Source organism: Flagellimonas aequoris (assembly GCF_003584165.1).
GTDB classification, from domain to species: Bacteria; Bacteroidota; Bacteroidia; order Flavobacteriales; family Flavobacteriaceae; genus Flagellimonas; species Flagellimonas aequoris.
Genome location: NZ_QXFJ01000031.1, coordinates 193,851 through 251,521, shown reverse-complemented (window position 1 = coordinate 251,521; position 57,671 = coordinate 193,851). Strand labels below are relative to the sequence as shown.

The following is a 57,671-nucleotide window of genomic DNA, read 5'->3' as shown; positions in this document are numbered from 1 at the left end:
AATTAAGAAACCAATATTTCGACATAGTGATGGACAGGTTTGAAAAACTTACCCATCAACAGATTAAAAATGCCATTGTTTTTAAGGAAAGTTTCTGTGTAAACGATTTTGTGGAACAGTACAATTCTTATAAGGGCAACGCTTACGGTCTCGCCAATACGTTGCGGCAGACCGCCTTTTTACGACCTAACCTAAAAAGTAGTAAGGTAAAGAACCTGTTCTTTACCGGTCAGCTCACCGTTCCGGGACCAGGAGTGCCACCATCCCTGATCTCTGGTAAACTGGTGGCCGATCTAATCACCAAAGAAGTAAAAAGATGAAAAGCATTTTTGACGAAGTATCGTACCACTGTAGTAAGATCGTGACCCGGTCTTACAGTACCTCTTTTGCCTTGGCCACTAAAATGTTGGCTCCTTCCATCAGAACGGATATCTACAACATTTATGGTTTTGTAAGGTTTGCCGATGAAATTGTGGACACCTTCCACGATTACGACAAAAAACTCTTGTTCGAGAATTTTGAAAAGGATATGGAAGAGGCGCTTGAGAAAAAAATCAGTCTGAACCCCATTTTGAATTCCTTTCAGCACACTTATCACAAATATGATATTCCCCATCATTTGGTGGTAGCTTTTATGAAAAGCATGCGGATGGACCTCAGCAAGAAAAACTACGAAACCTTTGACGAATACCGGGAATACATTTATGGCTCCGCGGATGTGGTAGGGTTGATGTGTCTCTGCGTTTTTGTGAACGGTGACAAGGAAAAATACGAAGAGTTGAAGGAGTCTGCCATGGCCTTGGGGTCGGCCTTTCAAAAAGTGAATTTTTTAAGGGACCTGAAAGCGGATTACGAAGAATTGAACCGCACCTATTTTCCCAATACCAACCTTTTGGAACTTGATGAGGAATCCAAGAAAAGGATTGTCAACGAAATCAAGGCTGACTTTGCTTTGGGATATTCCGGAATCATCAAATTGCCGGAACAGGCTAAATTTGGTGTCTATACAGCCTATCGCTATTACAAGAAATTGTTGCACAAGTTGCAGGGCACACCTCCTCTGGAAATCAAAAATGCCCGCATACGTGTGCCCAATTATCAAAAATTCGGACTTTTGGCCCAATCTTACCTCAACTATAAATTACAATTGGTACAATGAAAGTAGCGCTCTGGATCTTCATCTTTTTGGCCATGTTCTGTTTCATGGAATTTATGGCGTGGTTCACCCATAAATACGTGATGCATGGTTTTTTGTGGAGCCTACACAAGGATCATCACAAAAAGGATCACGATTCTTGGTTTGAACGCAACGATGCTTTTTTCCTGTTCTACGCCGTGGTGAGTATGACCCTTTTCTTTTTGGGCAATTACACTTCTTTTTGGTATGGTTGGCCTCTAGGATTTGGGATTTTGGCCTATGGCATCGCCTATTTTTTGGTACACGATATCTTTATCCACCAACGGTTCAAACTTTTGAGGAATGCCAATAATTGGTATGCCCGTGGGGTGCGTAGAGCCCATAAAATGCACCATAAACATTTAGGTAAGGAAGACGGGGAATGTTTTGGGATGCTCTTGGTTCCTTTTAAATATTTTAAAAAGTAAGGTTACTCCAAAACAAGTTCATCCAGAAGGGATCTTGTACTTTCAGAGTTCCAGTTGGCCGCTCCCCTTTCATCCACCACAATTTTTCCCGATTTGCTGATGATATAGGTAGCCGGAATGGTGCTGCTCTCTAGTTCTGATGGAGCACTGGACGCTTGAAGGTAAACCGGTAGTCGGTATCCCTTTTTCTTTAGAAAAGCTTCCACTTTTTCCTTGTCATCATTGGCTACAAAGGCAAACACCACCTTGTCCTTGTAATCGGCATAAAGATCCACAAATTTGGGAAGTTCTGCCACACAGGGAGGGCACCAAGTTGCCCAAACGTTCACCACGGCCACTTTGCCTTTCGCCGATTGAAAATCGGTACGCTTGCCATCCAAATCCACCAAATTCCAATGATAGTCTTCCAGAGTAATCTGTTCATCATCCTCCACCGTATCGGCACTAATGACTTCGGCAATGACCTTGCTTACCCAAACTCGAACATGGAACCCAACAGGTGTGAACAGAATCAACACTAGGGCCAATATCCAAATTGCATTTCCAATCTGTTCTTTGGTAATCTTCATATGAAATTATTCAGCTATCAGTTCATCCAATAATTTGTACACCTTTTGTGTACCCCAATCCGCAATACCTTCTTTATGCACCACGATGTTCCCCGATTTATCGATCAAATAAGAGGAGGGCACCTTACTGGAATCAATGGGCATTTTTTCACCGATAATCAAATACGTGACCGGAAAGGTAAACTTGTGTTCGGCCATAAAAGCTTCCACTGGCGGACGGTTTTCATTGGTGATGATATAGAAATCCATTTTGTCCTTATACTTGTCATATAACCGCTGAATGCTTGCAAGTTCCGCTTCGGAAGGCAATTTCCAGGAAGCCCAAAGGTTAATAAAGACCACCCTTCCCTTGGATTTTTCAAAATTGAAGAAATTCCATTCTTCATCCTTCAGTTTCCAATCATAATCGGTAATCTTCTGTCTATCCGCTTGTTCGATGACAGGAGGTGAAAATGAAAAAATACGGTTCAAGAATATTTTTCCATAATAACCGATCGGTGTCACAAAAAAGGAAAGCACCAAAAGAATCAATACAATATTGAAAACGGTCTTTTTACTGATCTTCATGAAAAGGATGTTTCGTAAAAATTAAAAACTCCTGATATCGGAAATGATACCAGGAGTTTAAAGAATTATATTAGATACAAATTATGCATTCTCCTTTTTGATCAGGTTCAATGCAGAACCTTCCTTAAACCATGCAATCTGCGCGTTATTATACGAATGATTGGCAATGATAGTATCCTTGCTGCCATCGGCATGTACCACTTCAATGGTCAAAGGCTTGTCCGGAGCAAACTGGTCGATATCCAAGAAATTGAACGTATCGTCCTCTTGGATAAGGTCATAATCGTTCTCATTGGCAAAGGTCAAGGCCAACATCCCTTGTTTCTTCAAGTTGGTCTCGTGGATCCTTGCGAACGATTTTACCAAAACAGCCGCAACTCCCAAATGACGTGGCTGCATGGCCGCGTGCTCCCTTGAAGAACCTTCACCGTAGTTGTGGTCTCCCACTACCAAAGTTTTGATACCAGCTTTTTTATATTCGCGTTGGGTATCGGGTACTCCACCATATTCTCCTGTCAATTGATTCTTGACAAAATTGGTTTTCTTATTGAAGGCATTCACGGCACCGATCAAGGTATTGTTGGCAATATTGTCCAAATGCCCCCTAAAACGCAACCATGGTCCGGCCATAGAAATATGGTCTGTGGTACATTTCCCAAAAGCCTTGATCAACAGTTTCATGCCTTTCAGGCTTTCTGGCTTAATTGGTTCAAATGGAGCCAAAAGTTGCAAACGCTCAGAGTCTGGGGCAACTTTTACCTCAACACTACTACCATCTTCCTTTGGAGCAATATAACCGGCATCCTCCACAGCAAAACCTTCAGGTGGAAGCTCATAACCTCTTGGTTCGTCCAACATCACTTCTTCCCCGTCCTCGTTCAACAACTTATCAGTCATAGGGTTAAAGTCCAAACGCCCTGCAATTGCAATTGCCGTCACCAACTCAGGTGATCCCACAAATGCCAAGGTATTGGGATTACCATCCGCTCTCTTCGCAAAGTTTCTGTTGAAGGAGTGAACGATGGTATTTCGTGGTCCGTCCGATGCTTTGTCTCCGTAACGATCCCACATACCAATACAGGGTCCACAAGCATTGGCAAACACGGTAGCTCCAATATTGTTGAAGGTATCGATAAACCCATCCCTTTCAATGGTATAGCGTACCTGCTCGGATCCTGGAGTGATTGTAAATTGTGATTTGGTCTTCAAGTGTTTGTCGGCCACTTGTTTTGCCAAGGAAGCAGCTCTTGAAATATCTTCATATGAGGAGTTGGTACAAGAACCTATCAACCCTACTTCAACATTCAATGGCCAATCATTGGCTTTGGCAGCCTCACCCATTTTGGAGATGGGAGTAGCCAAATCCGGAGTAAAAGGTCCGTTCAAATGTGGTTCCAAAACATCCAGGTCAATCTCGATCACTTCATCAAAGTACTGCTCTGGATTTGCGTAGACCTCAGGATCTGCGGTCAAATGCTCCTTAACTTCCAATGCTGCATCGGCAACATCGGCACGGTTGGTAGCCCGTAAGTATCGATCCATGGATTCGTCATACCCGAAGGTTGAAGTGGTGGCACCTACTTCGGCACCCATGTTGCAAATGGTTCCTTTACCAGTACAGGACATGGAGGTGGCACCTTCGCCAAAATATTCAATGATGGCCCCTGTTCCCCCTTTTACGGTAAGAATATCGGCCACTTTCAAAATCACATCTTTGGGGGCCGTCCATCCGGAAAGTTTTCCTTTTAACTTCACCCCTATCAATTTTGGAAATTTCAATTCCCAAGCCATACCGGACATTACGTCCACAGCGTCGGCACCACCAACACCAATGGCTACCATACCCAATCCACCGGCATTTACCGTATGGGAATCGGTACCGATCATCATCCCTCCTGGGAAGGCATAGTTTTCCAAAACTACTTGGTGGATGATCCCAGCTCCTGGTTTCCAGAAACCGATACCGTACTTATTGGAAACGGATTCCAAAAAATCGAAAACCTCATTACTGGTCTGGTTTGCCCTTTTCAAATCGGCTTCGGCACCAACCTTTGCTTGGATCAAGTGATCACAGTGCACGGTTGTAGGTACCGCAACTTTGGGTTTTCCAGCATGCATGAATTGCAACAATGCCATTTGTGCGGTTGCATCCTGACAGGCTACCCTATCCGGTGCAAAATCAACATAATCTTTTCCTCTGGTAAATTTATTGGTGGGTGTTCCATCCCATAAGTGAGAGTACAATATTTTTTCTGCAAGGGTCAATGGTTTACCTACCAGTTCACGGGCCTTATCCACACGTTCCCCCATGGAAGCGTAGACGCCCTTAATCATGTCTATATCAAATGCCATTCTACAATTGAGTTTTAAGATTTTAGTAATTCGGTAAATTTACTAAATAACGAAGGATTTTGGAATTAGAATTGCGCTAAATAAATATCTATGATTTGATATTTATAACAATTCGGAGATAATTCTTTCCTCTGAGACGCCCTCTGCCTCAGCTTTGTAGTTTTTCAGGATCCTGTGTCGCAAAATTCCCAAGGATACCGCTTTCACGTCCTCGATATCCGGGGAGAACTTGCCATGGATCGCTGCATGGGCCTTTGCGGCCAAAACCAGGTTCTGTGAAGCTCTGGGCCCTGCTCCCCAATCTACATAGTTATTGACAAAATCCAAGGAACCTTCCATACCGGGCCTTGTCCTGTTCACCAATCTTACCGCATAATCGATTACGTTGTCCGGTACGGGAATCCTCCTGATCAGATGCTGGATCTCAATGATCTCATCGGCATTGAAAAGGGTATTGATCTTCACCTCTTCATCGGTGGTGGTCGATTTTACGACCTGTACCTCCTCTTCTATGGAGGGATATGTCAATTCGATGGCGAACATAAAACGATCCAACTGTGCCTCTGGCAAGGGGTAGGTACCCTCTTGTTCAATGGGATTTTGTGTGGCCAACACGAAATAAGGTCTGTTGAGCTTATACTGCTTTCCTGCTATGGTCACCGCTCTTTCTTGCATGGCTTCCAAGAGTGCAGCTTGGGTTTTGGGAGGTGTTCGGTTGATCTCATCCGCCAAGATGATATTCCCAAAAACAGGCCCCATGATAAACTTAAAGTTTCTGTTCTGGTCCAACACCTCGCTACCCAAAATATCACTGGGCATCAAATCCGGGGTAAACTGTATGCGTTTAAAATCAAGTCCAAGCGTTTGTGCGATAGTATTGACCATCAATGTTTTGGCCAAACCCGGAACACCTATCAAAAGGGAGTGGCCTCCCGTATAGATCGATAATAGAATTTGTTCGATCACCTTTTCCTGGCCCACTATGACCTTGGCAATCTCTTTTTTAAGTTCTTGGTGCTTTTTTACCAGGTTTTCTACCGCAGTTACGTCAGACATTGGCTTACTCCTTTACCCAGTTGTTTGCAAAATCGCAGTCCCTATTATCAACATTTACATGGATATACGTATCCTCAATATGCTCGTCCATCCACTTTTTGATGGCCTTAAACTGTTTTTCCCTTAGGGCCAGCTCCTGAATCTTTAAATAATCCTTGGCGAAATCTGCCTTGTGCTCATCGTAACGGTTGGAAATCTTCATGATCTTGAACTTGGGAGGGCCTCCCCTTGGGTCATCTTCCCTAATGGGTTTGGAAATCTCTCCATCCTTAATGTTCCTAACTTGGTTGTACAGAGTCGGGTCCATTTTGGTCAGCTCGAACCGGGAATCAAAGTTGATCGGGTTTCGCAATAGACCTCCATCGAACTTGGTTTCCTTTTCATCAGAAAAATTGAGGGCTGCTTCGGCAAAGGTATACTTACCATCCAATATTTGTTGACGGATGGTGTCCAACTCTTTCACTGCCTCGTCTATGGCACTCTGGGGAACCTCGGGAATCATTAGAATGTGTCTCAAATCAATTTCCTGACCCCTAATTTTTTCAACATAGATGATATGATAACCAAACTGTGTTTCAAAAGGCTCCGAAATTTCACCTTCCCGAAGACTGAAGGCCACATCTTTGAACTCTTTTACAAATGGGGTTTGCTTGGTCATACTATAGAACCCCCCATTGGCCCTGGACTCATCATCACGGGTATACAGAATAGCCTTTACCTTAAAACTGGCACCATTTTCTTCCACGTCTTGTTTGATGGCCTTCAACTGTTGGATCACTTTCTGTTTTTCCTCCTCGGGAGCCTTGGGCTGCTTCACAATCTGGGCAATTTCCAATTCGGCGCCAAAAACGGGACGGTCCTCTTCTGGAATATTATAGAAAAATTGACGGACCTCTTCCGGGGTCACCTCAATTTCCTCAACAATCTTACTTTGCATCTTTTCGGACAGCATGCGTAGTTTGTTGATTTCAAAAAGTTCGGTACGGAAGCTTTCCACATCTGGCTTTTTGTAAAACTTCAACAGTTTTTCCATGGACCCTAGCTGTGACACAAATTGTTGAATCTGTCGATCACTTTGGGCATTCACCATATCGTCCGAAACCAACAAACTATCCTGAATGGCCTGGTGGGCGTACAATCTGTCTTCCATCAATTTGCCCAGAAGCCCGCATCGTGTAATATTTTCCATTGAAGCCCCTTGTGTTTTTAGGTCAATCAAGGTCTTGTCAATATCTGATTCCAAGATCACATAATCCCCGATTACGGCAGCAATACCATCTAACTTTACTTTGGTGGTAGAACTTGTAGTATCCTTAACACCCAACGCCTCATCCGTATCCTGTGCCTTGGCAGTGAAAGCCGATAGGAAAACAAAGGCCAATAGCCCCTTCATCATTTTACTCATAAACCTCAAATTCTTTCTTCTTGATTGCTTCATCTATAATTTCGGTTTCCAACTTTTTCACATAGTTCAAACGCCTACGGTTCAGGATCAATTGCCTGATATCCGGTTCCACATACTCAAAAGGTGCTGTATCATTGACCTCCAATACGTTGGTGACCATGCCCAAATATACCTCTATGGAATCTTGTAGCTCAAAAAATTGTGATTTTTTTAAGTAGTTGCCCTCATTTCCGGCGGTAAGGGGTGGTATTTCCTCCACAACCCTGGTGGAACTCACCCAAATGGAGTCGTTAAAGTGAATTTTTTTGAACTGTACCGCAATGGAATCCAAGTATTGTTTGTCGGCATCCTTCCAACTCCGGATTTTGGCCTTTACGCCATCCTTGTCCAAAAACTGTGCGGGCATGCCCACAAAACGGAGTTGTACCAACTTTTCGTTAAGCTTGAAGTTTTCCTTTTCCCGTTCATAGTAATCCTCAAGTTGCGCCCTGGTCACGGAAGTATCATTGGCCTGCAACACCAAGGCTTCAATATAGGCTCGGGTATATAGATCGGCCCTGTAATCGGATACCAAACGGTCAAACTCTGCCAACTTTTCCTCTGGCAGGTTGATCTTCGATTTGGACAGCAACAATTGTTTGGAGGCCCAATTGTTTATATAATTGGTCACGAACAAAGCACTGTCCTGGGGAGTCATGTCATCCCTGATCAATGAAGCTATATCGTCTTTGTACAGGTACGTATCCCCCACCCTTGCCAACGGTTCCCGTTCTACTTCTTTATTAAAAAGGCCTTCACAGGAAGAAACCAACAGTGCACCAACAGTGCAAAAGAGGAAAAGGCTATTTTTTTGGAGCTTAAGCATTTCGCAAAAATAACAATTACAAAATCCCTTACAAGTAAGTGGCATTCCGATTAACAGATTTTTAGTAGAGCCCATCCACCAAGAAAGAATTTGTTACATTAGTGCAAAACCAAACCAAATGAAGTACACAACCGAAATCCTGATAGATCTCCCTAGGGACGAATTCATCAAAAAACTGGAAGACCCGGAGAACATGAAGCATTGGCAAAAGGGACTTGTAAGTTATGAGCAACTTTCCAAAAACCCAGGGCAGGAAGGGGCACAAATGGGCCTCAAGTATAAAATGGGCAATAGGGAAATGGACTTGATCGAAACCATCATCAAAAAAAACCTACCCGAAGAGATGCATGCCACCTATGATGCCAAAGGAGTACACAACCTACAAAAAAACTATTACAGGGACGAGGATGGCAAGACCCGTTGGGTTACGGAATCTGATTTTCAGTTCTCAGGTTTTGGGATGAAGTTGATGGGTTTTTTGATGCCCGGGGCTTTTAAAAAACAGACGTTGATTTATATGCAGGATTTTAAGAAATTTGCCGAAGAAGGAATTTCCGCAACCGATTCACAATAACCATGGAGAAAATTTTGGACCGTAAGATTAAGATCATTTGGGACTTTAGGGGTCCCAATGCAGCACGTACTGCCGAGCATTACCTAAAACATCTTGAGGAATTTGTGGTTGTGGAGGAACTCAAGTTCGACCTCTCAGGGGTTGAACATTTTGGCCCTACCCACAGCATCGCCTTTTTGGTCGTTGCCGAATTTGAACTGAAAGAGGTCAAGGATATTCTAAAACCGCACAGGGGCCAAGTATATACCGGAGACCTTTAATCTATGCCCATGTGGACCAGGATTGCACTAACCGCGGCGACACTTTTAACGATGTCCTGCAAGGAGGTAAGTAATGAAAATCCTCTGGAACATGCCCTTGCCTCTGAAAACCCATTGATCAGGAACGTGATGGACCATTTGAAGGAACATGAGGTCCAGATTCGTTACACCCAAATTGACAGACGGAACGACAGCATTGTCTTTACTGATTTTGATTTTCAGGTTGATGCGGAAAATTATTTCTATCCTGCCAGTACGGCCAAATTTCCTGCAGCGGTGGCCACTTTGGAAAAACTCAATGAAATTGATTCCCTTGACCTGAACACACGATTTTATGTGGAGGGAGATTCCGTGGAGACTACTTTTGCCAAATGCATTTCCGAGATTTTTGCCGTTTCTGACAATGCTGCCAATAACCGATTGGTGGAATTTTTAGGGCAGGATGACCTGAATCGGCGCATGCTCAGAAGAGGGGTCGCGCCCATCCGGATTGCCCATAGACTCTCGGCGCCAAATGCCGATGACGTGACCACGAAACCATTGGTCATCTATCTGAACGACTCTACAACAGCGGTAACGGAATCTATCATAAACACTCCCGCAAAGCCTTTACAACTGAAGTACATTAAAAAAGGTAGAGCCTTTTATGCCGAGGATTCCCTGCAAATGGCGCCTTTTGACTTTTCCCTCAAAAACTATTATCCCATACAGGCACAATCAGCTTTGCTGAAGCGAACCATATTTCCTGAGGCTTTCCCAAAAGAGGAGCGGTTCAATTTGAATCAAACACAGCGTGATTTTTTGTTGGAGGCCATGCATACCCTGCCACCGCAATTAGGATATGATCCAGAGGAATTTTACGATAGCTATGTGAAGTTCTTCATGTTCGGGGACAGTACCGACCCAATGCCCGATCATATCAAAATCTACAACAAAGTGGGCTATGCCTATGGTACCCTTACGGATTGTGCTTACATACAAGACACCCAAAACCAAGTGGATTTTATGATCGTTGCCACCATTTTGGTAAACAGCGATGGTATTTTTAATGATGATGCCTATGAATATGATGAAGTGGGCATCCCTTTTCTAGCCCAACTGGGAAGGGAATTATATCAATACGAACTACAGCGAAAAAGGTAGCCACTACCAAATCAAAAAATAATAGGATGAAAAATGGGACATTGCCCTAAGGAGCCGAATTCCTTGGAGGCAACATCCCACTTTCCGGATTAGAAAAACGTAAAAATCTATAAACCTCAACCAACCATCTCGGGTTTCACATCCCAAGTACCGTTGGCCAGTAATACTTCATCAAAATCAATACCTTCAATGGGCTTCAACATTTCAGTATTGGGATCCCATTCAATTTTTCGGCCTAATTTCCATGATAGACCTGCCATATGGGCGGAGATAGCTTCCTCGAACCCTTCATTGATACCGCAGCTCACTTTTCCGCCGTTCTTGATCACGCTCAACCACTCCCGCATGTGCAAGAAAGTGGAATCCACACGGACCCCATCGATATAGGTCCACATAAGGCCTTTGTCCGCAAAATATTGGGAAGTGGCCGAAGAAATGGCATCGGGCACATTGGCTGCTGGATTGTATTGATAAATAGGCACTCCAGGGTTCATTTTTCCGGCTTCGATCATTTCAGCATAGCGGGTAGAAGCCCCATCGGGCCAAATGGTCAATTTATTGCCCAGTTCCATGGTAGCATCGTGCCCCATCAAAATGGTCGGTCTATTGAAACCATTACCCAAGGTAGCACTATAACAGAAGGTCATCCCCTTTTCTTTGCCTTTGGCTTGACTGCTTCCTGTACTGTAATCAGGAAATTCCATGTTCACCTGGATCACATCGGGAACGTTCCTGCCATCATTGTGGGTATAGATACCACCTGAAGCACTCACCGAAGAGGGAATGCCCATATTGAGCACACAGTTCAGACGATCGTAGTCATGGGTCAACAAATCCCCAGAAAGTCCTGATCCATAGGCCCACCATTTTCTCCATCTGAAAAAATGGTTTTTATTGAACGGTACATTTGGTGCCGAACCCAAAAATTGTTCCCAATCTATGGTTTCAGGACTTGCTTTTTCATGGATGTCGTAGTTCCATGCCCCGTTATCATCATTCCTGTTGGTATTGGTCTGAATGAGCGAAACATGGCCCAACGTACCTTTTTCAACAATATCCCTGGCCGTACTAAAGCTCAAGGTTTGTCTATGTTGATGCCCCACTGCCAACACCGCTTTGGAGTTTTTGGCGGCATCCCGTAAAAGATAGGTCTCCCCTACGGTATGTGTCATGGGTTTTTCAACATACACATGTACGTTGTGGTTCAGTGCCTCTATGGATATGGGAGCGTGCCAGTGATCGGGTGTAGCAATCACCACCGCGTCCACGTCACCGCTTCCTATCATATCTTTATAAGTGATGTATCTCTTTATCGGATTTTCCGGAGTTGAAAAGGAGTCGATAAAATTATCTGCCCTCACATCAAACACATCACAGATACCCACCAATTTCACGTTGAGCTTTTCTTGGCCCATAAAATCTTCAAGGGCATGATTGTTGGCATCTTCCTGTGCTGCCAAGCGCATTTGTTCCTTCCAATTTTCGGTGGCAAAACCCAAAGCCCTACAAAGTTGCTCCCCCCGGATACCGAATCCAATGATCCCGACCCGAACAGGCTCTCCGCCAATACCGGGTACGGCGGGTGGCAATGATGGAGTAATGTTGAGCTGTTCCAAGATTTCGGAACGTTTTCTTCTGGACCCTACGGTGTTTGCTGCTCCGGCCCACCATACCGCTCCAAGTATGGGGAGTCCTCCCAATCCGATCAAAAGGTCTCTTCTAGTCCATTTCATTGCTCTTGCATTTTAGTTAGTCTGTTTTTCCGTAGGTATTCCAACCCAAAATATTGGCCGGTTGGCAATTGGTAAATCACCAAACAGGCCACTAGTTCTATCAGATTCTTGTTCACGAACCAATAGCTGCCTTCCACATTCAACTGGGTAAGTCCGGGAAATGGCGGGTGGGCAAAAAAGTAGAGGGCCAAAAGCCCCATGCCTACAAAAGCTCCTACCCTTTCAAAAATTCCTAGAATGAAGGTGATTCCCACCACCATAAGGGCAACGATGTTCAAGGTGTCTACCCAGCCGATCGTGGCATCGCCCACCAGCGCGGTAAAGAACCATTTAAAAGGGCCCTGCGCGGTTGCCAGATACCCGAAAGATGTCCATTCGGGATTGTACATTTTCACGACGCCCTCAAATAAAAAATGCCACCCTATCAGTATTCGGAGTAGCGTGACACTCACTTTCAATTTATTTTGATTTAGGTCCATATTTTTGGTTTAGTAATTTTTCCGTGCTTTCAAGTCAGTTTTTGCAATAGATTGATATCCATTGCTCTAAAGGTTCCCTAAAAGTACCTATGTAATTAGATAATTAACATGATCGTTATCAGGTTTTGAGACTCTCCAAAAGGGTAAAAAATAAAATACACCGATTTTTCACCCTCAAATACCATGTTATTAAATTAAGGATTTTATAAGATGCTCCTTCAATTTTTAGGATACCATCAGTGAGCACCCCCTATATTTCTAATTTGGTTTTTATTTCCAAATCCTTTTCCCATGTGCTTTTTTTTGATGATGTTCATGTCACCAACCCATACTTGAGACAGGCCAGTGAGGCATTTGAATGCGGACATTAAACAATTAATAAGCCAGTTCCCCGAAGGAACCCTTCAGTCCTACCCCAAAGACCACATCATCTGTAACATCCATACCAAAGTCAAAACTTTTAGATGGTTGGTTCAGGGTACTTTTGATTACTTTACTTCCCTGACAAATCCCGAAGACGAAGTCTTGGTCTGCCAAATTTCTGAGCCTATGAGTACGTTGGGCCTTAACGGGTTGAGCGAGCGTAAACGCTATACGTACAAAATTGTGGTCGCATCGGACCAAGCTACTTTTTTTGAAGTCCCGATCGGGGTCATGTTACCTCACCTGAGGAACGACACCGAAAATGCATTGCTCAAAAAAATCTGCGGCTCCTTATACCATCAATTGAGACAGGCGCTCTTGAAACAGACCGATCTTTTACAGGCAGCCCAAAATAGACCTTTGCGTAAGGACAGGGAATTCTTTGTAAGTCCCGATGCCGAGAGATCGGAAGTGGTTTCCCTTATGCGGCGTTCCCCTTTTTTGGATCATTTTGATGAAAAGCAACTCTCCCAAATGGCATCACTCGCCGAACGGCGCGAGTATGAACCGGATGAAGTGCTCTATATTCAGGACAGGCCCACAAACGGCATTTTTATCTTGATCCATGGAGAAGTGGCCATCAAAAGATTGGAGGGAAGCATTGAAATCCAGCAGCGGGCCATCAGCAACCCTGGTTTCATTTTTGGCTGGTCGTGCACCATGGGCGAAAAGGATATCTGTTCCGCACTGACCACTCAAAAGTCCTCGGTGTATTTCATCCACCAAAAGGATCTTTTGGATCTTTTATCCTGTGATGTCAAATTTGCACGCCGTTTCTTTATGCGATTGCTTTGGTTAATGGGCAACCAAATCAATGCAGCTTTTGTTAGATATGTGGGGTTATTGGGCAAGCACAACCTTCAGGCTGTGTACCAACTCATTGAAAACAACAAATCGAGATTGGCCCTTTCCTCCCCCTTGCACCAAGTGGTCCATCTCTTAGGCAATACCAATACCAAACAATTGGCCTATGATGCCTTGGCCCATTTGGTTGGAAACGGCTCTCATTTGGAACGGCACATTGCCTCCTTGAGCCTGGAATTATTACAGGAAGATATGCAGGAGTTGAAATTTGCCAAGGGACTTCAACATATTTATGAAACCGTTGCGGAACAGGAAGATGAAGAATCCGAAAACGTACGAAAGGCATGTGCGCAAGCGACCAAACAGGCTTTCGACCATGTGGAATACCATATTGAAGGCCAGGAAAACCTACCCGAGAAAAGTGGCTGCATCTTTATCTACAACCACCTGTACAACCATTCGTACTATACCCTGAACAATAAGTTCCAAATCACCTTGGATTCGCATTTTATCAGTTCAAAAATTTTGGACGATAGGTATCAGGACCCAGGTATCCGTACGGTTCGAATTGGCCGTGGTCAGGAATATGGCCACCAGAATTATTACAACAAACTGGGTTACATCAATGTGTACACCAAGGAATCGGAAGTCGTGGATGGCAATAGTAAAAAGGAAACACGAAGCATTTTTTACAAGACCGCTTCGAAATATCTACGGGAAGGACATAATCTTGTCATCAGTCCAGAAGGTACCTCCTATTCTACGGAAGAATCCCCTGGACCTTTCAAAATGGGGGTTTTTAAGTTGGCCATGGCTGCAGAACCAGAACCCTATATTGTTCCTTTGGTATTGGCCAATTTTGACAGGAGGATTCCAGATGGACTTTTTTATTGCAAGATTTTACCTCCTTTCAAACTGAGTGAAAGATTGCCCACAAACGATCCTGAAAGCTTGTCCTCATTTGTAAAATCCTACCAGGAGACCTATAAAACCTATGTACAGGAAGCACGGGAAAGAGCGGATGAGCTTTTAATGGCACCTGTATCGAAACTAATGGAGGAGCCTCCCGAAATTTGGAAAAACGAAATCCGTAGGTTGAAACGAAGGGTGGCCAATGTGGAAAATGGGAAGGACCTTACTATTTTCTATGGCAGCTCGTCGGTAAGGCTATGGGTAAGTATGAAAAAGGACCTCGCTCCCTTCAATGTGCTCAATTTAGGCTTTGGCGGTTCTACCTATGCTTGGTGTATCCATTATTTTGATGAAATCTTCGAAGACGCGCACCCCAGCAAAATTGTGCTCTATGCTGGTGAAAATGATTTGGCCCAAGGAAAAACTCCGCAAGAGGTACTCAACGATTGCAATAAGTTGGTTCAAATGATCCTAAATAAATATCCAGAGGTACAATTGGCGTTCATCAGCCTAAAACCAAGTATTGAGCGTGAGGCCATGATTCCTCAGATCATCGAGACCAATCTGATGCTTTCCAAATACGTCATCGGGGAACTCAACGCCCAGTTCATCAACGTGTTCGGGCAAATGATCAGTGTGGACAATCGGCCAAAGCCTGAGCTGTACATGTCAGATGGTCTGCATTTGAACAAAAAGGGTTATGCACTTTGGAGCAGCGTGATCAAAAATGCGCTTATGACTTCCGACATCCCTGTGGAGGAAGAGCAGCACATTGACCTTATGCAAGATCGTTAAGCTGGCTCTCCGTACAAATCATAATCCGATGCCTCATAAATCTTGATAGCGGTAAAGTCACCTATTTTCACATAATGCTTGGTTGCATCGATCAAGACTTCATTGTCCACATCGGGGGAATCAAATTCCGTACGACCCACAAAATAATTCCCTTCCTTTCTATCGATGATACAACGGAACGTCTTCCCAATTTTTTCTTGGTTCAATTCCCATGAGATTTGGGATTGTATCTCCATAATTTGGTTGGCGCGATCCTGCTTCACTTCTTCGGGCACATCATCCGTCAAAGTATAGGCATGCGTATTCTCTTCATGGCTATACGTAAAACAGCCCAAACGTTCAAAACGCATATCGGTTACCCATTGCTTCAAGGTCTGAAAATCCTCCTCCGTTTCCCCAGGATATCCCACAATCAAGGTGGTACGGATGGCCATACCCGGTACCGCAGCCCTAAAGTCCTGCAATAACTTTGTGGTCTTGGCCTGGGTAGTTCCTCTACGCATACTTTTCAAAATAGCATCAGAAATATGCTGTAACGGGATATCGATATAATTACAGATTTTTGGCTCCCTTCGCATCACCTCCAAAACATCCATCGGGAACCCTGTTGGGAAGGCATAATGTAAACGAATCCATTCAATGCCATCCACTTTTACCAAAGCCTCGAGCAACTCGGCCAAATTTCGTTTTTTATACAGATCCAATCCATAATAGGTAAGGTCCTGTGCAATCAAAATGAGTTCCTTGACCCCTTTGGCAGCCAACTTCTCCGCTTCGGCGACCAAATCCTCAATCGGGGTGCTCTTATGCTTTCCCCGCATGATCGGAATGGCGCAAAAAGAACAAGGCCTATCACAACCTTCTGCAATTTTAAGGTAAGCATAGTTTTTGGGGGTGGTCGTCAAGCGTTCCCCAATCAATTCGTGCTTATAGTCAGCTCCCAATGCCTTCAACAAATTAGGAAGGTCACTGGTACCGAAATATTCATCCACATTTGGGATTTCCTTCTGTAAATCTGGTTTGTATCGCTCACTCAAACAGCCGGTCACAAAAACCTTGTCCACCAACCCATCTTCTTTCTTTTGAACGTACTCCAAAATGGTATTCACACTTTCTTCCTTGGCATTGGCGATGAATCCGCAGGTATTGATCACTACCACATTGCCTTCCTCCTCATGGACCACTTCTTTGTTGTTGGCACGCAGTTGGCCCATCAGTACTTCAGAATCGTAGACATTCTTGCTACAGCCCAAGGTTACCACATTGATTTTGTTCTTTTTAAGCGATTTTGTGCGCATAGTTGCTATAAATGGAGTGCAAAAATACAACAACACAGCGCATTACATCGATTTGCCTGCATATTTTTCCTGTTTTGGCGTTAAACCCATGGGACAAAAATGAGTCCAATACAAAATTGTAATGCCATGAAACAACTGGTCGCCCTATCGCTGCTTTTCTTCCTTTTTATAACTGGATGTTCCTCTGGGGATGACCCAAAGGATGGCGGGGATGGCACTCCCGACCCAGAAACCTCTGAGCTATATTTTCCTCCAACGGGTTCTTCTTCATGGGAAACCGTTTCACCCACGGATTTGAGTTGGAACACGGATGCCGAGCAACCTCTTTATGATTTTCTGGAAGAAAAGGGCACCGATGGATTCATCATCTTAAAAGATGGGAAAATTGTGGTGGAATGGTATTTTGGTGGTTTCACCGCAGATGATAGTCATTCCTGGAACTCCGCAGGTAAAACCTTGACGGCCATGACGGTCGGTATCGCCCAAGAGGAAGGTTTTTTATCCATTGAAGATTCCTCTATGGACTATTTGGGTGAAGGTTGGTCCATGCTCTCCCCAGAACAAGAAGCCAATATCACCATACGCCACCACTTGACCATGACCACAGGCTTGGATTATACTGTGGACGATCCCTTTTGCTACGACAAAGAATGTCTATTGTATAAAAATGAACCGGGTACGTTTTGGTATTATCACAACGCGGCCTATACCTTACTGGACCAAATCGTGACCAACGCCACAGGCCTGGATTTTAAACAGTATTCCTATCAAAAGATACGGGACAAAATAGGCATGCAGGGCACCTGGATCAAAGTCAATTACAACAATCTTTTTTTCAGCAACACCAGAAGTATGGCACGTTATGGATTGCTATGCCTCAATGAAGGAATATGGGACGGCACTGAAATTCTTTCGGACAAGTCTTATTTTACTGCGATGACGAACACTTCTCAAAACCTGAACCAATCTTATGGTTATTTATGGTGGCTCAATGGAAAGGGTAACTTTAAGGTTCCAGGCAATGAAGCTACCTTCAGTGGTGAGTTGATGGCCGAAGCTCCAAGCGATCTCATTTCGGGATTAGGGGCCTTTGACCAAAAATTGTACGTGGTGCCCAGTCAAAATCTGGTCATCGTACGATTAGGGGATGATGCCGGGGAAAGCCAATTGGGACCTTCCAGTTTTGATAATTTGCTTTGGGAAAAGTTGAGTGCGTATATCAATTAATCTTTAAACGCTTCCGGAATTTTACGGGCATGGGTGAGGTCTTCATAAGCCTTACCGATTCGTAACAGTTGGGCTTCCGTGAAAGGTTTACCAATAAACGTCAGGTTTTCAGGTTCGCCACTTATCTTATATCCCATGGGAATCGTCAACGCTGGATACTCCGCCACAGCGGCATATCCTGCATGATAGTTGTTGATGCTCAACACGGCGTCTAGGTTTTTATCCTCCATAATCTTGAAGAACGACCTTCCGGCAGCCATCAAATCAGTCTTGATCTTTTCAAATTCATCTTGTGTGGTGGAATCTGCCAAAATACCATCAAAACGGGCCTGCCCGTAGGGAATCCTGACCACCGAATCTTGACTGTTAAATTTGACCACATCCTCCACTGTTTCCAACTTTACGGCATCCTTGTTTTTCACCTCGGCATCAAGATAGGCCTTCAAGTCCTTTTTCATATCGAGGTTCAACAAGGTCGTAAAATTATCCAGCTGTACATTTTCAGGTTCAAATTCGATAAGTTGGGCACCGGCTGCCTTCAATTTTTGAACCGCCAAGGCGTAAATGGAATCCCTTTCAATCAAATTCTTCATCACACCAAGCCTAACCTCTTTTAATGGTTCCGGATGCATCCAGGCAGATAGGATACCGGGCTCGGATTCCACCGACTTCGCATCCTTGGGGTCTTTGCCCAACATGGCATCCAACAAAATGGCATTATCCGTTACATTTTTGGTCATGGGGCCAGGAGTATCCAAAGTACTGGAAATTGGAACGATTCCGGTTCTGCTCAACAAACCAATGGTTGGTTTCAACCCAACCACGGAACTTTGTCCTGATGGGGAAAGAATCGAACCAGAGGTTTCGGTACCCACTGCACCAACCGCATAATTGGCCGCTGTAGATGTACCACTACCTGCACTGGAACCTCCTGTATCAAAAACCCGACGTCCATAGGCGTTCAACGTTTGGCCACCCACGGCACTCTGGCCATTAGGGCATACATCACAGATAAAATTGGCCCACTCGCTCAGGTTTACCTTACCCAAGATCAAGGCTCCCTTGGCTTTCAAACGGTTTACAATAAAGGCATCATCGGTCTGGTTGTCTTTCAAGGCCACGGCACCGGCTGTGGTATGCATTTCAGATGTTCCGATGTTGTCCTTCAACAAAATGGGCATACCATAGATTAAATGGTGCCCCTCGCTGTTGGCATCCAGTTTGCGTGCCTCCTCCAACACATTCGGATTCAAGGCAATCACCGTATTTAGGGTGGTGTTGTTCGGAAGTTCATATTTGTAAATTCGATGAAGGTAGAAGAGTACCAAATCCTCATAGCTGAAATCACCGTTTTTGATATGTTGTTGAAGCGTTGGGATGTCCTGTTCCAATACCATGGGTTTCATCTTTTCATATTGCTCTTCGGAAAATTTGGAAACCTCATTATATAAGGGAAGAAATACTTCGTTCTTGTCAAGCACCTTACTCTGGATGAATTTGTACCGCATCCGCGCACTTTCATTCTCCTGACTCTCCGCCACTTCGGATGAATCATTATACGGGGTCCAAAGGACCACCTCTTTTTGGGGTTCAGTATTTTTTTGCTTGCAGGACGAAAGTCCAACGATAAATAGACAGACTAAAAGGTATTTGTACATAACCTATATTTTGAAAAATGAGTCAACAAACTCGTATTTGTTGAATACTTGAAGATCTTCAATGCCCTCACCCACACCGATATATTTCACCGGAATCTGGAACTGGTCGGAAATACCGATGACCACCCCCCCCTTTGCCGTACCGTCCAATTTGGTCACCGCCAAACTGGTCACTTCCGTGGCCTTGGTAAATTGTTTGGCCTGTTCAAAAGCATTCTGTCCCGTGGAGCCATCCAAAACCAAAAGCACTTCGTGGGGAGCATCGGGCACCACTTTTTGCATGACGCGTTTCACCTTGGAAAGTTCGTTCATCAAATTGACCTTGTTGTGCAAACGACCAGCGGTATCCACCAAAACTACATCAGCCCCTTCGGCAACGGCAGAATTCAAGGTATCAAAGGCAACCGAAGCAGGGTCACTGCCCATTTTTTGTTTGATGATGGGCACATCTACCCGTTTGGCCCAAACTTCCAATTGGTCAATGGCCGCAGCACGAAAGGTATCCGCAGCGCCTAAAACCACTTTGTATCCTTTGTTCTTAAATTGATGGGCCAACTTGCCAATGGTCGTGGTCTTCCCCACACCATTGACACCTACCACCATGATCACATAGGGTTTCTTATCCTTGGGCACGGAAATCTCGGTTTCTTCACCGATGTTGGTCTCGGAAAGGAGCCCGGCAATCTCTTCGCGCAGAATGGTATTCAACTCATCAGTTCCCATGTATTTGTCTTTGGAAACGCGTTCCTCGATACGCTCAATAATCTTTAAGGTGGTGTTCACCCCAACATCCGAGGTGACCAACACCTCTTCCAAATTGTCCAGCACCTCATCATCTACTTTGGATTTTCCGGCAACAGCCTTGCCCAACTTGCCAAAGAAACTGGTCTTGGATTTTTCCAGTCCCTTGTCCAAAGTCTCTTTTTTGTCTTTTGAAAATATATTTTTGAATAGGCTCATCTTGTGTTCTTAGTTGAATGTCAAATATAGGAAAGTAAGGGGAGTTTTGTTAAATCAAATTACCGAGGAGACCCATTATGACATCCGGCCCATTTTTCCCATATTTATCTTACAAACTTCGGTCAGACAAGGTTTTACCGATGAAATGCACGGCTACACAACAAAATTTTTAGGAGGCCGGGAGCCTTTCTTACTTTTAACTTGGCTTAGTTTACATCAATTCCAATGAAAAATCTTTTACATAGGTTCATCTTAGTATTTGTGATGATGCTATGCATTACGATCAAGGCCCAGGAAACCTATTCTGATTCCTTTAGCTCCGTATCCTATTCCAACAACAACGGAACCCAAAATTGGTCAGGTAGTTGGGTAGAGTCCAATGACAACAATTCAGCCTCCAACGGATACATCAGAATAACAGGAGGACAACTGTATTTCTACTACATCTGGACGGAAAACCTTAGGAGAACTGCCGACCTTAGCAGTTACACCTCCGCGAGCCTCTCTTTTGATTGGCAAACTTCCAGTCTCGAATCCGGTGAAACCCTAGCCATCCAGATTTCTAGCAATGGTTCTTCATTTACAACCTTGGACACTTTTTCTGGAAGTCAAACCGGTACCTTCAATCAAGATATTTCAGCCTACATGTCAAGTAATACCACCATTCGTTTTATAAAAGGTGGAGGAAATTGGTCAGACAGTAGCGACCGTGTATATATAGATAACGTGACCATTACGGCAACATCAGTTCCTTTAATCGATACCGACGGCGACGGCATATACGACACTGTAGACCTGGATGATGATAATGATGGGATAACGGATGAAGAGGAATATTGTACCTCCATCAATGCTTCATTTTTAACTTCGGCAGATGTAGGACAAAGATCGGTGGTGGCGAACCATACGGATACCGGTTATTTGCGATTGGATTTTTCTTCCATGGACAACTCCTTTCAATTGGATATCAATGGAACTACGGTACACCCCTCCGTTCTGGAATTTGAAAGCGGGGCGCTTGATGCCGGAGATGAATATTTTGTTTTTCAATCCGATGGGGCTTTTATCAACTCCCCGTGGACCGCAAATTCCAATGGCTTACCGAGATTAAGATTGATTGTGGATGAATCGGGACAGGCCACTTTGTACGGCACGCGCTCTACATCTTCTACTTCCTTGGAAGTGATGGAGGCCCAAGGGGGTACCCCATTCAATACGATTACCTGGATACCGGGAAGCAACAATACTTTTACCATCACCAACCAGGCGGGTCCTGGCCCCGAAGGATTTACGGGTGAGCTTTTCGCCAGTTCCGTATGCGATACCGATGGGGATGGCATCAGCAACCATCTTGACCTTGATTCGGACAACGATGGTATTATGGATATTGTTGAATCCGGGGTGCTCGATATAAGTGGTGTTTCCGACAGTAACAATGATGGTCGAATAGATGGGGCAACATCTGGCTCTGGTTCCAACGGACTCTATAATAGCATTGAGGACAATGACACAGCCTATGCCATATTATCCTATTCTATTTTGGATTCGGATTCTGATGGTAGTTACGATGCCTATGTTTTGGATTCGGACGGAGATGGATGCAATGGTGTTTTGGAAGCTGGTTTTACCGATGACAATGATGATGGCATCTTAGGACCTTTAAGTGTATCCATTGACTCCAATGGTCTTGTAACCAGTGGCGTGGATGGTTACACCGTGCCTGCAGATAATGATTCCAACACGGTTTATGATTATAGGGAAGTCGGAACGGCACCAACCATTACTTCCCAACCCGTGAATACCACTACTTGCCCTGGGTGCACTACTACCATTACAGTGGGTTCTGCCGCGGACCAATACCAATGGCAATTCTACAATACAGGTGTCTGGACCGATCTTACGGATTCAGGATTTTATTCCGGCACAGCATCCCAGACATTGACGATAACCAACCCAACGCCCAGTGAAAACAATACCCAGTTCCGTGTAGTGCTGAGCAATGATGCTTTTGTTTGTGGGTCTACGATTTCGAATACTGCCACCTTGACCTTACAGGTAAACACCGTGGTAACCAACCGGCATATCACATACAGAGTCAATAAGAACTAATACAGAATAACCACAAAATTCTGCAATAAAAAAAGCCGCTTAAAAAGCGGCTTCCTGTATCTTGAAAAGGATATTTCCTTATTTCTTGTTCAACCAGTCATTTACCATTTCAGGTGCCATTACAGATTCTACGAATGTGTATGCACCAGTTTTGGGAGACTTCACCATTTTAATGGCCTTGGTCAATCTTTTTGACGCTGTCTGAAGTGTTGCTACTGTTTTCTTTGCCATGGCTTATATTGTGTTTGCCTTTTTCTTGATGAAAAAGCGATTACTTAATTTCTTTATGAACGGTCATACGCTTGAGGATAGGGTTGAATTTTTTGATCTCCATCCTATCTGGCGTGTTCTTCTTGTTCTTGGTGGTAATGTACCTAGAAGTACCTGGCATACCAGATTCCTTGTGCTCTGTACACTCCAAAATAACCTGAATCCTATTTCCTTTCTTTGCCATTGTAATGTGCTTAAATCGCTTTTACTACTTACTTTTTGGAATCGATTTCCTTCAACACAGCAGAGATTCCTTTCTTGTTGATGATCTTCAACCCTCTGGAAGAAACGTTCAAGGTTACCCAACGATCTTCTTCTGGAACGTAAAATTTCTTTTTGGAAACATTTACGTCAAATCTCCTTTTGGTCTTATTGATAGAAAAGGAAACGTTGTTTCCAAACATCACCTTTTTTCCTGTAACTTCACAAACTTTAGACATCTCCCTAACTTTTGAGTGATTTTATTGAGGCTGCAAATTTATACCATTTTAATGGGACGTACAAAATTCTTTTTCAGAAATTTAAAATTTCTTTGTACAATAGCTCAAAAGCCTTACCAACAGACTTCTTGACCACCCTTTCCCGGTGGTTTCCCATACTGAATTGTTGGGCAAAAGTGCCCTTTGGTGAACTAATGGCGATATACACCGTACCGACATCTGCGTCTGAGTCACCTTTGGTGGGGCCTGCATTGCCTGTTGTGGCAATGGCAAAATCGGTTCCCAATAGGTTTTTTGCCCGTTCCGCCATGGCAATCGCAACCTCTTCACTAACCACGGAATGTCTGTCGATCAATTCTTTCGGCACTCCTAAAATCTTCACCTTGGTTTCCGTGGCATAGCAGACCACGCTTCCTTTAAAGTAATTGGAGGCACCTGGCACGGATGTAATCTGTTCCGCAATCTTCCCGCCGGTAAAACTCTCGGCCGTGGACAACGTCATTTGCTTTTCAATCAACAATTTACCTATCTGGACTTCTATGGCGCCATCTTCTTCCTCTCCATACATGATATCTCCGATCAATGGGTACAGTTTTTTCGCTTCCGCTTCCACCATGGCCAACAAAGCCTCTTTGTCCGGTCCTTTGGCGGAAAGCCGGAGCCTTACCCTTCCCAAATTGGGCAAATAGGCCAACTTTACTTCGGAAGGCAGGTTGTCTTCCCAATCTGCTATTTTTTCAGCAATGGCACTTTCTCCCATGCCATAGGTCATGATGGTCTTGTGTACTATGTGAGGTCGTTCATATTCTTCAATGATGGCCGGCAATACCGAAGTGGTGATGAGATTTTTCATCTCGTAGGGCACGCCCGGTAGAAAGAAATAGGAAACCTTATCCTTTTTCATCCAAAGTCCCGGAGCGGTCCCGAAGGCATTGTGGAGCACCTTGGCCTTGGTGGGTACCATGGCCTGTTGTCTGTTCAAATCGGAAATGGGTGAATTGATGTACTTTTTAAAAAGCTCCTCGATGTGGGCCATGACCTCATCATCCTTAACCAGTTCATCTTCGAAAAACCGGCACAGGGTAGGTTTGGTCACATCATCTTTGGTGGGGCCCAGTCCACCCGTAATAATAACAACAGAGGAGCGGTTTCCTGCTTCTTCCAAAGATCTTAGGATATGATCTTGATCATCCTGAACGGAAGTGATCTGGTACACCGAAACGCCAATTTTGTTCAGCTCTTTGGAAATAAAGGCGGAGTTGGAGTCCACAATCTGCCCAATGAGGATCTCATCCCCAATGGTTATGATTTCGGCTTGCATCTATAAATTGAAGTCTTTCTTTAATTCAGAAACCACCTGAAGGATATCTTTCTTCAACAAGGGAAATTTTCCCTCTATTTCCTCCATGCTGGCCACACTTTTTCCCATAGTTTCGATTTCCAAGGCCATGGCCCTTGTCTGTTCCATGCCCAGTATGTCCACATTGGGTTTTATTTTGTGCGCCAATTTGTATACACTTTCATGGTCCCTTTCATTGATGGCCTTCTCCAATCCTTCCAGATCTTCAGGTACTTCTTCCAAAAAAACCGAGATTACGGAGGTTATGAAATCATCATCTCCCTCAGCCATCTCATTTATCTTATCGAGGCTGTAAATCATTATCTTACATTAATTTCAAATAGCTTCTCATCTTCCAAGCTACCGACAAGGTAGTCATTTGGGCTTACTTTACCAACACCCGCAGGGGTACCGGTAAATATAATATCTCCTTTTTTCAACATAAAGTAAGTAGATACATGCGCTATGATCTCATCTATCTTCCAGAGCATCAAAGCTGTATTTCCATTTTGGACCTTCTCCCCGTTTTTGGATAGGGAAAAACGTAAATCATCCACACTTTTAAACTTGCTTTTGGGCACCCAGTTTCCAATCACTGCGGCGCCATCAAACCCTTTGGCCTTTTCCCAGGGCAGTCCTTTTGCCTTTAATTTGGATTGAAGGTCCCGTGCGGTAAAATCGATTCCAAGGCCAATTTCATCATAATATTTATGGGCGAATTCCTTGGCGATATGTTTTCCAACCTTTTTGATCTTCACCAAGACCTCTACCTCATAATGGACATCGTTGCTAAATTCCGGGATATAAAAATCCTGTTCTTTTGGAAGTATTGCGGAATCGGGTTTGATAAAAACCACTGGTTCCTCAGGACGCTCGTTGTTCAGTTCGTCTATGTGATCTACATAGTTACGCCCAATACAAATCAGTTTCATTCAGTTTTAGGGGAGTTATGTTGTATTATATTTTATTGTTGAGCTTGCTCAGCTTGATCTGCGTCAATACTTTTTTGGTGTACAAAGGGAAATCGGCATTCAAAATCCATCCAAAATAACCAGGTTCGGCCTCCATGACCTCATCCACGGTTCTTCCCTTATGCTTTCCAAACGAAAATATGGGCTGTTCATTTTCATCCAGACCTATAAACCCTGCAAAATCCAAGGATTGCTTCCGTGTGGTGAATTCCGACAGTTTCTTGATGTCGTTCTCCAGTTCGGGATACCTTTCCAACTGGGCCAAGAGCACTTCATAAGTGGCCATGGTATCGGCCTTGGCACTGTGGGCATCATCCAAGCTTTTATCGCAATAGAATTTATAGGCTGCTTCCAAAGTACGTTTTTCCATTTTATGGAAAATGGTCTGCACATCCACGGAAACCATGTTCTTCATATCAAAATCCACATCGGCCCGCAACATTTCCTCTACCAATAAAGGAATATCGAAACGATCTGAATTAAAACCCGCCAAATCACTATCACGAATCATCTTGTAAATTTCCTTGGACAGTTGTTTGAACGTGGGCTCGTTGGCTACCTTTTCATCAGATATGCCGTGAATGGCCTCCGATTCAGCCGGAATAGGCATTTCAGGATTTACCAACCATGTCTTGCTTTCCTTGTTCCCATTGGGAAAAATCTTCAAAATGGAAATCTCAACAATCCGATCCTTGGCCACGTTGGTGCCGGTGGTTTCCAAATCAAAAAAGCAAATGGGTTTGGTCAGTTGTAATTGCATGCGGAATTCATTGAATGAATAAATGGGGCTTAAAAATCTTAAAGTTAAGCATAGTGAAGGGAATAAAAGGGGTTTTCCCTTAGATTTCCCTATTCACGTCCCAAGCCTCCAGATAATCTGCCACTGCTTTTACAAACATTCCCCCCAAAGCACCATTTACCACACGGTGATCGTAACTGTGGGAAAGGAACATTTTACTGCGGATTCCTATGAATTCTCCTTGACCTGTTTCAATCACGGATGGAATTTTTCTAATGGCACCCAAAGCCAAGATACCTACTTGTGGCTGGTTGATAATCGGGGTACCAAAAACACTTCCGAAGGTTCCCACATTGGTCACGGTATATGTACCATCCTTTACTTCATCCGGTTTTAGCTGGTTGTTGCGGGCACGGTTGGCCAAATCGTTTACAGTCTTGGCCATCCCCACCAAATTCAGTTGGTCGGCATTTTTGATTACGGGCACAATCAGGTTGCCATCGGGAAGGGCTGCTGCCATTCCCAAATTGATGTGCTTCTTTTTAATGACCTTGTCCCCATCCAATGAAATGTTCATCATCGGGAATTTCTTCAAGGCCATGGCCACGGCTTCCATGAATATTGGCGTAAAGGTAAGTTTCTCGCCTTCCCTTTGCTCAAAGGCATTTTTTACCTTGTTCCTCCAGTTCACCACATTGGTCACATCCACTTCCACAAAACTCTGTACATGTGCCGAGGTTGAAATGCTCTCGACCATATGGTGGGCAATCAGTTTGCCCATTCGGGTAAGCGGAATCACTTCATCCCCATCGCCCACAGGTATAGCTGCAGGTTTTGGTTTCTCCGTGACTTCTTTTACTGGTTTCGCTTCCGTCTCCACCGGCTTGGTTTCCTTAATGGCTGGCACCTCAGCAGGTTTGGCGCTTCCATTGGAGGTGCGATTTTCCAAGTACCCCAAAATATCGTTTTTGGTCACCCTACCTTCACTTCCGGTACCTATAATGGCTTCCAGTTCCTCCATGGAAACCCCTTCTTCCTTGGCGATGTTTTTTACCAAAGGGGAATAAAATCTATCCGAACTCGAAAAATCCGGTGTGGAAGGAGCAACAGCTTTTTGTGTCTGTGCCATATTGCTTTCAAGAACCGTTACGGGCTCCTCAGCAGGCTCCGAAACCGTGCTTGTTGTATTGGAACCTTCAGTTGGTAGCTCCACATCCCCATTGACCTGGATCACGGCGACCACCTCTCCTACTTTTATCACATCGTCTACGTCAAACCGCTTCTCCACCAGAACACCCTCCACTTCACTGGGCACTTCAGAATCCACCTTGTCCGTGGCAATCTCAAAAACAGCCTCGTCTAGTTCAATGGTATCGCCCACTTCCTTCAACCATGTGGTAAGGGTAGCCTCAGCGACACTTTCTCCCATTTGCGGTAATTTCAGTTCAAATTTTGACATATTCTTACTTATCAAAGTGATTTCAGGTTATATTTTGCAAAAATACTAAAGAAATTCACTTATTATTGGTTTATGTTCATTATTTAGCGATCCAGCTAATTGGCCTTCATTGAATTTTCAAAAGGTACCCGGTTCAAAATACTTCGTCCCAAGGTGACCTCATCGGCATACTCCAGTTCATCCCCCACAGAAATTCCCCTGGCAATCGTAGAGGTCGTTACCTCCATACCTTCCAACTGTCTATAGATATAAAAGTTGGTGGTATCCCCTTCCATGGTGGAACTCAAGGCAAAGATGAGTTCTTTTACTTTTCCTTCCTTCACTTTATTGATCAAGGATACGATGTTCAAGTCCTGCGGACCCACTCCTTCCATGGGGGAAATCTTGCCGCCCAACACATGGTACAACCCATTATATTGGGACGTGTTCTCTATCGCCATCACATCGCGAATATCCTCCACCACACAGACCAAGGTCTCGTCCCTTTTCGGGTTGGCGCAGATCTCACAGATTTCTGTATCCGAGATGTTGTGGCAGCTCCTGCAAAAGTTCACCTCGTTTTTCAACTTGGAAAGGGCATGGGTCAAATGCTCCGTCCGTTCCTCGGGCTGTTTGAGCAGATGAAGCACCAAACGCAAAGCAGTGCGCTTACCTATTCCTGGCAACTGCGACATTTCGTACACGGCATTTTCCAATAGTTTGGATGAAAATTCCATAGCATCAAATCTCCAACAAAATTACGATTTTAGTGTTACCAATTTACTTTCGTACTTTGCAAATCAAATACCATTTATGTCAGCCACTCAGATTCTCTTGCTTATAGGTGCTTATTTCTTGGTCCTTATATTGATCTCTTACTTTACTGGAAAAAACGATTCCAACGCCGATTTTTTTAAAGCAGGAAAACAATCTCCCTGGTATGTAGTGGCTTTTGGGATGGTCGGGGCTTCGCTTTCCGGTGTTACATTCATCTCGGTACCCGGTTGGGTGGAGGACATCCATTTTACCTACATGCAAGTAGTGATAGGCTATCTTTTCGGGTATTTTGTGGTGGCCTTTGTATTGCTTCCCCTTTATTACCGATACAACCTCACCTCTATTTATGAGTATCTGCTGGAAAGGTTCGGTACGGTCAGCCACAAAACGGGGGCGTTTTTCTTTTTTGTTTCTCGGGTTTTGGGAGCCGCGTTCCGGTTATATTTGGTCGCCATTGTATTGCAGCAGTTTGTGTTTGATGACCTTGGAGTGCGGTTTGAGTTTACGGTGGTCATTTCCATTTTATTGATTTGGATATATACCAATAGAGGAGGTATAAAGACCATTGTTTGGACCGATACATTACAAACCCTTTTCATGATATTGGCCGTTATCCTGTCCATTGTCTTGATCAACCAAGAATTGGGATGGAGCTTTGGGGAATTTATTAAGTCGGATGAATTGAAAAACTATAGTTCCTTTTTGGTCACCGACAACTTTTTAGACCGAAACTATTTTATTAAGTCCTTTGTGGGTGGCATGTTCGTGACGATATGTATGACGGGGCTAGACCAAGATATGATGCAAAAGAACCTCACCTGCAAATCACTGAAAGATGCCCAAAAGAACATGGTTTGGTTCAGCTTTGTATTGGTCGGGGTCACTTTTTTGTTCATGCTTCTGGGGGCATTATTGTTCATTTATGCCAAACAAAACGGAATTGGCATCCCGCTAATGGATGGGACCCCAAAAACAGATTTGCTGTTCCCAGAAATTGCCCTCAATAGTGGATTGGGGCTTACCCTTTCCATCACTTTCATGCTGGGATTGATCGCTGCCGCTTATAGCAGTGCGGATAGTGCACTTACCTCTTTGACCACTTCGTTTTGCGTAGATTTTCTCAACGTTCAAAAGAAAGAGGAGGCAGAACAGAAAAAAATACGAAAACAGGCACACGTGGGTATGAGCATCATGTTGATCATTGTCATCATTGCCTTCAAGTATATCTTGAGCAGTAATGTGATCGATAGCTTGCTTACGGTCGCTGGCTATACTTATGGTCCACTTTTGGGTCTTTTCGCCTTTGGTATTTTTACCAAGCACAAGATCAAGGATGCTTATGTATGGATTGTAGCTGTTCTATCGGTCACCATCATCATTTTGGTGGCCAATATCCCTGCCTCCTATTTAGGCGGTTACCAGATGGGTTATGAGCTTTTGCCCCTTAATGGATTGCTGACTTTTTTTGGCCTGTGGTTGATCAGAAAAAAGGAATTGGAACCTAGTATTGCCCTGTAGCCAACAGGACCAAAGTACAGGCAACTTCTACTTTTATGCCTTCTTTTTCAAGGATTTCATAAAATTCCGGATTTTCGGTTCCGGGGTTAAAAATCACTCTTCTGGGCCGTAAATCCACGATTTTCTGGTAATATTCCCTTTGATGGGTTGGGTTCAGATATAAAGTTACGGTATCAATATTTTGAAAATCAACTAAGTTGTCTTTAATTTGTACCCCAGATACAGTTCCCCCATGTATCCCAAATGCGGTCGTTTCAATATTTTGGTCGACCAACCTACGAACTGCCATGTTACTGTATCTTCCCGGGTTTGTTGAAGCCCCAAAAACTAGTGTTTTTGTCATTTGTTAATTTTAGTGTTAAACTTAAAGATAGACTGTAACGATTTTAAAAAAAATCCGTCTATTGTATATATAAAAAATTTCATTGGTAAGACTGTATTTTTTATAGTTAATGGTTAGTGTTTAGTATAGCTTATCAATGTATCAACCCCGGTAAATTTACCGGGGTTTCTTCTTTCCAAAACTTTTTTCCTTGGTCTTTTTTTGAACGACAACCTTACAGTCAGGCAATTATCCTTTTTGATAATGTTAAAGAATGTTAAAATGAGGTGAAGCTGTAACATTCCGCGGCCAATGGCGTCTTAACTATATCATCAATCAATCGAATTCATCAATCAAAAAACGAACAACTCATGAAAAAGTTGACCTTACTTTTTGCACTCTTTCTGTGCGCTCTATTCCCATCACATTCCAACGCCAATGATCCCGATGACGCCTTAGGCTCCATTTCGGGAACGGTGGTGGACAACACCATGAAACAACCCGTGGCCTATGCTGCTGTGGTCATTAAATCGGAAGATGGTTCCCAAACCGTTACCGGGGGCATTACCACGGAGGACGGAACTTTTGACATCAAAAAACTGCCTGATGGCAATTTCATTTTTGAAGTTCAGTTTATCGGATACAAGACATATTCCCAAAAACTGGTCATCTCCAAGGACAAAAGGAATATAAACCTAGGTACCATCACCTTGGAGGAAGAGACCCAAAACCTTGAGGGGGTCGAGGTGGTTGCCGAAAAAACGACCATTGAACAACGGGTGGACAGAAAAGTGATCAACGTAGGCAAAGACCTGACCACTTCCGGCGCCTCCGCATCTGACATCATGAACAACATTCCCTCTGTAAACGTGGATGCCCAAACCGGGGATATCACCTTAAGGGGAAATTCGAATGTCCGTGTGATGGTAGATGGTAAGCTTTCCAACGTGCCGGTTGCACAGTTGTTGAAACAGATTCCCTCAACTTCCATTAAATCCATTGAGTTGATCACCAACCCTTCTGCCAAGTACAATCCAGAAGGTATGAGCGGCATCATCAACATCATATTGCACAAAAATGCCAATATAGGGTTCAACGGAAACGTAAGTATGGGCCTAACCAAGGGTATCGAGGCCAAATTCAACAGTTCCATTGATTTGAACTACCGCAACGGCAAGTTCAATTTCTACGGAAACTATGGCAACAACATCGGTAAATGGGTAAACGATGGAAGCATTTTGAGGGTAGATGAAAACTCACGGCAAAAATTCGACTTCCTCAACAACAACAAATCGCACCTATACAAATTGGGGGTTGATTTTTACCTGAACGAGAAGAATACCATCTCCTTCTTTACCAATCAGAACATTTATGATGGAAAGGGGTATGGAACCGTGGCGATCAACTATTTTGAAGACCCTTCCAGGAACCTGACCCAATATTTTGATGATCTTTCCGACAATACGAGCGAGCAATACAACTTTGATTATAAACTTGATTTTGGCAAGGAAGGCCATAACATTGAGCTGGAAGTGGACCACAACCTATTCGACAGTGGCCAGGATGCCGATTTTAGATCGGTTGGTGCCGTTGTTTATCCAAATTACAAGGATTTTGTGGACACCAAACGTACCCAAACCACAGCCAACTTGGACTATGTGAATCCGTTGGACAGCATTTCCAAACTGGAGCTTGGGTTGCAGTCAAGGAATTTTGAGTCGAAAGTGGATTATTCATCAACCGGACAATCCTTCAACTCACAAGGAAACTTGGTTCCCACGCCTTCCACCAAGTTTATTTACGCTATGGACATTTATTCCGCTTATGCCACTTTTGGACAGACCTATAAAAAATGGTCTTATCAAATGGGCGTACGGATCGAGGATGTAGAGGTAAAAGCGGACACCAATGCGGTGCGTGCCTTTACCGATAAGTATACGCAGCTGTACCCTTCGGCATTCGTGACCTATAGTCCAAATGAAAAAGACCAATTGCAGGTAAGCTATAGCAGAAGGGTGGATCGACCCGGTTTGGACCAGGTAAACCCCATCAGGGAATTTGCCACACCGTTGATCTCTTCTTTCGGTAACCCAAACTTGGTGCCCCAGTTTACCAGTTCCTATGAACTGAACTATACCCGAAGGCTCAAAAACGGTAGCATAACCTCAGGGGTGTTCTACCGAAGTATTTCCGACGAAATCAACAGGGCTTTATATGTGGATCGTTTGGACCTGAACAAGACCATCCTCACCTATGACAACTTTGATAAAACATCAGCCTATGGTGTAGAGGTTTCTGGAAATTACAGGCCTTTAAAATGGTGGAGCATTAACGGTAGTTTTGATATGTACTCCCAAACCCAAAGAGGCTTTTCAGAAACATTGGACACTACCGATCCCAATGCTACAGAGGATGATATTGTAACGGAGCAGGTTAAAGTGGACAACACGGCCTGGAACCTGAGGATGAACAACAGTTTCACCGTGACCAAAAAATTGACCCTGCAAGCTTTCGGATTTTATCGGGGCAGAAACAAGAGCATCCAATTTGATGCCAATCCCATGTATTTTGTAAACTTGGGTGCCCGCTACAGTTTTGATGATGGCAAGGGAACCATCAGTTTTAATTACAATGATATTTTCAACACCATGCGTTTTGCCTTTGAAGGGGATTACCCCTACGCACAGGAAGGCGCCTTTAATTGGGAGAGCAACAATGTTTATGTAGGTCTTTCCTATCGTTTTGGAAGTGGCAAGAACCGCGCAAAACAGCGTAAGCGAAGGGACGACAACACCAAGCAAGGTGGCGGCGGCATCCTATAACAATAATTTGATGGTCCTAGTCAGAGTGTTGGTTGGTTAGTCTTTCAAGGGCCTCAATAAAAAACCCCGATCCTAAAGGATCGGGGTTTTCATTTATACATATTTTATAATCTGATACTACCATCTGATAATAACACTGCCCCAGGTAAATCCACTACCAAAAGCGGCCAAAACGACCAAATCCCCTTCTTTGACCTTGCCTTCTTCCCAAGCTTCCGTTAAGGCGATCGGGATGGAAGCGGCCGTGGTGTTGCCATATTTCATGATATTGTTGAACACTTGGTCATCGGACAATCGGAATTTGTTCTGGATGAACTGGGAAATCCTCAAATTGGCTTGGTGCGGAATCAACATATCGATATCCTGTGGGGTAAGGTTGTTCTTTTGTAACCCTTCCATGATCACTTCACTAAAACGGACCACTGCATTCTTGAACACAAACTGACCGTTCATATACGGAAAATAGGAAGTATCCTCCGGATCGGCATCGGCAATGATATCGGTCACCCACCTTTTGCCCATCCCAGGTGCGATCAAAGAAAGTTCTTCGGCATGTTGGCCTTCGGAATGCAGGTGGGTAGAGAGGATTCCTTTGGAAAGATCTTCCTCCCTTGTTAAAACAGCGGCCCCTGCCCCATCACCAAAAATGACCGAAACACCCCGGCCCCTCGTGGTCATATCCAGTCCATGTGAATGAAGTTCCGATCCGATGACAAGCACATTCTTGTACATGCCACTTTTAATGTACTGATCGGCCACCGAAATACCATATACAAATCCCGAGCATTGATTTCGGATATCGAGGGCCCCTACGGTAGGCAAACCAAGATCACGTTGTACCAAAACACCTGGTCCTGGAAAATAATAATCCGGACTGAGGGTAGCAAACACGATAAAATCAATTTCATCCTTGTCAATACCGGCACGTTCAATGGCTTTTTCAGCGGCTTTCACTCCCATGGAGGTCGTAGTGTCCTCCCCTTTCACCACATGGCGTCTTTCCTTGATACCGGTACGTTCCTGAATCCATTCGTCATTCGTGTCCATCATCTTGGACAAATCGTCATTGGTCACCACATGTTCGGGCACATAAAATCCTAATCCTGATATTCTTGAGTTGTACATTACGAAGTGCTTAAATAGAAATTTTTAAAAAAAGTATAGGCTAAATAATGGAAAAGTAAAAAATATATCCAAAGAACTGGATATATATTAACAAAATTAGACCATGTACTTTTTAAAATGGTTCACTTTCACCTTGGCCCCAAGATCGTGTAGCAGATTGTAAAGTCCAAAAAAGGTGCGGTTCATATACAGAAAATGTTTGGAGCCTCGATTTCCGTTCATCTTTCGGATCTGTTCATCCTTGGAATAACGTTCACTCAATTCGGCAATCTTGGACCAAAAGCCCGCATCCCCAAAATCGAACTCCTCTTTGTTGAAGGGAGAAGTAAAGATACTGAGCATTTCCTTGAACAGCGCCTTGAAAAATTCCAGTTCCTCTGTACTATCCATTGGGGTCAGGATTTCCAGTTGATAGAGCTTTTCCATGAAGATGGTATCATTATCAAGGTTTTCCAAGTTGGCCAATTCAAAATACGGAACATAGAACTCATCGGGTATGGCCTTGATGCAGCCAAAATCTATCGCTATCAGGCTGCCGTTACCACTTACCAAGAAATTGCCAGGATGTGGGTCGGCATGCACTTTTCTCAAATGATGGATCTGGAACATGTAAAAATCCCATAGTGCCTGTCCCAATCGATTACCAAGATCGACATCAAAAGCGGTTTTGGTAAATTCACCCAAATGTAACCCGTTCATCCAATCCATGGTGAGGATACGTTCACTGGAAAGTTCGGGATAGTATTTTGGGAATTCCATACCGGGGATTACGGCACAAGCCTCAGTAATTTCCCTGCTCTGTTCCAATTCCAGAATGTAATTGGTCTCCTCGATCAATTTATGTTCCACTTCCTTGAAATATTTCTCGGAGTCCTTTCCCTTTAGGTTGAACATTTTAATGGCCACAGGTTTCACCAAGGCCAGATCGCTGCTGATGCTGTCCGCAACACCCGGATATTGAATTTTTACAGCCAATTCCCTGCCATCCTTAGTGGCACGGTGTACTTGACCAATACTTGCCGCATTCACGGAATCTTTTTCAAAATGGTCAAAAATGTCCTCTGGATATTGTCCAAGGTATTTTTTAAAAGTCTTGCGGACCAAAGGGGCCGATAATGGGGGAACAGAAAACTGGGAAAGGGAAAATTTTTCCACATAGGCCCTGGGCAGCAGGTTTTTCTCCATACTCAACATTTGGGCAACCTTTAGGGCGCTGCCTTTCAAACTCTTCAGGCCATCATATATATCCTCGGCATTGTCATGGTCCAGCTCTTCTTTGGAAGTATCCGGGTTAACGAGTTTTTTGCCATAGTACTTCACATAATTCCCGCCGATCTTGACACCGGTGGTCACCAATTTTCCCGCCCGCTCTATTTTTCCGGTGGGTATTTTGTCCAATGTTTTCATACGGTACTACACAAACTTTTCTTTGTACAGAAATTTCCCAAAGTCAATAATCTTTTCCAAAGGGGTATTCTCAAAAATCTGAAAGATCGTGGTTACGGATTTCTCAATCGCGATATCCGTTTTTTCGAACCCTGGCGAACTGTCCTCCATCCAAAATTTCAACAGGAACAAAAACTGTAGCCAAGCCCCTTCGGAAAACAGCGGCTCATTATATTTTAAGATCTTTAGGTTCTTTTCCTCATTTCTGATATGAATCAATTCCGTAGCAAATTCCTTGAAGGATTTCCGTAAGCCCTTCAGTTGGGCCAATCCTTCGAATGCATTCCGGTGTTCCTTGAGCGCAAACAGCACGTAACTGCGGTTCAAGGTCAGGTTTTCAAAAAAAGTGAAGAAAAAGGTCAACATTTTATCCTCATTGGACATGGTAGCGTAATCCTTGTTCTTGTTCAGCAAAGCCGTGGTATTGTCAAAAAACTTGTGCCAAATCCTTTGTTGTATGGACTCGAAGGATCCAAAAAATCCGTAAAAAGTGTCCTCCCCTATTTTGTTTGCCTTGCAAAACTTATAAACAGATTCGGGTACCTTTCCATTTTCCAGAACAGAATCCATGTACCATGTGATAATCTTTTCCTCGGTGATGTTGGTTTTTACTAATGTTGCCATTGTACTCATTCTTTAGGGTGAAACAATCATTGGTCAACCTGTGGCAAGCGAATAAAGAAAATGCACTTCCGAGCGAAAGTGCATTTTCCACAACCTAACCAATAAATAAACAAACTTGTTATAGTGCAGAACTTCTTCACAGCAATTTTTTCCTATAACAGTCTAAAGATACGATATTTTGTTTAATTTTTAAAAGAAAAGAATAAACAAAATTTTGTTAAAATTCAGTTTAGGTAAAATATGACGGTTTCCAATGTCAGTTTGTCATATTTGCCATTCTGGTATTTTTTTTGTCGAATGCCATATAGATAAAAGAAAAAACAAAACGATGGCAACAGGTAAAATCAATGTTTCAGTAGAGAACATTTTCCCTTTAATCAAAAAATTTCTGTACAGCGACCATGAAATTTTCTTGAGGGAGCTTATTTCCAACGCTACGGATGCGACCTTGAAACTAAAACACCTTACCTCTATTGGCGAAGCCAAAGTGGAATATGGCAACCCCATCATTGAGGTGAAGGTAGACAAGGACAACAAACGCATCCATATTATTGACCAAGGCATCGGGATGACCGAAGAAGAGGTCAAAAAATACATTAACGAAGTGGCCTTTTCAGGCGCCGAAGAGTTTTTGGACAAATACAAGGACGCCGGTAAGGAAGCTGGGATCATTGGTCACTTTGGTCTTGGTTTTTACTCCGCCTTTATGGTGGCCGAAAAGGTAGAGATCATTTCCAAGAGTTATCAAGATGCCCCAGCGGTGCACTGGACCTGTGATGGCTCCCCGGAATTCACCATTACCGAGTCGGACAAGACAGAAAGGGGAACCGAAATCATCTTGCATGTAGCCGAAGACTCCACCGAATTTTTGGACGATTCCAAAATCCGTGGCCTTTTGGTGAAGTACAACAAGTTCATGCCCATTCCGATCAAGTTCGGGACCAAGACCGAAACCTTACCCAAACCGGAAGGCGCCAAGGAAGATGAACCGGCATCAACCCAAGTGGTGGACGACATCATCAACAATCCCAACCCAGCATGGACCAAGCAGCCTACGGATTTGACCGATGAGGATTATAAAAGCTTCTACAGGGAACTATATCCCATGCAGTTTGAGGAACCTTTGTTCCATATCCATTTGAATGTGGACTATCCTTTCAACCTAACGGGAATTTTATATTTCCCCAAGTTGACGAACGACCTCAACATTCAAAAAGACCGTATCCAACTATACCAAAACCAAGTATTCGTCACGGATAATGTGGAAGGAATCGTACCAGAATTTTTGACCATGCTACGCGGAGTTATCGATTCCCCTGATATTCCGCTGAACGTTTCGCGTTCTTACCTTCAGGCCGATGGTGCGGTGAAGAAAATTTCTTCCTATATCACCAGAAAAGTTGCGGACAAGTTGAGTTCCCTTTTCAAAAACAACCGTGAAGATTTTGAGCAGAAGTGGAACGACATCAAGGTGGTCATTGAATATGGCATGCTATCCGAAGAAAAGTTCTTTGAAAAAGCGGAAAGTTTTGCTTTATACCCCACTGTGGATGGCAAATACTACACTTTTGAAGAGTTGGAGGCCAAGATCAAGGACAACCAGACCGACAAGGATGAAAAGTTGGTGGTCCTTTATGCTTCGGATACGGAGGCACAGCACAGTTATATTGAAGCTGCCCAAGCCAAAGGTTATGAGGTATTATTGATGGATTCGCCCATTGTACCGCACTTGCTCCAAAAACTGGAAACAACAAAGGAAAAACTGTCCTTTGTGCGGGTTGATGCGGACCATATCGACAACCTCATCAAAAAAGAAGACACTGCCATTTCCAAACTTTCGGACGAGGAAAAGGAGCAGTTGAAGACCGAATTGGAAGAAGTCATCTCCAGCAAGGGTTACACCATTCAATTGGAAGCCATGGACAGTCAGGCTTCACCGTTCATCATCACGGAACCTGAATTTATGCGCCGAATGAAGGAAATGCAACGTACCGGTGGCGGTATGTTCGGTATGGGCAATATGCCCGATATGTACAATCTGATCGTGAACACCAACCACGAACTGGTAGGTGAGATCTTGAATACCAAGACCGCCAAAAAACGGGAACGGTTGATCAACCAATCCCTGGATTTGGCCCGCCTGTCCAAAGGACTGTTGAAGGGCGAAGAACTCACCAAGTTCATCGCTCGTAGCTATGAAATGATCAAATAAAGATTGGATTACTAATATGATGTACAAAACCGCTCATTTTGAGCGGTTTTTCTTTTTAATGTTTATCTTGTTGCATCAATCGACCAGACCGTGGGCAACAACGATTACAACAGTCCATCCTTTAAAAAACTATTGGATTCCCTGCAGCAGCAAAGCTGGGAGTTGGAACTCATCATTTCGGGTTTTGCCATCTTTGGGCTGTTCACGGCTTATGAGCCGTTACGTCTGGAAATGGTGAATGCCGAGAACGAGCAACACATTTATCGCTTTGTGGCCTATTTCATTCTACACATTGCTTCTTCCATCCTATTGTTCAACTTATTACTCCATGTAATCTTGAGGGGACTTTGGATCGGGGCCTTGGGACTTCGCTACGTTTCAGGGGATATAGAATTTGAAACACTGAATTATGCGCAAAGGTTCACCAATTATCTCAAAAAGCGCATTGTGTCCTTTGATCGGTACATTGCCAATCTGGAAAACTATTGCAGTGTCCTTTTCGCCATTTCCTTTTTGCTGATTTTCTATGTTTTGGCCATGACCACCGTTATCATTTCCATGGTATTGGTGGGCAGTTTTATCATTGAAGGAGATTGGTTGCCCGAATGGTTGGGCAGCATTTTGGGAACTATCCTGATGCTGTTCATTGTATTTGGGATGTTGCTCACCTTTATCGATTTTTTGACCCAAGGCTTGCTCAAAAAGAACAAATGGGTGGCCAAATTTTACTTTCCAGTGTATTGGGTCTTCAGTTTTTTGACCCTCTCTTTTCTCTATAGACCTTTGGTCTATAATTTCTTGGACAACAAATTTGGAAAAAGGCTGATCTTGTTGCTTGCACCCATTTACCTCGTCATCCTGATCATCACCAGTTTGGAATACCGCCATTCCAATTATTTGGAAAAGGATTTGAATTCTTCCAGTGTTTTTGCGAACAAGAAAAATTATTTGGACATGTTGATCGAGGATGGTGATTTTCCGGGTGATGTGGTCATTCCCTCCAAAGTGATCACTACATCTTATTTAAATGTTTTCATTCCTTTTTCCGAACATTTGGAGGAGCGTATCTTTTTGCACAACGATTCGCTAAGACCCAAAAAAGACCGTCGTGGACTTACCTCCGGCATCAACATAAATACCAATTGGAGCGATGAGATCACGAGCCTAAGCCAAAAGGACAGTATTCGTAAAGTGTACCTTAAAACATTTAACGAAATATATTCTTTTCAGGTTGATACGTTAAATAGGGACGAAGATTTTATATTGACGACTGGAATGAACGACCTTCTCGGTTTTGAGACTTTCCTTAAAATTTCTGATATAGAGGAAGGAAAACACATCCTAAGGTTAAAACGGATGCGGAAGGAAAAAGGGTCAGTGGTCACCGTTACCGAAGCGGCCATCCCTTTTTGGAAATTCAAAGATTAATGTATGGCTCCATGGCACCTCTACTTAATGGCCGGCTTATATGTACTTGCAGGCCTTATGCATTTTGTAAGACCGAAAATGTATCAGCGCATCATACCCGATTACCTTCCCTACTCCAAATTTTTGGTCTACCTAAGTGGGGTGGCTGAAATTGTTTTGGGCATTGCCTTATGTTTTGATGCCACTCGAAGGTTGTCAAGTTTTGGCATCCTTTTAATGCTTGCTGCCTTTCTTCCTGTTCATTTTTATATGCTATCAAATAAAAAAGCCGCCATGGGACTGCCCAAATGGGTGTTGGTCCTCAGGATTCCCCTTCAATTTGTATTGATGTATTGGGCCTATTCCTACGCCTCACTTTAACAAAGCTGTCCGATCCATGTGCTTTTTGAGCCAAGGTACCTGTACAAAAAATAGGAATCCGAATAGCAGTACCGCATATACCCATACTTTGGAAGAGGTGTAGTTTTCCAACCAACCCCAAAGCGGTTTAAAATTGGGCTCCCAGGTAATCTTATCGAACCAGCCGGTTCCATCGCCCAAACCATATTGAGAGATAACATAGCCCATCAAAACCGAGAAAGCCACAAATAGTCCCACCAAAACGGATCTGGACATAATGGGTTTATATTGAAAGGCCTCTTGATGGGATTGCGCCTCAATCTTCTGCATCAGATTTTTGGTAAAATCCACCGATGGGGATTCCAATGGGGCATCGGCCATGATGCGGTCCACAAACTCCTCCAATTTTTTTTCTTCGTGCTTATCCATTGCTTTCAAGTATTTCACGTTCTAAACTGGTTTCCATGATACCGGCCAATTTTTTTCTGGCCCTGAACAATTTCACTTTTATCGTATTGGCGGAGACGTTCAAAATTTTCTCCATTTCCAAAAGGTTTTTTTCCTCAAAATAGAACAGGGTAATGATCCCTGCATCCTCGGCCGGTAATTTGGCCAAACATTGGTCAATCAATTGCCTTTTTTCTTCCTGAACCATTTTATCCAGCGCATCGTCCATATCGGCCAAACCCATTTTCCTCACTTGGTCAATTTCAATATGGTCATGGGCCCTTTTATTCTTTTTGATCCGATCCAAGGCCGTATTGTATGCAATCCTATAGATCCAGGTCGATACTTTGGAATCCCCCTTAAAGGTAGCCAATGATTTATATATTTTTATAAAGGCATCCTGCGAAACCTCCTCGGCCTCTTCCCTATTGCCCAATAACCTCAAGGACAGGGTAAACACCAAATCCTTGTACCTTTCTACCAAATCGGTGAAGGCCCTGGCATTGCCACGGCGAATTTCCTCTATCAGATTTTTTTCCTTGTTGGTCAGCATTGCACATTGGACGACTAATGTACCTTTTAGGTTACATGGATTACAATTTTTATAAAATTATGTAACCTAGATCAAAAAAGCGTCGTCATAGGCTATGAACAAAAAATATAAATAATCATAAAAACGAATTGTCATGGGATCTGAAGTAATCATTTTACCAGTAATTTTTGGGGTCATTTTTGCCATCGCCTACCTCTATTTTTCAACACGTAACAAAGAAAGGTTGGCCTTGATCGAGAAAGGTGCCGAAGCCAGCATCTTTGTAAAGGGACGTAGAGAAGGAGCCGCTCCTTTTTGGAAAATTGTCATCCTTAACATTGCCCTTCTACTCATCGGTATCGGGGTTGCCATTTTTGTGGGCTCTATTCTGGTCTATTCCTTTGGTGTGGAAGAAGGTGTGGCCTATCCTGGAACCATATTTACCTTGGCAGGCGTGGGCCTTTTGGTCGGTTTTACCATGACCAAGCGCTTGGAAAAGGAAGATTAAAATACCCAAAAACAGTATGAAGGACCACCGCCCATCGCGGTGGTTTTTTTATCTTGGCAGTATGAAAGTCATCTCCACCAACTTAGGCCAATCCACGGAAATCATGTGGAACAACGAAAAAACGACCACGGGAATCTTCAAATACCCTGTCCCCGGACCCATTTTCTTGGATTCGGAAGCTGTTCGCGACGATACCATTGCCAACAGAAATGTACACGGTGGTCAATTTAAGGCCTGTTATCTCTTTTCAAAGGAACAATACCCTTTTTGGCAAAAGAAATATCCCGACTTGCCATGGGATTGGGGCATGTTTGGGGAAAACCTTACCGTGGAAGGTTTGGACGAAGCCCAATTGAAGATCGGCAACATTTACAAGTTGGGTTCGGCCTTGGTGCAGATCACCCAGCCACGAGAGCCTTGCTTTAAGTTGGGCATCCGGTTTGGCAATCAGAATATTTTAAAAGAATTCATAGATCATGGATTCCCAGGATCCTATGTTCGAGTATTGGAAAGGGGTGAGGTTGGTGTCGGAGATTTTCTGGAACTGGTGGAGGAATCCCCCAACCCGTTGACCATTCAACAGTTTTATGGTTTATTGTTCAACAGGGAAAAAGACCAAGAATTGTTACAATGGGCCATTAGCAATGATGCACTACCACCAAACAAAAGGGAAAGCTTAAAAAAATGGGCATAAAAAAAGGGGGCCTCCCGGCCCCCAATGCACATAAAAATTAACTAAACAAACTATCTTACTACCATAGTTTCTTTGTAGGTACCAAATTTGTCCACTACAACTACGGTATATTTATCTTGATAAGCTTTTTCGAAGTTGAAAGCCTTTTCAACCACGATATCCCCTTCGATGGCCTCGTCAAAAACAAGTCTGTTTTGGGAATCGTAAACTTTTAGAAGTACTTTTCCTTGAGAGATGTTCAAAAGGTTCATCATGATCTTTTGTCCTTTCTTTACAAATACAGGGTCAAGGTTTACTTTCACCAAGTTCTTTTCTACTTCGTATTTAGCAGTCACTTTTTTACCAAAATCAACTGCGGTTCCGTTTGCCAACCCGATGGCACTAACCAAAAGGGCTGCTGCTACTGTTAAGTTTTTTACTACTGATTTCATAACATTTCGCTTTTTTTAGATTACAACACAAATGTATGGTGCAATTGAGGACAGGAATACCACCATCTTTTCCAGTTTATATGCAATTTTAACACGATGGGTATGTTAATTGGACGTTAATGTTAATTTAACACACATTTGTGGTAATTTTGCAGATATGTTGGTTGGGGATACCGTCCTAACTTTACATTACCAAATAAAAAATTGGAACTTATGATTCAAAAACCTGCATTTGAAGCTATAGCCCCCAGTTTTGGTCACTCGTTCACTTTTCAAAAGTTCAACGAAAGCAATGAGAACAAGAACAATGGCTGGCATTACCACCCGGAACTGGAACTGGTATATGTGAATGGAGGCTCGGGAAAAAGACAGATAGGCAGCCACGTATCCTATTATAGAAACGGGGATCTGATCCTTATTGGATCCAACCTTCCCCACTGTGGTTTTACGGATAAGCTCACAGGAAACAAAAGTGAGACCTTGATACAGATGAAAGCGGATTTTCTGGGAAGTGATTTTTTCAACATTCCCGAAATGAAAAACATCCAAAAGCTTTTTGAAGTGGCCAAGGGCGGTATTGCCTTTTATGGAAAGACTAAAATGAAAGTAGGAGAGAAAATGGAGATCTTGGAATACCAGACCGATTTTCAAAGATTACTTTCCATCCTTAATATATTGAACCAATTGGCCACCTCGGATGAGATGAACGTGCTGAATGCCGAAGGCTTCTCATTGGAAACAGAAGTGAAGGACAATGACCGCATCAATATTGTCTTTAACCACGTAAAGGCGAATTTCAAGGAAGATATCAGTTTGGAGGAAATATCGGATATGGTGAGCATGACGGTCCCATCATTCTGTAGATATTTTAAAAAGATCACCAACAAGACGTTTACCCAGTTCGTGAACGAATACCGATTGGTGCATGCCTCCAAATTATTGGCCGAACAGCCCATCAGCATAACCCAAGTGTGTTATGATAGTGGCTTCAACAATTTTTCGCACTTCAACAAATCGTTCAAGGCATTTACGGGACAAAACCCTTCGGAATACCGAAACCAGTTGAAAACGGTCCTTCAATAAAACAAGGTTAATCGAACAGGTCGTTCAAGACCTTTGCCAATCTTAGACCTCCTTTTTGAAGTTGTTCGAACAGGAGGTCATTATAATTATAGGCATACTGATACCCTAGCTTTTCGCCTACCTTAACGGAGTCGTACAGTTCGCCACAAATCTGATGGGATTCATCGACCCAATCGTAAATAGTGCCTTCCTGCATTTTTTTCACCTCTTTCTTTGAGGCCTTGTCCAATTCATGGGCCAATTCGGTATAGGTCATTCCATAGGATTCAATGAGGTTCTGGTCCCAGACCCTGTGCAAGTTGCTGCCTTGGCCAAACCATTGTACCTGAATATCATTACCTCCCTTGTCCTCTTCCCTACTGGCGTGCATGGGCTGATGGAGGTCACCTATGAAGTGGATCAACATCTTAAGGTAAAAAACACGGTCTTCCCTGGGCGTATTTTTATCCTTAATTTTTGTCTTGCATTCCTCAATGGCCGTGATGATATCCCCATATTCACTCTTCTCGGAATCCACGTAATGCATACCCAAGGGATAGTTAACGTAATGCCAAGGTGAATATTTGGAATAGGCGCGATCTGCCTTGATATCATCCGCGTAGGTGGAAACAAAGGCCAAACTGTGACCATCCAACAAATCGTTCAACGCTCTTTTGGCCTTGCCGGTCAAGTGCTCTTGGGCAATCTGCCCGGTAACACGATGCCCCGTTTTGCTCCAAAAAGTATTTCCGAACATAAAAATGGGAACCAAGAGGAACAATACAGCGGTCTTTTTCATAATGGATGAATATTGGCAATAAAATGAATTAGCTACAGTCAATTTTCCGAATCTTTTCCCAATGGACAATGCCCTATTATTTTTTTGGGAATATTTTAACTATACCCTTACATTTGAAAAACTGACTAAACCAAACTAAACCAATGTCCAAACTACGAATTGTAATTGCTACAATCCTATTTCCCATTGCCTTAGTTGCCCAATTGAACAATAAGACCTTTACGGTCAAACACATTGACGAGATCATTGACGTTGACGGCATTTTGGACGAACCCATTTGGGAAATTGCGGAAAGTGCCGATAGCTTCCATCAATATTTTCCCTCGGATACGACCCTGGCAGCCCAGCAGACCAACATTAAAATGCTGTACAACAATACCACACTATATATAGGTATAAAACTGGCCACTGAAGGGAATGATTATGTGATACCTTCCCTACAGCGGGATTACCGTGCAGGAGGAAATGATAATATCAGTCTGCTTTTTGACACTTTTAACGATGGTACCAATGCTTTTTTGTTCGGTATGAACCCCTATGGTGTCCGGAGGGAGGCTCTGATTTCCAACGGAGGCGCAGGGCCAAGTAACTTTACCACTTCATGGGACGTAAAATGGAAGGGCGAGACCAAATTGTACGATGGCTACTATATCTGCGAGATTGCCATTCCCTTGACCTCCTTTAAGTTTAAACAAGGGGAGACCAAGTGGCGGTTCAACAGTTACCGGTTCGATATGCAGACCAACGAGACCAGTACTTGGACGAAAATTCCCCAGAATCAATTGATCTATAGTCTGGCCTTTATGGGGGACATGGTCTTTGAGAAACCACTGGGCAAATCCAGAACCCCCATGGCGCTCATTCCTTATGTGAACGGCATTGTGGGCAAAGATTATGAATACGACGAAAAACTGAGTAAACTCGACTTTGGAGGCGATGCAAAAGTGTCCATCGGGAACGGAATGAACCTGGATATTACCGTAAACCCCGACTTTTCGAATGTGGAAGTGGACAATTTAGTGACCAATTTGACCCGATTTGAGGTTTCCCTTCCCGAAAAGCGCCAGTTTTTTATTGACAACAGCGATCTTTTTGGTTCTTTCGGGAGTGAAGATGATTCCAATCCCTTTTTCTCAAGAAGGATAGGGATTGCCCAAAATCTAGAGGACGAAACCATTGAAAATGGTATTGTGGGGGGCATTCGGTTGAGCGGAAAACTTACTGAGGATTGGCGTTTGGGCCTTTTGAACATCCAAACAGAAAAAGATGAGGCCAACCATATACCCAGTAACAACAACACCGTTTTTGCCCTACAGAAAAAAATGTTCTCCCGATCCAACCTCAGTTTCATCTTCGTGAACCGCCAAACGTTTGCTGATTATGATTTTTTGGAAGAAGAAGATCGATACAATCGTGTGGTGGGCCTCGATTACAATTTGGCCTCCGCCAACAATACCTGGACCGGAAAGTTTTACTATCATAAATCCTTTGCCCATGACATGGGCGACAGGGATGCATCTGGCGGTGTGAACCTTCAGTACAATAGCCGTTTCCTTAATTTTGGCCTCAGGGGAAACTTTGTTGGTAACGATTTCCGTTCAGATCTCGGCTATATCCCAAGGGAAGATATTGTGGTGGCCAAACCCTATGTGGAAGTCAATTTTTGGCCCAGCAAAGGAAAACTGAACACTCATGGCTTTCTGTTCAGACCTTCCATGGTTTGGCGTCCTACTTTGGATTATAAGAACACCGATTACTTTTTTTATACCGGGTGGCAGGCCAAGTTCAAAAGTCAGGAAGAAGTGGCCGTACGGTTGTTTAACCGATATACGTATTTGACAGACACCTTTGACCCTACAGGCACTGATGACGGTATTGAACTTCCTGCCGATATCGGTTATCACTACACCAGTTATGAAGTAGAATTCCAAAGTGATCGGCGCAGAGTGTTCTCCTATTCCTTGGAACCGGGCTATGGGGATTTTTATAATGGCACCCGCTTTGTAATGGAAGGCGACTTGAGCCTCCGCCTACAACCTACGGTTTTTATTTCCCTTGGTCTGAACTATAACAGCATCAAACTACCAGAACCCTATGAGAGTGAAGATCTTTGGTTGGTGAGTCCCAAAATAAACATCACCTTCAATAAATCCGTGTTTTGGTCCACCCTGATCCAATACAGTAACCAAATGGACAATTTGGGCTTCAATTCGAGGTTACAGTGGCGGTTTGCCCCACTTTCAGACCTGTTCTTGGTGTACAACGACAATTATTTTGTGAACTCCTTTATGCCGCGCAATCGATCCATCAATTTAAAGTTCACGTATTGGTTGAACATATAAATGAAAAGCAGCTACAAACAATTTCTAGCTGCTTTTTGTGGTAAGGTGTTATCCTCCCATAGATCATTGCCCTTTGGCAGATAACTATAATTTCGATCCAGCTTCTATATTAGAGTGGCTTTCGTCCCGAAATGATATTATACAAAATTGCGATAATTGCGATGACCAATAATATGTGGATCAAGCTTCCCGTGGCCATTCCGGCCACAATTCCAAAAAAGCCCAATACCCAAATGATGATACATATTACGGCAACCAACCAAAGTAAACTTCTCATGATTTCTAGGTTTTAGTGTTTTATAAGAATAAAATTAGAAGTTTAACTACCATCACTTTAGCGCGATTCATGTAATTGTTGACTCAAAACCGATTTCCTCTTCTTTTTCAAATAATGGGGCATTCTAATGGCCCGAATGTGTGTATCTTGTCATAACAACCATTGACTGGATGAATTTTACAATCATAATTGCAATTCTGGCCATTTTAGGGTATATCCTTCCGAAGTTGGTAAAATTTGGGGAATCCGCACCTTCAAAACCGAAAGGGGAATGGCACTATAGAGTGCGGTTTGCCAAACTGAACAAAGAACTTTATGAAAAAGCGACTGAAGAGGAAAGGCTAGAATTGTTGTATTATTTTGCACAAAAAATTAGAAAAAGTGATGACTACGGAATAACTTCTTTGCAGGAAATGCCAGAACCTCTCAAAACCTTTTATTTCATTGATTGTCTAGAAAAAGAAGTCAACAATGGCGGATTTTTGCAATTTTTCACAAATTCAACAGGTCGATATACAGAAGAAACCATTGATAGCTTGGCCAAAATTGGAGCAGATTTCAACAAAAGCTTGATTTTAAGCGCAGTAAAAATTCTTGAAAAGCATAACGTTTCCCCTGAAAGCCTTGGGAACCAATTGGACAATCATGACTTACATGAAATTTTCCCAATAGGTGAATTATATCAGAATGAGGCCCTAATGAATGAAATGTATGAAATTGACAAGCAATTTTATAAATCGGATGAATACCTTTGGAAATTGAGTTTGACCTATTTCGAAGAAAACAATCAAGATCTTTGGCCAAAATTGGAAGAACAATACAGAAATTAAGCTACTGGTATGCTTCTCCAATACCGAGAATACGATTTTACAATATTGAAAAAATCAAAATCTATTGAGCATAATGAAAACCGTTTGCCATGACATTTTATCGAAGTGAAATCCTTAGAATCAAAGACGTTTGTTATTCCAATACAGGGCAAATACAGAAGGTACTCAAGACCCGAAACTATATTGAGAACCACTTAGACCAGGATCTTAATCTGGATACTTTGGCCTATGTTGGGTTCACTTCAAAATACCATCTTCTAAGGCTGTTCAAGCAATATTATGGGCAGACCCCAATGCAATTTCTAATTGATAAAAGAATAGAGAAATCAAAATTCTATCTAAAAAAGGGAATATCGATTTCAGAGACGTGCTATCTGGTCGGGTTTGAAAGTCCCAGTTCTTTCAGTACCCTCTTCAAAAAAAAGACGGGATCCATGCCAAGCAGCTTTCAAAAAAAGCAATTTTCACAAAGTCGGTCTATTGGTGATTTTTGATTTTTGTTCATCCAATCCAAAAATATAACCAATGAAAGTAAAAGTATTGAGCATACCCGTTCTGGACCAAGAAAAAGCCTTGACCTTCTATACCGAAGTATTAGGCTTTGTTAAGAAAGTGGACGTGCCTCTAAGCGAGGATAGCAGGTGGTTGACTGTGGTAAGCAAGGAAGAACAGGACGGCCCTGAAATATTACTGGAGCCTTCCCCCAAACATTTTGAACCTGCAAAGACCTATCAAAGATCGTTGTTTGAAGCAGGCATTCCGTACACACAATTCAACGTGGAAAATGCGCAACAGGAATATGACCGTCTTTTGGGTCTTGGCGTTGCATTCAGTATAAAACCTACCGAAATGGGTACCGTAAAAATTGCGGTTTTTGATGACACCTGTGGCAATAACATTCAAATTGTGGAAATGCTATAAGGATTCCATCCTAAACTTCGGTATCCCATAAGAACCAAATCTCCCCCATGATTTTCCTATATTTGGGACCATAGCTTACAAATATGGACCAACTACCCTTTACCGAAGACACTGTGATCTTTGGGCTTCTTTGCCTGTGCCTTGGCTTTGTTTTTTATACTTCATCCATCAAAACTGGGTTTTGGGGAAAGTTTTACAGTATTGTGCCCACCGTACTCATGTGCTACCTTTTGCCCGCCATTTTGGCCAGCGTAGGCATTGTAGATGAATCATCCTCCCAAACCTATTTTGTGGCGAGTAGGTATCTTTTACCAGCCGCCTTGATCTTAATGACCCTGAGCATAGACCTAAGGGCCATTATGAACCTAGGGTCCAAAGCACTTATCATGTTCTTGACGGGTACCGCGGGCATCATTATCGGTGGACCTATTGCCATATTGATCGTTTCCATTTTTTCCCCAGAAACCGTTGGTGGCAGTGGGGTCGATGCAGTCTGGCGTGGCTTGGCCACCATTGCCGGAAGTTGGATCGGGGGCGGTGCCAATCAAGCGGCCATGTTGGAAGTCTTTAAATACAACCAGGAAAATTATGGGGGCATGGTCCTTATTGATATTGTCGTAGCCAATCTGTGGATGGCCATCATCCTATTCGGGGTAGGCAAGACACAGAAAATTGATAAATGGTTAAAGGCCGACACTTCATCCATCGAAGAACTCAAACAAAAAGTATCTACCTACACCGAAAAAATCGCAAGGATAACCACATTGAAGGATTTCATCATGATGCTTTTTTATGCCTTTGCAGGGGTGGGTATTTCACATTTCATCGGGCATCATTTTGCAGCATTTTTGCAAGACAATTTTGAGGTCATCCGAAATCCCCAAAAAATACTGTCCTCCTTGGGATCTGAATTTTTATGGATGGTGGTCTTCGCCACTTTGATAGGCATCGGATTGTCCTTTACCAAGGCCAAAAACTATGAAGGAGCGGGTGCCAGTAAAATCGGTGGTGTGTTCATTTATATTTTGGTGGCTACCATCGGTATGAAAATGGACTTGGGCAAAGTCCTCGAAAACCCGGGACTCATTGCTATTGGGCTGATCTGGATCAGTATTCATGCACTGTTATTGATTTTGGTGGCCAAATTGATCAAGGCACCGTTCTTTTTTCTGGCCGTTGGGAGCCAGGCCAATGTGGGAGGAGCGGCTTCGGCTCCGGTCGTTGCGGCGGAATTTCATCCTTCCTTGACCTCGGTAGGCATTCTTTTGGCTGTTTTTGGCTATGTTGTGGGTACCGCAGGTGCCTATTTATGTGCTTTGTTGATGGAAGTGGCCTCCAAAGTTTAAAAAGTTCAGAAGTTTACTGATATTTGCCCAGCTAAAATTTTATGATGAAACAGATATTGTTCGTAATGCTTTTGGGACTGGTTGTTGTTTCTTGCGAGAAGAACACGGAAAATACCATGGTCCTGACCGGAAATATAAAAGGCCTTAAAAAAGGGACATTGTACTTGCAACAGGCCAAAGATTCTACCCTTGTGGTCCTGGATTCCTTGGAGATAAACGGCGATGGGAATTTTAGTTTTACGGAAGAAGTGGTAACCCCTGATATTTTTTACCTCTATCTGGACAAAAAAGACAACAACGATATCAATGACCGAATCACCTTTTTTGGTGAGCCTGGGCAAATCAATATCAAAACAGCTTGGAACACTTTCGATACCAAGGCTGAAATCACGGGATCAAAATCCCAAGAAAAAATGGAGGAATTCTATGACATGACTTCCAAATTTAATATTAGGGAGCTTTCCTTGGTCCAACAAGCGTCCATACCTGAGTTCCAAGCAGATTCCCTTGCTTTGGATTCGCTGCAGAACTTGGTAGACCAAAATACCATTAGAAAGTTTAGATATGCACTGAATTTTGGCTTGAACAACGGGGACTCCTATGCCACCCCTTATTTGATGGTCACAGAGGTCAGTCAGGCCAATCCAAAATATCTGGATTCCATCTATAAAGTGCTTACCCCAGAGGTGGCAGACTCAAAATATGGTAAAGCGCTAAAAGAGCTTTTGGACAGGAAAAAGAACTAACTCGCCAAACTGTTCAACTGATCTACAAGTTGAGTAGCCTTTTCCTCCAACTCATTTCGTATGTTCCTGAAATGGGCCTTTCGGTCTTCCACATCTTTTTGGTGGACTTTGTTCATAAGCTCATCGAATACATCGATGGCCTTGTCTATAATGACGGTTCCTTCTTCGGATTCTTTATTGCCGGAGCCGGCCTCCCAAATGTAAACGGCCTCGATAATATCCCCCAGGACAAAATTGATATCTTTCTTTAAATCGCGAATACTTGGCATATCAGTGTTTTTATTAAAGGTACTAATTAAATGGTCACTTCTAAAAGTTTGGCGGCTTGGGTTTCAATTTCCACCTTGCTGCTCATTGCGGGCACCAAAACAGTTTCACCCTTGTTGATGAAAGTACTACCCCAATCATTGGTAATGGTGGCCCTTCCCCCTACGCACATATAAATCGTAAAGGAATCCCTATTGACAAGGTCTTGGTGCATGGGTCGGGAAAGCGCAATAAAATTGGTCTTAAAATAGGGACAATCCACCATTTCGTTCACCATATCACCTTTTGCGGAATAGCTAACCTTAAAGTCATCCTTTCTTTTATAATCAATGGCATCCACGGCCAAACTGGTGTGCAGTTCCCTTAGGTTGCCATTCTTATCTTTTCTGTCAAAATCGAAAACCCTGTAGGTAATATCGGAAGTCTGTTGGATCTCCGCCAAAAGCACACCGGCCCCAATGGCATGTATTTTCCCCGTATTGATGAAAAAGGTATCGCCTTCCCCCACTTCTTCATAGTTCATCAAATCCAAGAGAGAACCTTCTTCCAAACTTTGCACATATTCTTCCTTGGCCACATCCTTATTGAAGCCTACAATGAGTTTGGCTCCAGGATCGGCATCCATAATGTACCACATTTCAGTCTTTCCAAATGAATTGTGCCTTTGTTTAGCCAGTTGATCGTTGGGATGTAGTTGAATGGAAAGGTCTTGCTTGGCATCAATGAACTTGATTAGGATAGGAAACTCGGCTCCAAACCTATTTACCACGCTTTTTCCCAAGAGGGCCTCACCGTGGTTGTCCATCAAATTTTGAAGTGAGGTGCCTGCAAGGGGACCATTGGCTACTTCGGAAATATCGCCAGCAACGCCAGAAAGTTCCCAGCTTTCACCTGTGATATCACTTTCTATGGGTTTTCCAAGCACTTCCTTTAGTTTGGTGCCGCCCCAAAGGCGTTCCTTTAAGATAGGCTTAAATTTTAGGGGATATAAGTCCATTATCCTGAATAAGTTACAAAATTTCGGGGAGTTTCATAGAGTACCACCTCAAGTTCTTTTTGGTTGTCGATAAGAGGTCTCAATTTATTCCATATGACCACGGCAATGTTTTCTGCCGTAGGGTTAAGGTCCTGGAATTCGGGAACATCGGTATTCAAATTCTTATGGTCCAAGGCTTCTTCCACGTGTTCTTGAATCAGCTCTTTCAATACTTTTAGATCCATCACAAACCCGGTTTCTTGGTCTATTTCTCCAGTTACACTGACAATTAAATCATAATTATGACCGTGAAATCGTGGATTGTTGCATTTTCCGAACACGGCTTGGTTCTTGGCATCATCCCAGTCCGGCCGGTGGAGCCTATGGGCCGCATTAAACGTGGCCTTTCTACTTACCTTCACTTTCATGATGCAGGGATGTTTTGCATAAGATGGTCATAAAATCGTTCAAAGATGATCTTGAACCACGCAGTATACTGTTCCGGATTATCCTCGATATCTCTTTTGATATCCTCCGGATGCATCCATTTCCAATCTGCCACTTCGTTGGGATTGATGTTCGGCTCACCCAAAAAGGAACCCATCATCACATGGTCATATTCGTGTTCCGTAAGTCCGTTGTCAAAAGGTGCTTTGTAAATGAAGGAAAAGAGTTCCTTCAGTTCCGTGGAAAAGCCCATTTCTTCCATTAACCTGCGTTTACCAGCCTCAATATTGCTTTCCCCATCCCTTTGGTGGCTGCAACAAGTGTTGGTCCACAACAAGGGGGAATGATATTTTTCCTTGGCTCTTTGCTGGAGCAGGGTCTCCCCTTTATCATTCATCACAAAAACGGAAAATGCCCTGTGCAAAAGGGCTTTCTGGTGTGCTTCCATCTTGGGCATAAGACCAATAGGTTCATCGGACTCATTCACCAATATCACATATTCCTCTTCCATGTGGTAAAAATATGACCTTTACGGGACATAGAAGGTAGCAGGTTCTTAAATCTTCTTAAAAGAAGCGTGGGGATTTAAGGTTGCCTATGTTTCTTAGGAAATCGTACCGAAGAATAATTTCAAACGAGCCATCATTAAAAGTGGCCGCTCCTAGTTCTGTGATTTCCCTATCGTAGGCCAGACCTACCATGAACTGATCGGAAAGCATGAACCCGACAAGACCACTGAAGGCAGCATCCCATCTGTAGGCCAATCCCCCAATGAATTTTTCGTTGAACATGAAATTAGTCGATACATCCACTTGTAAAGGAGCTCCCTGTACCACTTTGGTCAATAGTGTGGGCTTAAACTTCAAGAAAGGGTTCAGGTCCCAAACATATCCTGTGATAAAATACATATTGATCTGTTCCTTTGCCGTGGATACCGAGGAGGAATCAAAATGGGTCGTCTGCAATATTCTCGGAGCGGAAAGACCCACATAAAATCTGTCGGTGTGGTAATAGACCCCGGCACCAAAGTTGGGAGAAAACTTGTTTTGGATATCCTGTTGCGATTGTAACTGAGGATCTACTTCAAACTCATCCAATTCGGAATAGCGGATGTCCAACATATGCGCACTACCTTTTAAACCGAAGCTTAACCTTCCTTCCCAAGAAGTCTGGATGGTATAGGAAAAATCCACATCGAAATACGTCTCCGAAGTAGGACCGATCTTATCGTTTACAATGGAAACGCCCAATCCCACACCTCGGTACCCAATCGGGGAATGAATGTTGAAGGTTTGGGTTTCCGGGGCTCCATCGAGTCCCAACCATTGGTTACGGTACAACCCTGCAATGCTCAAATGCCCCCTGGAACCTGCATAGGCCGGATTCACGCTCACGGTATTGTACATGTACTGGGTATACTGGGCATCTTGCTGGGCCTGAAGGCTTCCCAAACCAAGTAGTAGCAGTACAAGCAACCATTGGATGTTTCGGTTCAAAATCTTTTTCTCCACAGTAATCATTTTGGTTATCTGTTTATGTATATGTAGCCCGAAAGCTGTTTCATGTTTCCTCCCATATCCTGATAATCCAATACATAGAAATAGGTTCCTACGGGAAGTTTGTTGTCTTGGTCAACGGTGACCCTACCTTGCGAGGTACCGTCGAACACGTTGCCATTGGTGTTATAGGATCTGGTTTGATAGACCATTACACCCCATCTGTTATAAATTCTTACTGTGTTGTTTGGATAATTTTCTATTCCGTTGATAGCCAATACATCGTGTACACCATCGCCGTTAGGAGTGATCACGTTGATCACATCAATTTCATCTACTGTTGTTTCGCCAAGATCGGGATCCAGATAATTCGGCACCCCATCACCATCGGTATCATCGTTGGCGTAATTACCGTCCTGATCAAGATCTTCATCAATGGTTTCAATACCATCATCATCATCATCCGAATCCCTAAAATCTGGAATACCATCGGAATCCGTATCAGGCAAGAACAAGCTTGGCTCGTCCATTTCATCGTTCACATCGATATCGATGACCGTTTCACCTTCATATCCATCGTCCAAACCGTCATTGTCCTTGTCAGAACCAATGAACGTGACTTCTGGAATACCATCATGGTCATGATCATGGCCTTCAATGGCGTCTGGAACATTATCGTCATCACTATCCAGATCCACATAATCGGGCAAGCCATCATTATCGGAATCTACAGGGATCAATCCGATATTGCCATCCAGTTCATAGGCATCATCAAGTCCGTTCGCATTGGCATCCACCAAACTTGGAGGAATATAACCTAAGGCCAATTGTGCTTCCACGTTATCCGGAATTCCATCATTGTCACTGTCGATGTCCAAATAATCCGGGAATCCGTCACCATCGGTATCCGTTGGCGAGGTAGAAGGATCATTATCTCCATCGGCATTCAAATCCTCAAAACTGTCCACAATACCATCACCGTCACTGTCCAAATCAACTCCAGAAGCATTAACGATTACCGTAATGGTTGCCGTATCACAATTTCCGTTGGTATCACAAACGGTATAGTCGAACGAATCGGTACCGTTGAAACCTGGATTTGGAACATAGGTAATATTGTCATCCGAAGGATTGTTCGGTGTGCCATTTTCATTCAAAATGATGCTTCCACTTGTTGGATTGGTCGCTGTGATGGTTCCTGATGTCGGGATATCATTATCATTGGCGCGCCATGAAATAACTATATCCGTATCGATATCCGTAGAGACCGAATCATCATTGGTATCCACGATAGGCAATACATCAACCGTAACTGTTGCGGTACTACAATCGCCAAAAGAGTTACAAATCGTATAGTCGAAGCTATCACTGCCATTAAAATCAGGATTCGGTATATAAGTCACCACATCGTCCGATGGGTCGTTAGCCGTTCCATTGTCATCGATACTAACCGTTCCATTGGATGGTCCTGTAATGGACAACGTGCCAGTTGTGGGCAGGTCAGAATCATTATCAAAAATAGGCACTACGATATTTTCATCCTCGTTTACGGCAATCAGGTCATCAACCAAATTTGCAGCCTGACTCATGCAAACCACCGTAAACCTTGGTAACGCTGAACTGTTCCCTGCTTTGGTAATGGTCGCCACGTACCTTGTGACCGTTTGGGTACTCGTGACCATGGGTCGGGTTTGATCCCCACTGACTGCAGGGCTCCAACTCACCGTTGCCCCCGCAGGAACACTGGCAGAAATGTCCAGAGTGACCTCATTGTTGGGAGCGGTACAATCCGTTAAAATAAAATAACCCGTTGCATTGGAACCACAGAGAGTACCGTCGTAGGTGGCAAAGTAAACACCTGGCTGGGTAGCTTCGTAAAAGGAATTGGTCCCTAAAACGGTAGCCAAGTCCGAGGCTTCATACCATTTGTAATTGTTCTCATCACCGGTGTTTGGTGCTTGGAGCAAAAACTGGGCATTTGCCATGTTCGCTCCCAAAAAAAGGAGGAACAAACCAATGAGTAAAGACCTATATGGGGTTGTTGAATTCAAATCTATGAGTCTTTAGTCATTATTATTTTACCACAAATACTACGTTGATCAAGGCATTGTAATCTGCCGGTTGTCCGATGATATCATAGGTTAGGACACCACTGGCATTAATGCTCATGTTGGCAAAAACCGATGGGTCTGCATAGGTTACATAATAGTATAAATCTGTTGCCGCATATGTTGGAAGGGCTGCAGGAGCACCTGTGCTGGCTACTGCCGGTGTTCCATACTGTGCCACGTATTGGGAATAAAGATTAACGGTAAGTCCAGTTCCATTTGAAGATGCATCAATAGCAATCGAAGGTGGATAGAAAATCCTTGCCGATTTGGCTGTTACTTTTGTGATATCAGCCATGGCACTATCAACCGTATCTTCAGTTGTACCGTCTCCATCCACATCTATGTTTGTCATTTCAAAAGAAGCACCTCCATCTCCTCCTACAGAAAGCTCATTATTTGCATCAGTACTAACCACATTGGCTGTTGCCGGAGCACCTCCATCTTCGTCAACATAGGTAATCACGCCTGTGCTTGTATTCTGAGACAATGATGTCACTGTTTCATTAATATCAACTGATGTAATACCTGGTTCAGAAATTGTAGCTATTCGGTTACCTGTAATTGTATTGGTTACGCTTACATCGTCGTCTGCCATACTGTCGACGTAGGCCTTCGTGGCCGCGTCCTGTGCATTGGTAGGGTCCGCGATGTTTGTGATCGCGGAACCGCCACCATCGTTACCGTCGGCAAGTACCTCGCCCAGGTTCTGTATCTCGTTCAAAGGGTCCGCGTCGGCATCGCGGATGTCGATCGTGGCACTCGAACCGTCGGTGATCGTCACCTCCACGCTCTCGTTGGCCACACCTCCGGAGCCTATGCCCAGGTCCTGGTCGTC

The 57,671-nt window shown here is 43.5% G+C and carries 58 protein-coding genes (1 of these 58 only partly in view); 23 read left to right on the top strand and 35 right to left on the bottom strand.

The window, feature by feature from the left end; all coding sequences use genetic code 11:
• The 3 genes in view from D2U88_RS18965 to D2U88_RS18955 are tightly spaced (each overlapping or abutting the next) and all read left to right on the top strand, a layout consistent with a single transcriptional unit that may run on beyond the window.
• A protein-coding gene (locus tag D2U88_RS18965; RefSeq protein ID WP_119642112.1) for a phytoene desaturase family protein crosses the window boundary here: on the top strand, window positions 1-320 show its end. The gene continues 1,141 nt to the left of window position 1, outside the view; 320 of the gene's 1,461 nt are visible here — the last part of the coding sequence; its start codon lies off the left edge, out of view; it ends in the stop codon at window positions 318-320.
• The gene (locus D2U88_RS18960) at window positions 317-1,159 is read left to right on the top strand and encodes a phytoene/squalene synthase family protein (protein ID WP_119642111.1); all 843 of its coding nucleotides are present in this window, start codon (window positions 317-319) and stop codon (window positions 1,157-1,159) included. Before D2U88_RS18965 ends, D2U88_RS18960 begins: the two co-directional genes overlap by 4 nt.
• Complete coding sequence (locus D2U88_RS18955; protein ID WP_119642109.1) at window positions 1,156-1,605, top strand: sterol desaturase family protein; 450 nt, start codon at window positions 1,156-1,158, stop codon at window positions 1,603-1,605. The genes D2U88_RS18960 and D2U88_RS18955 overlap by 4 nt, the downstream gene beginning before the upstream one ends.
• Before the next feature lie 2 nt (window positions 1,606-1,607).
• On the opposite strand, the gene D2U88_RS18950 is transcribed toward D2U88_RS18955, so the two are convergent.
• From D2U88_RS18950 to D2U88_RS18925, 6 genes are all read right to left on the bottom strand, one after another.
• Window positions 1,608-2,174, bottom strand: a complete 567-nt coding sequence (locus D2U88_RS18950; RefSeq protein ID WP_119642107.1) for a TlpA family protein disulfide reductase — start codon at window positions 2,172-2,174, stop codon at window positions 1,608-1,610.
• Window positions 2,175-2,180: 6 nt separating this feature from the next.
• Window positions 2,181-2,741, bottom strand: a complete 561-nt coding sequence (locus tag D2U88_RS18945; RefSeq protein WP_119642105.1) for a TlpA family protein disulfide reductase — start codon at window positions 2,739-2,741, stop codon at window positions 2,181-2,183.
• Between the two features lie 81 nt (window positions 2,742-2,822).
• Window positions 2,823-5,093: an aconitate hydratase gene (locus tag D2U88_RS18940; protein ID WP_119642103.1), complete on the bottom strand. Its 2,271-nt coding sequence runs from the start codon at window positions 5,091-5,093 to the stop codon at window positions 2,823-2,825.
• A gap of 102 nt (window positions 5,094-5,195) precedes the next feature.
• Window positions 5,196-6,149, bottom strand: a complete 954-nt coding sequence (locus D2U88_RS18935) for an AAA family ATPase (RefSeq protein WP_119642102.1) — start codon at window positions 6,147-6,149, stop codon at window positions 5,196-5,198.
• Window positions 6,150-6,153: 4 nt separating this feature from the next.
• Window positions 6,154-7,587 carry a peptidylprolyl isomerase gene (locus D2U88_RS18930; RefSeq protein WP_235855832.1) on the bottom strand — a complete coding sequence of 478 codons (1,434 nt, stop codon included), beginning with the start codon at window positions 7,585-7,587 and terminating at the stop codon, window positions 6,154-6,156.
• Window positions 7,547-8,419 (bottom strand): peptidyl-prolyl cis-trans isomerase, encoded by an 873-nt coding sequence (locus tag D2U88_RS18925; protein WP_182859221.1) that lies wholly within the window; start codon window positions 8,417-8,419, stop codon window positions 7,547-7,549. The genes D2U88_RS18930 and D2U88_RS18925 overlap by 41 nt, the downstream gene beginning before the upstream one ends.
• 118 nt (window positions 8,420-8,537) lie before the next feature.
• On the opposite strand from D2U88_RS18925, the gene D2U88_RS18920 reads away from it, so the two are divergent.
• The 3 genes from D2U88_RS18920 to D2U88_RS18910 are packed head-to-tail and all read left to right on the top strand — an operon-like array spanning window position 8,538 to window position 10,396.
• Complete coding sequence (locus D2U88_RS18920) at window positions 8,538-8,993, top strand: SRPBCC family protein (RefSeq protein ID WP_119642100.1); 456 nt, start codon at window positions 8,538-8,540, stop codon at window positions 8,991-8,993.
• A gap of 2 nt (window positions 8,994-8,995) precedes the next feature.
• Window positions 8,996-9,253 (top strand): hypothetical protein, encoded by a 258-nt coding sequence (locus D2U88_RS18915; RefSeq protein ID WP_119642099.1) that lies wholly within the window; start codon window positions 8,996-8,998, stop codon window positions 9,251-9,253.
• Window positions 9,254-9,262: 9 nt separating this feature from the next.
• Window positions 9,263-10,396 carry a serine hydrolase gene (locus D2U88_RS18910; RefSeq protein WP_119642266.1) on the top strand — a complete coding sequence of 378 codons (1,134 nt, stop codon included), beginning with the start codon at window positions 9,263-9,265 and terminating at the stop codon, window positions 10,394-10,396.
• A 116-nt stretch (window positions 10,397-10,512) separates the two neighbouring features.
• On the opposite strand, the gene D2U88_RS18905 is transcribed toward D2U88_RS18910, so the two are convergent.
• Both D2U88_RS18905 and D2U88_RS18900 read right to left on the bottom strand, forming a co-directional pair.
• Window positions 10,513-12,129: a Gfo/Idh/MocA family protein gene (locus D2U88_RS18905; RefSeq protein ID WP_119642098.1), complete on the bottom strand. Its 1,617-nt coding sequence runs from the start codon at window positions 12,127-12,129 to the stop codon at window positions 10,513-10,515.
• Window positions 12,126-12,608 carry a DoxX family protein gene (locus tag D2U88_RS18900; RefSeq protein ID WP_119642097.1) on the bottom strand — a complete coding sequence of 161 codons (483 nt, stop codon included), beginning with the start codon at window positions 12,606-12,608 and terminating at the stop codon, window positions 12,126-12,128. The genes D2U88_RS18905 and D2U88_RS18900 overlap by 4 nt, the downstream gene beginning before the upstream one ends.
• A gap of 345 nt (window positions 12,609-12,953) precedes the next feature.
• Here D2U88_RS18900 and D2U88_RS18895 point away from each other — a divergent pair, with 345 nt between their 5' ends.
• Window positions 12,954-15,542, top strand: coding sequence for a cyclic nucleotide-binding domain-containing protein (locus D2U88_RS18895; RefSeq protein ID WP_235855831.1), 2,589 nt, complete (start codon window positions 12,954-12,956; stop codon window positions 15,540-15,542).
• Here the strand turns inward: D2U88_RS18895 and rimO are convergent.
• A complete protein-coding gene (gene rimO / locus D2U88_RS18890; protein WP_119642095.1) occupies window positions 15,539-16,840 on the bottom strand; it encodes a 30S ribosomal protein S12 methylthiotransferase RimO in 1,302 nt (433 codons plus the stop codon). The genes D2U88_RS18895 and rimO overlap by 4 nt on opposite strands.
• 126 nt (window positions 16,841-16,966) lie before the next feature.
• Between rimO and D2U88_RS18885 the strand changes: the two genes are divergently transcribed.
• Window positions 16,967-18,067: a serine hydrolase domain-containing protein gene (locus D2U88_RS18885; protein WP_119642264.1), complete on the top strand. Its 1,101-nt coding sequence runs from the start codon at window positions 16,967-16,969 to the stop codon at window positions 18,065-18,067.
• On the opposite strand, the gene D2U88_RS18880 is transcribed toward D2U88_RS18885, so the two are convergent.
• On the bottom strand, window positions 18,064-19,725 hold the full coding sequence (locus tag D2U88_RS18880) for an amidase family protein (RefSeq protein ID WP_119642094.1): 1,662 nt from the start codon (window positions 19,723-19,725) through the stop codon (window positions 18,064-18,066). The two genes, D2U88_RS18885 and D2U88_RS18880, sit on opposite strands and share 4 nt — an antisense overlap.
• 3 nt (window positions 19,726-19,728) lie before the next feature.
• Window positions 19,729-20,685, bottom strand: coding sequence for a signal recognition particle-docking protein FtsY (ftsY, locus tag D2U88_RS18875; RefSeq protein WP_119642093.1), 957 nt, complete (start codon window positions 20,683-20,685; stop codon window positions 19,729-19,731).
• Window positions 20,686-20,910: 225 nt separating this feature from the next.
• Between ftsY and D2U88_RS18865 the strand changes: the two genes are divergently transcribed.
• Entirely contained in the window at window positions 20,911-22,794 is a 1,884-nt protein-coding gene (locus tag D2U88_RS18865) for a hypothetical protein (RefSeq protein ID WP_119642091.1), read from the top strand.
• Between the two features lie 78 nt (window positions 22,795-22,872).
• Here D2U88_RS18865 and D2U88_RS18860 read toward each other — a convergent pair whose 3' ends face one another.
• The 9 genes from D2U88_RS18860 to recR all read right to left on the bottom strand — a co-directional run bounded on the left by D2U88_RS18860 (window position 22,873) and on the right by recR (window position 28,728).
• Window positions 22,873-23,025 carry a DUF4295 domain-containing protein gene (locus D2U88_RS18860; protein WP_119642090.1) on the bottom strand — a complete coding sequence of 51 codons (153 nt, stop codon included), beginning with the start codon at window positions 23,023-23,025 and terminating at the stop codon, window positions 22,873-22,875.
• A gap of 40 nt (window positions 23,026-23,065) precedes the next feature.
• Entirely contained in the window at window positions 23,066-23,248 is a 183-nt protein-coding gene (rpmG, locus tag D2U88_RS18855) for a 50S ribosomal protein L33 (protein WP_031444791.1), read from the bottom strand.
• 28 nt (window positions 23,249-23,276) lie between these two features.
• Window positions 23,277-23,504 (bottom strand): 50S ribosomal protein L28, encoded by a 228-nt coding sequence (gene rpmB / locus D2U88_RS18850; protein WP_119642089.1) that lies wholly within the window; start codon window positions 23,502-23,504, stop codon window positions 23,277-23,279.
• A 73-nt stretch (window positions 23,505-23,577) separates the two neighbouring features.
• Window positions 23,578-24,825, bottom strand: a complete 1,248-nt coding sequence (locus D2U88_RS18845; RefSeq protein ID WP_119642088.1) for a competence/damage-inducible protein A — start codon at window positions 24,823-24,825, stop codon at window positions 23,578-23,580.
• Window positions 24,826-25,164, bottom strand: coding sequence for an Hpt domain-containing protein (locus tag D2U88_RS18840; protein WP_119642087.1), 339 nt, complete (start codon window positions 25,162-25,164; stop codon window positions 24,826-24,828).
• Window positions 25,164-25,775, bottom strand: a complete 612-nt coding sequence (locus tag D2U88_RS18835; RefSeq protein ID WP_119642086.1) for a fumarylacetoacetate hydrolase family protein — start codon at window positions 25,773-25,775, stop codon at window positions 25,164-25,166. The genes D2U88_RS18840 and D2U88_RS18835 overlap by 1 nt, the downstream gene beginning before the upstream one ends.
• Window positions 25,776-25,800: 25 nt before the next feature.
• Window positions 25,801-26,574 (bottom strand): 3'-5' exonuclease, encoded by a 774-nt coding sequence (locus D2U88_RS18830; RefSeq protein ID WP_119642085.1) that lies wholly within the window; start codon window positions 26,572-26,574, stop codon window positions 25,801-25,803.
• A gap of 79 nt (window positions 26,575-26,653) precedes the next feature.
• Window positions 26,654-28,012: a dihydrolipoamide acetyltransferase family protein gene (locus D2U88_RS18825; protein WP_119642084.1), complete on the bottom strand. Its 1,359-nt coding sequence runs from the start codon at window positions 28,010-28,012 to the stop codon at window positions 26,654-26,656.
• Window positions 28,013-28,107: 95 nt separating this feature from the next.
• Entirely contained in the window at window positions 28,108-28,728 is a 621-nt protein-coding gene (gene recR, locus D2U88_RS18820) for a recombination mediator RecR (protein ID WP_119642083.1), read from the bottom strand.
• 76 nt (window positions 28,729-28,804) lie between these two features.
• Between recR and D2U88_RS18815 the strand changes: the two genes are divergently transcribed.
• Complete coding sequence (locus tag D2U88_RS18815; RefSeq protein ID WP_119642082.1) at window positions 28,805-30,286, top strand: sodium:solute symporter; 1,482 nt, start codon at window positions 28,805-28,807, stop codon at window positions 30,284-30,286.
• On the opposite strand, the gene D2U88_RS18810 is transcribed toward D2U88_RS18815, so the two are convergent.
• Window positions 30,270-30,629 (bottom strand): CoA-binding protein, encoded by a 360-nt coding sequence (locus tag D2U88_RS18810; RefSeq protein WP_119642081.1) that lies wholly within the window; start codon window positions 30,627-30,629, stop codon window positions 30,270-30,272. The genes D2U88_RS18815 and D2U88_RS18810 overlap by 17 nt on opposite strands.
• A gap of 350 nt (window positions 30,630-30,979) precedes the next feature.
• Between D2U88_RS18810 and D2U88_RS18805 the strand changes: the two genes are divergently transcribed.
• Window positions 30,980-33,430, top strand: coding sequence for a TonB-dependent receptor (locus D2U88_RS18805; protein WP_119642080.1), 2,451 nt, complete (start codon window positions 30,980-30,982; stop codon window positions 33,428-33,430).
• Between the two features lie 117 nt (window positions 33,431-33,547).
• On the opposite strand, the gene D2U88_RS18800 is transcribed toward D2U88_RS18805, so the two are convergent.
• From D2U88_RS18800 to D2U88_RS18790, 3 genes are all read right to left on the bottom strand, one after another.
• A complete protein-coding gene (locus D2U88_RS18800) occupies window positions 33,548-34,555 on the bottom strand; it encodes a 3-oxoacyl-ACP synthase III family protein (RefSeq protein WP_119642079.1) in 1,008 nt (335 codons plus the stop codon).
• 96 nt (window positions 34,556-34,651) lie between these two features.
• The gene (locus tag D2U88_RS18795; RefSeq protein WP_119642078.1) at window positions 34,652-35,962 is read right to left on the bottom strand and encodes an ABC1 kinase family protein; all 1,311 of its coding nucleotides are present in this window, start codon (window positions 35,960-35,962) and stop codon (window positions 34,652-34,654) included.
• 6 nt (window positions 35,963-35,968) lie between these two features.
• Complete coding sequence (locus D2U88_RS18790; protein WP_119642077.1) at window positions 35,969-36,625, bottom strand: TetR family transcriptional regulator C-terminal domain-containing protein; 657 nt, start codon at window positions 36,623-36,625, stop codon at window positions 35,969-35,971.
• A gap of 328 nt (window positions 36,626-36,953) precedes the next feature.
• Here D2U88_RS18790 and htpG point away from each other — a divergent pair, with 328 nt between their 5' ends.
• The 3 genes from htpG (at window position 36,954) to D2U88_RS18775 (ending at window position 40,625) form a co-directional block, all read left to right on the top strand.
• On the top strand, window positions 36,954-38,837 hold the full coding sequence (gene htpG, locus D2U88_RS18785; protein ID WP_119642076.1) for a molecular chaperone HtpG: 1,884 nt from the start codon (window positions 36,954-36,956) through the stop codon (window positions 38,835-38,837).
• Between the two features lie 90 nt (window positions 38,838-38,927).
• Entirely contained in the window at window positions 38,928-40,265 is a 1,338-nt protein-coding gene (locus tag D2U88_RS18780; protein WP_119642075.1) for a hypothetical protein, read from the top strand.
• A 3-nt stretch (window positions 40,266-40,268) separates the two neighbouring features.
• Window positions 40,269-40,625 (top strand): DoxX family protein, encoded by a 357-nt coding sequence (locus D2U88_RS18775; protein ID WP_119642074.1) that lies wholly within the window; start codon window positions 40,269-40,271, stop codon window positions 40,623-40,625.
• On the opposite strand, the gene D2U88_RS18770 is transcribed toward D2U88_RS18775, so the two are convergent.
• Both D2U88_RS18770 and D2U88_RS18765 read right to left on the bottom strand, forming a co-directional pair.
• The gene (locus tag D2U88_RS18770) at window positions 40,617-41,033 is read right to left on the bottom strand and encodes a hypothetical protein (RefSeq protein ID WP_119642073.1); all 417 of its coding nucleotides are present in this window, start codon (window positions 41,031-41,033) and stop codon (window positions 40,617-40,619) included. The genes D2U88_RS18775 and D2U88_RS18770 overlap by 9 nt on opposite strands.
• Window positions 41,026-41,604, bottom strand: a complete 579-nt coding sequence (locus D2U88_RS18765; protein WP_119642072.1) for an RNA polymerase sigma factor — start codon at window positions 41,602-41,604, stop codon at window positions 41,026-41,028. The genes D2U88_RS18770 and D2U88_RS18765 overlap by 8 nt, the downstream gene beginning before the upstream one ends.
• Window positions 41,605-41,737: 133 nt before the next feature.
• On the opposite strand from D2U88_RS18765, the gene D2U88_RS18760 reads away from it, so the two are divergent.
• Window positions 41,738-42,091 (top strand): DUF6249 domain-containing protein, encoded by a 354-nt coding sequence (locus tag D2U88_RS18760; RefSeq protein ID WP_119642071.1) that lies wholly within the window; start codon window positions 41,738-41,740, stop codon window positions 42,089-42,091.
• Window positions 42,092-42,152: 61 nt separating this feature from the next.
• Entirely contained in the window at window positions 42,153-42,785 is a 633-nt protein-coding gene (locus tag D2U88_RS18755; RefSeq protein ID WP_119642070.1) for an MOSC domain-containing protein, read from the top strand.
• A 50-nt stretch (window positions 42,786-42,835) separates the two neighbouring features.
• Here the strand turns inward: D2U88_RS18755 and D2U88_RS18750 are convergent, their stop codons facing one another.
• Window positions 42,836-43,216 (bottom strand): hypothetical protein, encoded by a 381-nt coding sequence (locus D2U88_RS18750; RefSeq protein WP_119642069.1) that lies wholly within the window; start codon window positions 43,214-43,216, stop codon window positions 42,836-42,838.
• 213 nt (window positions 43,217-43,429) lie between these two features.
• Between D2U88_RS18750 and D2U88_RS18745 the strand changes: the two genes are divergently transcribed.
• Window positions 43,430-44,299 carry an AraC family transcriptional regulator gene (locus tag D2U88_RS18745; protein ID WP_119642068.1) on the top strand — a complete coding sequence of 290 codons (870 nt, stop codon included), beginning with the start codon at window positions 43,430-43,432 and terminating at the stop codon, window positions 44,297-44,299.
• 7 nt (window positions 44,300-44,306) lie between these two features.
• Here the strand turns inward: D2U88_RS18745 and D2U88_RS18740 are convergent, their stop codons facing one another.
• Window positions 44,307-45,077 carry a S1/P1 nuclease gene (locus D2U88_RS18740; protein ID WP_119642067.1) on the bottom strand — a complete coding sequence of 257 codons (771 nt, stop codon included), beginning with the start codon at window positions 45,075-45,077 and terminating at the stop codon, window positions 44,307-44,309.
• A 143-nt stretch (window positions 45,078-45,220) separates the two neighbouring features.
• Between D2U88_RS18740 and D2U88_RS18735 the strand changes: the two genes are divergently transcribed.
• Complete coding sequence (locus D2U88_RS18735; protein WP_119642066.1) at window positions 45,221-47,419, top strand: DUF5916 domain-containing protein; 2,199 nt, start codon at window positions 45,221-45,223, stop codon at window positions 47,417-47,419.
• Between the two features lie 109 nt (window positions 47,420-47,528).
• On the opposite strand, the gene D2U88_RS18730 is transcribed toward D2U88_RS18735, so the two are convergent.
• A complete protein-coding gene (locus D2U88_RS18730; protein WP_119642065.1) occupies window positions 47,529-47,696 on the bottom strand; it encodes a lmo0937 family membrane protein in 168 nt (55 codons plus the stop codon).
• Between the two features lie 347 nt (window positions 47,697-48,043).
• On the opposite strand from D2U88_RS18730, the gene D2U88_RS18725 reads away from it, so the two are divergent.
• The 5 genes from D2U88_RS18725 (at window position 48,044) to D2U88_RS18705 (ending at window position 51,539) form a co-directional block, all read left to right on the top strand.
• Window positions 48,044-48,526: a DMP19 family protein gene (locus D2U88_RS18725; RefSeq protein WP_182859220.1), complete on the top strand. Its 483-nt coding sequence runs from the start codon at window positions 48,044-48,046 to the stop codon at window positions 48,524-48,526.
• 89 nt (window positions 48,527-48,615) lie between these two features.
• A complete protein-coding gene (locus tag D2U88_RS18720) occupies window positions 48,616-49,020 on the top strand; it encodes a helix-turn-helix domain-containing protein (protein WP_119642063.1) in 405 nt (134 codons plus the stop codon).
• Window positions 49,021-49,051: 31 nt separating this feature from the next.
• Window positions 49,052-49,447 carry a VOC family protein gene (locus tag D2U88_RS18715; protein WP_119642062.1) on the top strand — a complete coding sequence of 132 codons (396 nt, stop codon included), beginning with the start codon at window positions 49,052-49,054 and terminating at the stop codon, window positions 49,445-49,447.
• 83 nt (window positions 49,448-49,530) lie between these two features.
• Window positions 49,531-50,793, top strand: coding sequence for a DUF819 family protein (locus tag D2U88_RS18710; RefSeq protein ID WP_119642061.1), 1,263 nt, complete (start codon window positions 49,531-49,533; stop codon window positions 50,791-50,793).
• 44 nt (window positions 50,794-50,837) lie between these two features.
• On the top strand, window positions 50,838-51,539 hold the full coding sequence (locus D2U88_RS18705) for a DUF4369 domain-containing protein (protein ID WP_235855830.1): 702 nt from the start codon (window positions 50,838-50,840) through the stop codon (window positions 51,537-51,539).
• Here the strand turns inward: D2U88_RS18705 and D2U88_RS18700 are convergent.
• From D2U88_RS18700 to D2U88_RS18675, 6 genes are read right to left on the bottom strand one after another with little or no spacing between them, the layout of a single operon-like run.
• Window positions 51,536-51,808 carry a hypothetical protein gene (locus tag D2U88_RS18700; RefSeq protein ID WP_119642059.1) on the bottom strand — a complete coding sequence of 91 codons (273 nt, stop codon included), beginning with the start codon at window positions 51,806-51,808 and terminating at the stop codon, window positions 51,536-51,538. The genes D2U88_RS18705 and D2U88_RS18700 overlap by 4 nt on opposite strands.
• 26 nt (window positions 51,809-51,834) lie before the next feature.
• Entirely contained in the window at window positions 51,835-52,803 is a 969-nt protein-coding gene (locus D2U88_RS18695) for a type I phosphomannose isomerase catalytic subunit (protein WP_119642058.1), read from the bottom strand.
• Window positions 52,803-53,210, bottom strand: coding sequence for a 6-pyruvoyl trahydropterin synthase family protein (locus D2U88_RS18690; protein ID WP_119642057.1), 408 nt, complete (start codon window positions 53,208-53,210; stop codon window positions 52,803-52,805). Before D2U88_RS18690 ends, D2U88_RS18695 begins: the two co-directional genes overlap by 1 nt.
• Window positions 53,207-53,740, bottom strand: coding sequence for an isopentenyl-diphosphate Delta-isomerase (idi, locus tag D2U88_RS18685; protein ID WP_119642056.1), 534 nt, complete (start codon window positions 53,738-53,740; stop codon window positions 53,207-53,209). Before idi ends, D2U88_RS18690 begins: the two co-directional genes overlap by 4 nt.
• A 55-nt stretch (window positions 53,741-53,795) precedes the next feature.
• A complete protein-coding gene (locus D2U88_RS18680; RefSeq protein ID WP_119642055.1) occupies window positions 53,796-54,749 on the bottom strand; it encodes a PorP/SprF family type IX secretion system membrane protein in 954 nt (317 codons plus the stop codon).
• 5 nt (window positions 54,750-54,754) lie between these two features.
• Entirely contained in the window at window positions 54,755-56,776 is a 2,022-nt protein-coding gene (locus D2U88_RS18675) for a T9SS type B sorting domain-containing protein (RefSeq protein WP_119642054.1), read from the bottom strand.
• Window positions 56,777-57,671 lie beyond the last annotated feature (895 nt).

Bases quoted from the DNA above. Each gene is read 5' to 3' on its own strand.
- D2U88_RS18955 (WP_119642109.1), top strand. From the start codon at position 1,156: ATGAAAGTAGCGCTCTGGATCTTCATCTTTTTGGCCATGTTCTGTTTC.
- D2U88_RS18825 (WP_119642084.1), bottom strand. From the start codon at position 28,012: ATGTCAAAATTTGAACTGAAATTACCGCAAATGGGAGAAAGTGTCGCT.
- D2U88_RS18810 (WP_119642081.1), bottom strand. From the start codon at position 30,629: ATGACAAAAACACTAGTTTTTGGGGCTTCAACAAACCCGGGAAGATAC.
- D2U88_RS18880 (WP_119642094.1), bottom strand. From the start codon at position 19,725: ATGTACAAATACCTTTTAGTCTGTCTATTTATCGTTGGACTTTCGTCC.
- D2U88_RS18790 (WP_119642077.1), bottom strand. From the start codon at position 36,625: ATGGCAACATTAGTAAAAACCAACATCACCGAGGAAAAGATTATCACA.
- D2U88_RS18935 (WP_119642102.1), bottom strand. From the start codon at position 6,149: ATGTCTGACGTAACTGCGGTAGAAAACCTGGTAAAAAAGCACCAAGAA.
- D2U88_RS18960 (WP_119642111.1), top strand. From the start codon at position 317: ATGAAAAGCATTTTTGACGAAGTATCGTACCACTGTAGTAAGATCGTG.
- D2U88_RS18920 (WP_119642100.1), top strand. From the start codon at position 8,538: ATGAAGTACACAACCGAAATCCTGATAGATCTCCCTAGGGACGAATTC.
- D2U88_RS18740 (WP_119642067.1), bottom strand. From the start codon at position 45,077: ATGAAAAAGACCGCTGTATTGTTCCTCTTGGTTCCCATTTTTATGTTC.
- D2U88_RS18805 (WP_119642080.1), top strand. From the start codon at position 30,980: ATGAAAAAGTTGACCTTACTTTTTGCACTCTTTCTGTGCGCTCTATTC.
- D2U88_RS18915 (WP_119642099.1), top strand. From the start codon at position 8,996: ATGGAGAAAATTTTGGACCGTAAGATTAAGATCATTTGGGACTTTAGG.
- D2U88_RS18770 (WP_119642073.1), bottom strand. From the start codon at position 41,033: ATGGATAAGCACGAAGAAAAAAAATTGGAGGAGTTTGTGGACCGCATC.
- D2U88_RS18765 (WP_119642072.1), bottom strand. From the start codon at position 41,604: ATGCTGACCAACAAGGAAAAAAATCTGATAGAGGAAATTCGCCGTGGC.
- D2U88_RS18940 (WP_119642103.1), bottom strand. From the start codon at position 5,093: ATGGCATTTGATATAGACATGATTAAGGGCGTCTACGCTTCCATGGGG.
- D2U88_RS18830 (WP_119642085.1), bottom strand. From the start codon at position 26,574: ATGCAATTACAACTGACCAAACCCATTTGCTTTTTTGATTTGGAAACC.
- rpmG (WP_031444791.1), bottom strand. From the start codon at position 23,248: ATGGCAAAGAAAGGAAATAGGATTCAGGTTATTTTGGAGTGTACAGAG.
- D2U88_RS18950 (WP_119642107.1), bottom strand. From the start codon at position 2,174: ATGAAGATTACCAAAGAACAGATTGGAAATGCAATTTGGATATTGGCC.
- D2U88_RS18885 (WP_119642264.1), top strand. From the start codon at position 16,967: ATGAAACAACTGGTCGCCCTATCGCTGCTTTTCTTCCTTTTTATAACT.
- D2U88_RS18900 (WP_119642097.1), bottom strand. From the start codon at position 12,608: ATGGACCTAAATCAAAATAAATTGAAAGTGAGTGTCACGCTACTCCGA.
- rimO (WP_119642095.1), bottom strand. From the start codon at position 16,840: ATGCGCACAAAATCGCTTAAAAAGAACAAAATCAATGTGGTAACCTTG.
- D2U88_RS18910 (WP_119642266.1), top strand. From the start codon at position 9,263: ATGTGGACCAGGATTGCACTAACCGCGGCGACACTTTTAACGATGTCC.
- rpmB (WP_119642089.1), bottom strand. From the start codon at position 23,504: ATGTCTAAAGTTTGTGAAGTTACAGGAAAAAAGGTGATGTTTGGAAAC.
- D2U88_RS18705 (WP_235855830.1), top strand. From the start codon at position 50,838: ATGAAACAGATATTGTTCGTAATGCTTTTGGGACTGGTTGTTGTTTCT.
- D2U88_RS18710 (WP_119642061.1), top strand. From the start codon at position 49,531: ATGGACCAACTACCCTTTACCGAAGACACTGTGATCTTTGGGCTTCTT.
- D2U88_RS18860 (WP_119642090.1), bottom strand. From the start codon at position 23,025: ATGGCAAAGAAAACAGTAGCAACACTTCAGACAGCGTCAAAAAGATTG.
- D2U88_RS18865 (WP_119642091.1), top strand. From the start codon at position 20,911: ATGAAAAATCTTTTACATAGGTTCATCTTAGTATTTGTGATGATGCTA.
- htpG (WP_119642076.1), top strand. From the start codon at position 36,954: ATGGCAACAGGTAAAATCAATGTTTCAGTAGAGAACATTTTCCCTTTA.
- D2U88_RS18735 (WP_119642066.1), top strand. From the start codon at position 45,221: ATGTCCAAACTACGAATTGTAATTGCTACAATCCTATTTCCCATTGCC.
- D2U88_RS18720 (WP_119642063.1), top strand. From the start codon at position 48,616: ATGACATTTTATCGAAGTGAAATCCTTAGAATCAAAGACGTTTGTTAT.
- D2U88_RS18680 (WP_119642055.1), bottom strand. From the start codon at position 54,749: ATGATTACTGTGGAGAAAAAGATTTTGAACCGAAACATCCAATGGTTG.
- recR (WP_119642083.1), bottom strand. From the start codon at position 28,728: ATGGAATTTTCATCCAAACTATTGGAAAATGCCGTGTACGAAATGTCG.
- D2U88_RS18835 (WP_119642086.1), bottom strand. From the start codon at position 25,775: ATGAAACTGATTTGTATTGGGCGTAACTATGTAGATCACATAGACGAA.
- D2U88_RS18945 (WP_119642105.1), bottom strand. From the start codon at position 2,741: ATGAAGATCAGTAAAAAGACCGTTTTCAATATTGTATTGATTCTTTTG.
- D2U88_RS18750 (WP_119642069.1), bottom strand. From the start codon at position 43,216: ATGAAATCAGTAGTAAAAAACTTAACAGTAGCAGCAGCCCTTTTGGTT.
- D2U88_RS18700 (WP_119642059.1), bottom strand. From the start codon at position 51,808: ATGCCAAGTATTCGCGATTTAAAGAAAGATATCAATTTTGTCCTGGGG.
- idi (WP_119642056.1), bottom strand. From the start codon at position 53,740: ATGGAAGAGGAATATGTGATATTGGTGAATGAGTCCGATGAACCTATT.
- D2U88_RS18755 (WP_119642070.1), top strand. From the start codon at position 42,153: ATGAAAGTCATCTCCACCAACTTAGGCCAATCCACGGAAATCATGTGG.
- ftsY (WP_119642093.1), bottom strand. From the start codon at position 20,685: ATGAGCCTATTCAAAAATATATTTTCAAAAGACAAAAAAGAGACTTTG.
- D2U88_RS18840 (WP_119642087.1), bottom strand. From the start codon at position 25,164: ATGATTTACAGCCTCGATAAGATAAATGAGATGGCTGAGGGAGATGAT.
- D2U88_RS18925 (WP_182859221.1), bottom strand. From the start codon at position 8,419: ATGCTTAAGCTCCAAAAAAATAGCCTTTTCCTCTTTTGCACTGTTGGT.
- D2U88_RS18760 (WP_119642071.1), top strand. From the start codon at position 41,738: ATGGGATCTGAAGTAATCATTTTACCAGTAATTTTTGGGGTCATTTTT.
- D2U88_RS18745 (WP_119642068.1), top strand. From the start codon at position 43,430: ATGATTCAAAAACCTGCATTTGAAGCTATAGCCCCCAGTTTTGGTCAC.
- D2U88_RS18795 (WP_119642078.1), bottom strand. From the start codon at position 35,962: ATGAAAACATTGGACAAAATACCCACCGGAAAAATAGAGCGGGCGGGA.
- D2U88_RS18695 (WP_119642058.1), bottom strand. From the start codon at position 52,803: ATGGACTTATATCCCCTAAAATTTAAGCCTATCTTAAAGGAACGCCTT.
- D2U88_RS18775 (WP_119642074.1), top strand. From the start codon at position 40,269: ATGGCTCCATGGCACCTCTACTTAATGGCCGGCTTATATGTACTTGCA.
- D2U88_RS18800 (WP_119642079.1), bottom strand. From the start codon at position 34,555: ATGTACAACTCAAGAATATCAGGATTAGGATTTTATGTGCCCGAACAT.
- D2U88_RS18930 (WP_235855832.1), bottom strand. From the start codon at position 7,587: ATGAAGCAATCAAGAAGAAAGAATTTGAGGTTTATGAGTAAAATGATG.
- D2U88_RS18845 (WP_119642088.1), bottom strand. From the start codon at position 24,825: ATGCAAGCCGAAATCATAACCATTGGGGATGAGATCCTCATTGGGCAG.
- D2U88_RS18730 (WP_119642065.1), bottom strand. From the start codon at position 47,696: ATGAGAAGTTTACTTTGGTTGGTTGCCGTAATATGTATCATCATTTGG.
- D2U88_RS18815 (WP_119642082.1), top strand. From the start codon at position 28,805: ATGTCAGCCACTCAGATTCTCTTGCTTATAGGTGCTTATTTCTTGGTC.
- D2U88_RS18690 (WP_119642057.1), bottom strand. From the start codon at position 53,210: ATGAAAGTGAAGGTAAGTAGAAAGGCCACGTTTAATGCGGCCCATAGG.
- D2U88_RS18905 (WP_119642098.1), bottom strand. From the start codon at position 12,129: ATGAAATGGACTAGAAGAGACCTTTTGATCGGATTGGGAGGACTCCCC.
- D2U88_RS18715 (WP_119642062.1), top strand. From the start codon at position 49,052: ATGAAAGTAAAAGTATTGAGCATACCCGTTCTGGACCAAGAAAAAGCC.